This window comes from Mucilaginibacter sp. 22184 (genome assembly GCF_052045695.1).
GTDB lineage: Bacteria > Bacteroidota > Bacteroidia > Sphingobacteriales > Sphingobacteriaceae > Mucilaginibacter.
The window spans coordinates 288,358-346,028 of the sequence record NZ_JBQEPI010000005.1 but is presented as its reverse complement, the minus strand read 5'-3'; the positions used below and the strand labels follow the sequence as shown (position 1 = coordinate 346,028).

Here is a 57,671-nt window from a genome sequence, read left to right as displayed (position 1 = left end):
TGGAGTTTCACCCGGTTGATGGAAAAGTGCCTTATGATCTCCTCCTTAGCGAAACCGACGCCAAAAATGTAAAAATGGAGCTCGATCTGGCCTGGGCTATCAAAGGCGGTAAAAATCCGGTTGAAATGTTTAAACAACACCCTGGCCGCTTCCCGCTGTGGCATGTAAAAGATCTGGATGCTAAACGTGAAACCATATTACCGGTAGGTAGTGGCACCATTAATTTTAAACCCATTTTCGCCGCTGCGGCATCGGCCGGTATGAAACATTTTTTTGTAGAGCACGATATGCCCAAAGATCCACTGGCCAGTATAACAAGCAGTATTGGGTATTTGAAGAATACTTTGAAGGTTTAAATATCATTAAGTCATTTACTTCGCGTCATTAAGTCATTGAATAAATATAAATGACTTAATGACTCAATGATTTCAATGAAATATTGCCCTTAACAATTCCATAATATACTGTCATTTTGATTTAACAGCGGCTTTAAGTATCTTAAAGCCGCATTAAATAAATCATATGGCAGCATCCTCGGCAGAGCAGTTAAAACGAGTATTAAAACCTGTTCACCTGTGGGCAATAGCTGTGGGGCTGGTGATATCCGGTGAGTATTTTGGCTGGAACCTGGGCTGGGCCGTATCGGGAACTATTGGATTTCTGATAGCTACTTTGTTGATCACGGTAATGTATATCACCTTCATTTTTAGCTATACAGAGCTTACCACTTCCATTCCACATGCAGGCGGTGCGTTTGCTTATGCGTATAGGGCCATGGGACCTATTGGTGGCCTTGTTGCCGGTTACGCCACATTGATCGATTTTTTATTGGCGTCGCCAGCTATAGCTATTTCATTGGGAAGCTATCTACACTTTTTATACCCGGCTATACCCGTTATGCAGTCGGCTATGTTATTTAATGCGGCGTTTATCGTACTAAACATATCGGGGGTAAAGGAATCAGCCACATTTTCGGTATTCATTACCTTATTAGCTGTAGCCGAACTATTGCTATATATGGGTGTCGTATCGCCTCATTTTAAAATGGACAATTACCTGAGCAATCCGATGCCTTTTGGTTGGGCCGGGGTATTCGCTGCATTGCCTTTCGCGGTTTGGTTTTACCTGGCTATTGAGGGTGTAGCCATGGTTGCCGAAGAAGTTAAGGAACCTAAGAAAAACATCCCAAGGGGTTATATATCAGCACTGGCTACTTTGGTTGCATTAGCTCTGGGGGTTATGATATTAACCGGAGGTATAGCTGATTGGCGTAAACTCAGCAACCTGGATTACCCGCTACCAGAAGCTATAGGGATTGTTTTAGGTAAAGCAAATGGTATCACTAAAATATTTGCCAGTATTGGTCTGTTTGGATTGATCGCATCGCTGCATGGAACTATTCTGGCATCGTCAAGGCAGGTATTTGCTATGGCTCGCAGTGGTTATTTGCCACGGGGGCTGGCTGGCATCAACCACCGGTTCAAAACACCTCACTGGGCACTTATGGCTGGTGGGGTAGTGAGCTTTATAGCTATTTATAGCGGCACTACAGCGCAGATCATCGTACTTTCGGTACTTGGGGCAATTGTGATGTATTTGATGAGCATGCTGAGCCTTTTTATCCTGCGTAAAAAAGAACCAAATCTTGAGCGACCATTTGCCTCGCCGTTTTACCCGGTGTTTCCGGCAACGGCTCTGATTATATCAACCGTATGCCTTTTCGCCATCATTTGGTTTAATTTACAGGTGAGCGGTATATTCTTTGGAAGCTTGATTGTAGTGATCGCGATTTTTATATGGATAGGAAAACATAAAATAGCGCTAACCGATGAAATGATGGCCGCACCTGAATTTACAGAAGCGGGGTAGAAACACCAATGAACAATTGAACTAATGAGCGCTTACAGGCACACTATACGCAACAAGGTTTATAAGTTTCCGGATCTGAAAACTTTGCTGGGAAAGGCATCGCCTTACCGGTCTGGCGATGAACTGGCCGGTGTAACTGCCGAAAGCTATGAGGAACGCGTGGCAGCTCAAATAACGCTGGCTGATGTGTCTTTGAAAACCTTTCTCAACGAGGCAGTGATACCTTACGAGCAGGATGAAATAACCAGATTGATTATTGATAGTCATGATATTACAAGTTTTAGCTTTATAAGTCATTTAACAGTGGGAGAGTTGCGCGACTGGTTGTTGAGCGATGAAACCGATACCGCCACCTTAACTCGTGTAGCTGCTGGTATTACGCCCGAAATGGCCGCGGCGGTATCCAAGCTAATGGGTAATCAGGATCTGATAGCTGTTGGAAAGAAGTGCGAAGTAATCACTCTTTTCCGGAATACTATCGGCTTAAAAGGGCACTTTAGTACTCGTTTACAACCTAATCACCCAATCGATGATCCAAAAGGTGTAGCTGCCAGCATTATTGATGGTTTACTGCATTGCAGTGGTGATGCCTGTATAGGTATCAATCCGGCTACGGATAGCCCTACAGCGGTAAATAACCTGCTTAAACTGATGGATAATATTCGCTATCAGTTTGAGATACCTACACAAAGTTGTGTGTTAAGTCATATCACTACCACTTTAGAACTAATTAACCAGGGCGCTCCTGTTGATCTCTGTTTTCAGTCGATAGCCGGAACAGAGCAAGCCAATAGCAGTTTCGGTATTAACCTGAATATAATTGAGGAAGCATACCAGGCCACCCTATCCTTAAATCGAGGAACCATAGGTCAGAACGTGATGTATTTTGAAACAGGACAGGGTAGTGCACTATCTGCCAATGCCAATTTGGGGGTAGATCAGCAAACCTGTGAAGTAAGGGCGTATGCACTTGCTCGAAAATTTAAGCCATTGCTGGTCAATACCGTTGTTGGGTTTATCGGGCCCGAATATTTATATGATGGCAAGCAAATTATCCGTGCTGCTTTGGAAGATCATTTTTGTGGTAAATTGCTCGGTTTGCCTATGGGCGTTGATGTTTGCTATACCAATCACACCCAGGCCGATCAGGATGATATGGATAATCTGCTTACCTTATTGGGTGTAGCAGGGTGTAATTTTATCATGGGTATACCTGGGGCTGATGATATTATGCTTAATTACCAGTCAACTTCGTTCCATGATGCGCTTTATTTGCGTAAAGTACTTGATTTAAAACCTACGCCTGAGTTTGAAAAATGGCTCATTAAACAGGGGATAGTAGATAGTGGGGGAAATATGCTGCCGGCAAATCAATCACACGGTTTATTGAAAGCTATGATTAAATAACATGAAAAGGAATGTCCCTCAGGAGATACATTCATTAAGGGCACTGAAAGAGTTTACCACGGCAAGGATAGCTATCGGCAGGGTGGGTACCAGTATTCCTTTAAAACAGTTCTTAGAGTTTAAACTGGCTCACGCTCATGCACGCGATGCTGTATATTCTGAATTAGATATCAGTAGTTTAACGGATTTACTTAAATTGTTTACTTTGCCAGTTTTACACTTGCAAAGTAAGGTGAGTTACCGGGAACAATATCTGCAAAGGCCAGATATGGGGCGAAGGTTAAACGATGAATCCATTCAGCTGCTTAAGGAATATCATAGCGAAACAGATATCGCTATTATTATAGCGGACGGCTTATCGGCAACTGCTGTTAATCAAAATTCCCTGGGGTTATTGCAAATACTCATACCACAGCTAACAGCGGCAGGTTTTAAGTTGGCTCCCATTAGCCTGGTTGAACAGGGGCGTGTTGCCATTGGTGATGATATTGGTCATGGATTAAATGCAAAACTATCCATGGTATTGATAGGCGAGCGGCCAGGGCTTAGTTCGGCAGACAGCCTTGGCGTTTATCTCACATACAGCCCTAAACCCGGTCTTACAGATGAAACACGTAATTGTGTATCTAATATCAGACCTGGCGGTTTATCCTATGCAAAGGCAACAAAAAAAATATTCTACCTCATTAATGAGGCTTTCAAACGGAAATCATCCGGCGTAATGCTTAAGGATAATGCAGGCCTACTGGAAAGCTGAGAAAGCAAAGAGCTTAAGATTTTAAACCTTAAGCTTCTGATTATATGTTATATTTAACTAACTCTCTGTATATTAGCACAAAGGAATGCTTTGAGCATTTTTAGTTTCCGCTTTTTGCTACTTTCCCCGTTTTTCTATAGTGCCATTAAAAGAGATCGGATCGCGGTTACTGCTGGTAACTTGCAATGAAGCATAACCATCGGAAGAAATGTCAAGTCTTAAGGTTTGCACGTCGCGCCAGTCGCTGATATTTTTGTCCTTACCTGTTGGCTTTATAACAACGGCCCAGCCACCTTTTTTACCTGGTTTTGAGGTGTAAGTAAAATGGGTATTGGTAAATTTAATACCACCTTCTGTAGCGTTGTATGGAGCAGTATAGGCTCTGCCAAAGTATGGTAAGAATGCGGATATGGTATCTTTAGATACGGTTAGATCATAATCAGAGGTTAATGATCTGCTTATGCCCCGCATAGGCATTACGTAATTGGCCTTAAATACATAGTTTTGAGCCTCCACCAGGGTTTTTATGGCCAAAGCACGAGCGGCCTTTTTGTCTTTACTGGTACTTTGAGCATTAGCTATATTTATACCGATAAAAGTCAATAAAAGCAACACTGATATATTCTTTAATAGTTTCATAGTTAAGTATTTATTCGTTAGACAATAAAGTGATACTTAGGTTTAATTACTATTAAAGTTAAGCATTATTTAAATAACAAAACCACCCGTTTCTGTGGATGGCTTGCAAATTTGATGACCTTGTTTTTTATCGATCGGACTTACTTTTCATACTGCCAAAACCTGCCTTTTCCTTCGGCTATCCATTCTAAGGACTGTTCTATTCTTTTTTGTCTTGTGGCTTCAGTTTTTGCATCTGTTATCCAAACTAAATAGTCCTTGCGAAAAGAGGGAGATTTATTTTCAAAAATTTCTTTTACCAATGGATTAGCTATAAGTACTTTATTAAAATAATCAGGCACTTCAATTACTTTTGGTTTTTCAGATACAGGTTTCGCTTTTTTTACACCATTTTCATTTAAAACCATAGCTTCTTTGATATAAGCTACCAATGCTTCCTTGGCTGGCAGGTCTGATAAAGATTTTATCTTATCCATATATCCCATCTTTTGGCCTGCCTTTACGCTCTCTATTATTCTTTTATCACTCATCAACTCCGCTTTATAAAGGCTGAAAGAACAATGGTGCTTATAACCAGCGAGTATGCACATCATATCGCCCTTGTAATCAAAATGTGGATTCCCCCATTTAATGATTTCCTCAACCTCAGGACATGTTTCGTGAATTATCTGCCGTAAATACGTCATGATCGGCCTGGCAAAATCGGCAGATTTTGCGATATACTCATCAAACTGGGGATTAAATTTTGACATTTTAACGCGTTTTATTAATTGATTGATAACTGTTTAAATCAAATCTAAAAAATAATTAAAAATAAAAAGCCACCCGTACAAAACGGGTGGCTTTTTATTTTTAATTATCTCGAAACTATATCAAATTAACGCTACGGTTAACAAATTCGGTAAGCTCAGCACCTGTCAATAATCCTTGTGAAAGCAGAGCCAGGTCAAATGCCTGTTTTGACAATTGGGCCCTAACTTCTTCATTCTCTTCCTGTAGTATACGGCCGATCAGTTTATGGTTTCCGTTTACAATTACTTTATAATTATCGGGCATGTTACCATAAAAGCTCATACCGCCACCCATGGCTGCCATATCTTTCATCCTGCGCATAAACTCATCCATCGTAACGGTTACAGGCAATTCGTCTGGATTAAGGCTTTCTATTTGAACATTATATGCTGGTTTGTTAATGGCTTTGTTAAAGATGTCTTTTACTTTAGTTGATTGTTCTTCGGTCAATACAGTTTCCGGCGCATCGTCTTTTTTGATCAGCTTATCCGCAACATCAGCATCAACACGTTTGAGTGACGTTTTTTCCAGTTTTTGCTCTAATTGACTAATGAAGTGATTATCGATAGGAGAGTTCATCACCAGTACATCGTAACCTTTTTTACCAGCAGATTGGATAAAAGCATCCTGTTTAGCAGGGTCATTGGTGTAAATATAAACCAGCTGACTATCCTTGTCGGTTTGAACAGCTTCAACCTTATCTTTATATTCTGGTAAGGTGAAGTTTTCGTTTTTAGTATTGGTTACCAAAACAAAATCTTTGGCTTTATCATAGAATTTGTCTTCGCTAACCATACCGTATTTTACGAACAAGCCAATATCTGCCCATTTTTCTTCATATGCTTTACGATCGGCTTTAAATAGTTCTGACAATTTATCAGCTACTTTCTTAGTGATATAGCTGTTGATCTTTTTAACGTTGCTATCGGCTTGTAAAAAGCTGCGGGATACGTTCAACGGGATATCAGGCGAATCGATAACACCATGCAGCAGCATCAGGAACTCAGGCACAATGTCTTTTACTTCATCGGTAATAAATACCTGGCGACTGAATAATTTGATTTTGTTTTTTTGTACTTCAAAATCATTTTTCAGTTTAGGAAAATACAATACGCCGGTCAGATTAAAAGGATAATCTACATTGAGGTGGATCCAGAACAGCGGGTCTTCGCTAAATGGGTAAAGCGTTTTGTAGAAGTTAAGGTAATCCTCATCTTTTAATTCTGACGGTGCTTTTGTCCAGATAGGATTGGTTTCATTGATGATGTTATCATGTTGAACCTCAATGTATTTTGGTTTGCCTTCTTCATCAACACCATCATCTTCACGATCAGTTTTGGTGCCAAATTTAATAGGTACAGGTAAAAATTTACAGTATTTATCCAGTATTTCCTGAAGCTTGTGCTCGCTTAAAAACTCTTCAGATTCGCTGTTGATGTACAGCGTAATTTCGGTACCGCGTTCTTCCAGTACACCTTCGCCAATCTCAAACTCGGTGCTGCCATCGCAAACCCAGTAAGCAGGTTCGGCACCATCCTGGTATGAAAGTGTTTGAATTTCAACCTTATCCGCAACCATGAAAGCTGAGTAGAAACCTAAACCAAAACGACCGATGATCTCATTGGCATCCTTGGCCTCTTTAAATTTCTCCATAAACTCAGTAGCGCCTGAAAATGCGATCTGGTTGATGTATTTCTTGATCTCTTCGGCGGTCATACCCAGGCCGTTATCAGATATAGTGATCGTTTTCTTATCCTTATCAAAAGCCACTTCAACACGCAGATCACCCAGTTCGCCGTTGTATTGGCCCAGGGAGGCCAGGCGTTTGATCTTTTGGGTAGCATCTACCGCGTTGGATACCAACTCGCGCAGAAATATCTCATTATCAGAGTACAGGAATTTTTTAATGATCGGAAAAATGTTCTCGGTGTGAATCGAAATGCTGCCTTTTTCTTGCATAATATTTTTGTATGATTGATTTAATATGATTTCCAGAGGTGAACTATCAATGCCTGTTCCAAAGAACGGGATATTGTCAAATTGGCAGTGAGATTTTTAAGATATGATGCCTTAAATTATTGAAATTTTGCACCAAGGAACTTTTTAAACCTTGGATTTTAACAAATTTCAACCCAAAAACGGGTCAAAAAGGTGCCCGTTTTGCCCATTTTAACTAAATTTTAACGCCATTTTAACACTTTTTAACAAATTTTTGACGGGTTTTGAAAACTTTAAAAAGTATTAAATATTTGATAAAATAATGAAATAAAAATCCGTGGGGTTTCGGCTGGTTTTTGTTATTTACTAAACAGCCCGGCTCTCTTTTATTCAGAGAGAGCCGGGCGGCTAATGATATTCATATACGAAATTTCCGGGGCACTGTCAAATGCCAGTTAAGATTACCAGTTACTAATTTGTACCTGCTGGCTTTGCAGCCGGAGCAGGTTGATTAAGCGCAAAACGTTTGCCTATAACGGCCAATTCAGCATCAGTTAATTTGGAGGTTGATTTTAACAGCTGAACAAAATAGGCTACTTCGCTTTCGCTGGCGGGGCAGCCCACATTATCGCCGTAAGTATCCAGTGAAGCCCCTTTTGTCCGCACCTGGCTATCGCCCAAAACTTTTCCTTTTTCATCAAGGATCAACCAAAATGGTAAGCCGGATTTTTCACCATGAAATTTTGTTAGCGCTTCTGTAGATCCGGGATTTTCCAGGTTTTTCTTGGCGGGTTGTTCCAGTACGTCTAATGTAGCTATCACATAGTTGTTATCGATCATTTGTTTGCAGGATGGGTCGTTCAGCGAAGCTTCCATTTTTTTGCACCAGCCACACCACGAGGCATGAAATATCAGCATTACCTTTTTATGCTCTTTGGCGGCCTGCGTATAAGCTTGTTTCAATACCACATCGGCAGATGGATTAGCGTTTTGCGCGTGGCTGCTTAAGCCAACCGCCAGTGCAAGGAATAACAAAATGGTCTTTTTCATGGGGGATAAATTTATTGAGATGAATTTGTTATTAAAGTTAAAAAATTATGTATCAATATATTTAAGCTTTTTTCGGTCTCCTGATGAATGACTTGGCCATTGGCATCCATTTTAGAACGGATAAAGGAAATAACCAGCGTAGCACCATCAACAACATGGCTGTTTAACGCCCCTAACGTAAGCAGGAGCGAGGCATGTGCATGTTCGCCGCCCAGGGAGGCGGTGATGAGGGCTACCGGCTTTTCAACCAGCGAACTGCTGGATACCAGCCAATCCAGCATGTTTTTAAGCTGACCGGGCACACCAAATGCGTATTCCGGGGTGCAAATGATCACGCCATCGGCATTGGCCAGAAGTCCGCGTAAACGCGCTACAGCATCCGGAGGTGTATCATTATCCAAACCAGGGTCAAAGGGCGGTATCAGCGCCAGCTCATCGTATATGATGTAATTGATATCAGTTGGAACCTGCGTACCCAGGTATTTCAGGATATGATGGTTGGATGAGCCGGAACGCAGGCTGCCGGATATGGCAAGAAGCCGTATTCCCCTTAAATTAAGCGTAGCGGTTGTCTGAGCTTTTTTATTCATTATGGCATTCAAAGGTGCAATTCCAATTATGTTCATAAGCCGGATTTGCAATTCAAATATAGCTGTTCTTTTTATAGCGGCAGAAGATGAAGTAATAGCCATCCCCAGCTGATCGCTTAAGTTTTGTTTGTTTATTTTTCATTTTTAAAATTGCTTACAGCGATACCGGCCACAACTATAGCAACTATGCCGAATAACCGGAAAGTTTGGTTTAGCCCTATATTTACGATCAGGCTAAAAATCAGGCTTCCAAAGCCATAACCCATGAAAAGGAAGAAGGCGAACAAACCGGTGGCTGCACCTTTTTTGGGTGAAAGAGTTGTAATGATAGCCGCATATAAAGGCTGGGTTAGATCAAACCCTAAGGATAAAGTGGCGATAGCTATACAGGATATGGCCAGTGAATAATTTATACTCAGTGTTATTGCAGACAAGGCACCCACTAAAATTCCTATCGGGATAATTTTATTGCGTCCAAATTTATCGGCAAGCTTGCCAAGCATCGGCCCGAATAACAAGCCGGGTATTCCGTATCCTAATAAAGCCAGGCCGATCTCCCGTTCATGAAGGTTATAATTTTTGTAAAAGAAATAACCAGTCCAGGCGAAAACCCCGCTGTGAAACATGCCATTAAACAGCACAAACAGGTAAGTTCGCCAGCCCCGCGGTAAACAAAATATTTCTTTTGTAGACTGGTACATCATCCGGAAGCCGCCGGCATGTTTAGTGTTTCTCTGTAAAAAATGTTTAGCGTTAGCTATCAACACCAATAATATACAAGCGCCTACCGTTGCTGCTACCCAAAACATCATCTGCCAGCCTAAGCGGGCGGTTAGCAGCGCTCCCGCACTGGAGCCAAAAGCCATTCCCCCGGCCATAAATCCGAAGAGAATCCCCAAAGCGTGCCCCCGTTTGGCATAGGGGAAATTATCACCTATCCATCCAATGGTAATTGGTGCCACACCACCGGCGCCTAAACCCGTTAATAAGCGAAGTATGATCATCTGCGCGATGGAATGGCAAAAGCCCGTGCACGCGGTTAACACGATAAAACAGGTTAATGAAAACAGGATGATTGGAAAGCGGCCATATTTATCTGATAAGGGCGCGTAAACCAGGGTAACAAAGCCATATCCCAATAAATAGGCAGGCTCAATAAAACTTACGTGACGAACGGATACGTGAAACAACATGGCCAATTTGGGTAAAATCGGCGCGACCATAAATCCCTGGAAAAAGATGATGAAAGTACCCAGTGATAAAATAATGACCAGGAACATGGGTGGTGCAATAATATCTGTAACTGACGGTGGATTGGCAGTTAACGGTTGATCTGATTTCATTTTTGATATATTTTGATGAGGAGATAAGCCACAGTTTTCCATACACGTGATCTTGCATTCAGGGACGATAAAAAACGTTTTGCTTTTACCGATATAAAAGGCATGACGAAAACTGCTGAGTGTTTTTAAGGGAGAGCGATACTTGCTGATCAATAACCAGATTGCTTTATCAGACAAACAGAGGGCAATGGGAGTTCATCCAGCCTGTATTCTTCATTTTGTTTGATAAAACCCTGGGATTCAAAAAAGCTGATGAAGGGATTTTCTGCATATTCATTGATCCAGGTTGCTTGGTAGGACTTGCAAACGGATAAGCATTTATCAAATAATGATTGACAGATGGCGGGCTCAGTGTATGCCGTAAGTATACCAAAATCAGCAATCCGGATAACACGGTTCTGTACTATAGCTTTTGGCTTTTCTCCTTTGGACGTAATCCGTGCAAAGCCTGCTGGTTTATCATTGGCGTAAACTACCAGCCATTGATTAGACATGCTGTTGACTTCAACCATCAACGCCTTTTCACTAAAGTTTTCTGAAAGATAATTCTCTACTTGTTCTGGTAGGAGCAGGGACGAAAATTTTTCCCGGGCGATAGTTTGGGTGAGGTATAATAACGTATCCATGCCTTGTTGGGTAGCGATGGTAAATTTGGTTATGATTACTGAATTCATTTTGACATTTTATGGTGTCAAAACTAAAACCAATGCTACTATCGATACAGATACAGATTATGTAAAAATAACCAGTACAGTTATACTGATACAGCTTCACCTAAAAGCTCCAATGCTTTGATTTTTAGGGAAGAATATTGATCTGCGAATACAATTCTGAAATTATTTGGAAACATGCCTGAAAAAGAAAAAGTATAACCCGGCGTAAATTTAATGCCTATTCGCTCGCACTGATGGTAAAAATCATGCATATCTATATAATCGGGCATCTTTACCCATAAGTTGTAACCACCAGAAGGCGGTACAATAAATGTACCTTTAGGAAAATGCGCCGATAGAAGGTTGATGGTAAAGTGCGCATTTTTTGCCAATCGTGTTCTGAACGCGCGGATATGGCGGTCATAACTGTTTGTTTCTAATAAACGATTGACGGTTTCCTGATAGACCGGTGAAACGGTACTACCCATTGAAAATTTAATTTGCTCGGCCCGCTTCAGAAACTTGCCCGTCGATAACCAACCTAAACGGATGCCCGGGGCGAGCGTTTTGGCATATGATGAGTAGGTGATAACCAATCCGCTTTCATCATAACTTTTGAGCGTAGACGGGCGCTTACCGCTAAAGTTTAAATCGCCATAAATGTCATTTTCAATAGCGGCAATATCGTATTGCTGTATTACATTAACGAGTTCTTTTTTAAGCTCATCAGCAAGCAATAGGCCTGTAGGATTATGAAAATTGGGCGTAATGACAACCGCTTTTATTTTGTTTTTCTGGCAGGCCTTTTTTAAAAAATCGACATCAAAACCATTCACCAGATCAACCGGTACTTCGATCACCTTAAGGTTAAGTACCCTGATCACCTCCAGTATAGAAAAAACGCAGGGACTTTCTACCGCAACTATATCACCCGCATTACATACTGCCGATAGGGCAATATAAAGCGCCTGCAATGCGCCATCGGTAATCAATAATTCCTTTGGATTGATCCGTGTCTGGTACCCGGCAGCATGTTTTATAATGTTGGTCTTTAAATCTTCGGAACCATTGGTAGGATAATATCTTAGCAGGCCCGCGCCTTTTTCCCGTATCACTTGCTGCATGGTTCTCAGCAATAGTTTTTGCGATATCATCAGATCGCCAGGTGTTGCTACATTAAATTCTGCTATTTTTTTTTCGCCCCGGGATGCGGTTATGAGTTCCATATTTCTTTCAAAAATGGCATCTCTGACTACGGGATTATCTTGCAATGTGTTTTTTTGCTTTGGATTTGAAGGCGTTGCTACATAATAGCCAGACTTGGGAATGCTGGTTACTAAACCCAGTATGATTAAGTAGTCATAACCATTTTGAATAGTGCTAATGCTGGTATGATATTGTTTTTTTAAGTGGCGTACAGAAGGAAGTTTATAACCCGGCTTATAAATTCCATCGCGGATATTCTTCTCAATATCGGAAGTGAATGCCTCAAATTTATAGGTTTTCATATACTGTACTGCCTCTATTTATAAAAAGATATTCTGTATCAAAGGTAATAGTTGCTTTTTAAATGAGGCAAATAAAGGGTAAAAGTATGTGCATGGTGCTTCCCATATATAGGAGGGGGGATACAATTTGGTTGAAAATTTCCGCAAACCCCATAGGGGTTAAAGCTTTGTAGAAAAAAGTTGATTCCAATTTAGTGCCGTAGGTACTGTACTCCTGTTGCATACCTACGGCATGCTAAATACATATTTTTTGTTTTCTACAAAGCTTTTACTCCTGCGGAGTATCCTCAACTTGATGATATTTGAAGTCGGGGGCCCTACGGTATAAACTGCAAAATAAATGATGATCCCTTACCTTCGGTTGATTGTACCTGTATGTTACCCTTGTGTAGCAGCATGATCTGTTTGCATAAGCTGAGACCAATACCACTGCCGGTTTTACGGGTACTGAAGAAAGGTATAAAAATCTTATCGAGTAATTCAGGAGGCATACCTAAACCGTTGTCGGTTACTTTTACGAGGGTTTTGCTGTTGTTCTGTAACTCTCCTGATAGTATTAAGCGCGGCTCCTCGCGGTCTTTTACAGCTTCTATGGCATTTACCAGCAGGTTGATCATTACCTGCTCTATGAGGTTAATATCAGCTTGTATGGCCAGGGTAGGATCGCGCAGGATGATCTCCAGTTCGATATGTTTTTTCTCCAACGTTGGCCGCATCAGGCTGGCCAGGTTTTCGAACAGATCGCGTACCAGTATCTTATTCAAATCGAGCTTGGTGATCTTGTTAAGGCTGCGATAGCTTTCGGTAAATTTGAGCAAGCCCTCGCTGCGTCTTTTGATGGTATCGATACCCAGTTCCAGATCTTCCAGTTCGCTGCTCTGTATCGCCCCGGTGATCTCTGGACTTTGCAATCTGTTTTTTAACGTATCGGCTAAGGATGATATAGGGGCAACCGAATTCATGATCTCATGGGTCATTACGTTGAGCAATTTCGACCATGCTTTTGATTCGGTTTCATCCAGCGCCTCGCTTACGTTCTGAAAGGCTATCAGCTTATATAGTATATCATCGCTGCGCATAACACTGGCCGTGATGAGCATTTTTACCAATTGCTGGTTGCGGGTCATGGTGATGATCTTACTATCGCCGGGCTTTACTTTAATCAATTCCAGATACAAGGCCGGATCTCGTTTTTCAAGCGAGTGCACAGTTTTAAGATAGGGGATACCTATAAGGTTCTTAAAGGCCTCATTGATCCAGCTGATGTTGCCTGTTTCTTCCTCGAATGAGAGGATGCCTGTATCAACCAATTCCAGGATCTTTTGCAGATAGTGATACTGGGTTTCGCGCTCGCGGCTGATGAGTTTAAAGGTAGTATTGATATCATTGAAACCTTTACGCAGCGGTTTCAATTCATTAGGTGCCCGGCGAACGTCAAAATGCCGTGAAAAATCGCGGTAATGTATCGATTCCACAAACTGGTTTACCTCATCCTGCGCTTTTTTCTGAAAACGGATCATTTCAATAACCGCGTATACGATGAGCGGTATAAAAATTACCAGGTAAAGTGGTTTACCGCTAACAATAACAAAGGCGGCGGCAACCAGCGCCAGGAACATCAGGAATACGCGCAGCAACAGCCGCCATTCATATCGGTTAAATATCATATTTGCTTAATCTGCGGTATAGGGCTGTGCGGGTTAATCCCAATTCTTTTGCGGCCCGTGTTATATTGCCATTGTGTTTTTCAATAACCCTTAGTATGGCATTCTTCTCCAAAGTGCTCAGCTGGATATTGTCGTCATCAATAACAGTTTCAGGTGCTGTTTCCAGGATCGAAAATATCAGGTCGTCTGGCCGCAATATGTTTTCGTCGGCCATGATCACTGCCCGCTCAATGGTGTATTGCAGCTCGCGCACATTACCTGGATAATTGTATGATTTTAATTTTTGTAAAGCAGCGGCATCAAAATCTACCGAAGGTTTAAGGTATTTACCGGCATACAATTTAGCAAAGTGGCGGGCCAATATGGTAATATCTTCATTACGCCTGCGTAACGGCGGCATATTGATCTCGACGGTATTGATACGGTAGATCAAGTCCTTCCGGAAGCGATTTTCATTAGCCAGTTCCTGCATGGGTACGTTGGTAGCGCAGATTAACCTGATGTCAATATCAACAGCTTTATTAGTACCCAGGCGTGTTACCTGCCGGTTTTGCAGTACGGTAAGCAGCTTTGCCTGTTGCTGCAGGCTAATGTTACCTATCTCATCCAGGAACAGGGTACCGCCCTGCGCGTCTTCAAAACGACCGGTACGATCTTCCCGGGCATCTGTAAAAGCACCTTTTTTATGACCAAAAAGCTCACTCTCGAACAAAGTATCGGTGAGGGCACCCACATCCACTTTGATAAATGGTTTATCTGCACGCAGCGAACGCTCGTGTATGGCTTTGGCCATTAGATCTTTGCCGGTTCCGTTTTCGCCCAGCAGCAGGATATTGGCATCTGTAGGGGCAATTTTATTCACCTTGTAAAAAATATCCTGCATCACTTCCGATTCGCCCAGGATGGAAGTATCACCGGCGGTGCTTTTTACAGCGGTTTTGGTAGTTTTTACGCCCTCTTTTTTATCCAGGAGTTCTTTTATGGTGGTGATTAATTTTTCGTTGTGCCAAGGCTTCACAATAAAATCGTTGGCACCTTCTTTTAAGGAACGTACCGCCAGGTCAATATCGCCATAAGCGGTAATCATGATCACACATACATTGGGTTTCCGATCCTTTACCTTGCGTAACCAATATAAACCCTCATTACCTGTATTTATAGCGCTGTTAAAATTCATATCCAGCAACACCAGATCAACCTCATTGCGCTGCAGCAACCAGTTTAAATTTTCCGGGTTTTTCTCGGTAATTACTTCCTGAGCCTCTGTTTTTAGTAAAAGCTTAACAGCGGTAAGCACGTCCGGATCGTCGTCGACAATTAAAATAGTAGCCTTTTTTAGTATCATGTTTTTGCGTTGTTCATTAGTTCACGGATTCAATTGTTCATTGTGCCGTTGCTTATATTGACAAATATAACAGACTATTGCTACCAACGAACTAATGAGCCAATGAACTACTGAACTAAATTGCTTAAATTTCATACCAGTTATTATAATACAAGTATTAAACTGTAAATCAATAATGAAGGATTACGGCAAAATCAACCCACTGTATCATAACCGGACACTTGCTGTAACAGAAGCGTACGCTTTAATTGGCTATTTACTGTTTAATGAACTGAATTACAGTAATTTAATTTGTGGCATATCTTTTTGTTATGACTTATCAAAATATAATAAACTACAGTGGACAGAAAAATTGAAAAGAAGACCTGGAACAATAAGCGAATACTCACAATTGCGGGCATAACAGGCCTTGCTTTATTGATAGGAGGGGTTATTTATGGTACATCGGGTAAAAGTAAGCTTGATGTAGATACCGAACGTATAACTATTAGTACCATTACCAAAGGCCCATTTCAGGAATTTATTCCGGTTAATGGGGTAGTGATGCCGCTAACCACCATATATCTTGATGCAACAGAAGGCGGGGTAGTAGAACAGAAATATGTTGAAGACGGTGCTAACTTGAAAAAGGGCGATCCAATTTTAAAACTTTCCAATACCGATCTGGAACTGAGTCTGGCTAACCAGGAAACTGCTGTATATGCCGAGCAAACCCAGATGCAGATATCGCATAATAACGCTCAGCAAAATACTATTACTAAGCTAAATACTATGGCTGATGTAGAGAACGCCTACAAAGAAGCCGAAAGGGTATATAAGCTGGACAAACATCTTTACGATCAAAAAGCTATCGGTTTGCAACAATATCAATCTGATAAAAACATGTACGATTATCAGGTTAACCGTTATAAATTAGCCAAGAAAATATTATCGCAGGATACGGCACTGGTTAAACAACAGGCATCGCAATCACAGGAACAATATGCGCACATGAAAACCACATTGGAGCTGATGCGTAAAAAAGTAGCAAGCCTTACTTTAAGAGCCCCTGTTGATGGTCAGCTCACCTCTATGGATGCGGAAGTTGGTCAGAATAAGAAGCAAGGTGAGCACCTGGGACAGATTGATGTTCAGTCGGGATTTAAGGCAAGGGTTGATATTGACGAGCATTACCTTTCACGTGTGTATACCGGTTTAAAAGGTGATTTTCAGTTTGCTGATAAAACTTATAATCTGGTGATCAAAAAGGTTTTTACCACCATAACTGCCGGCAGGTTCCAGGTTGATATGCAATTTGTAGGTACAGTGCCAAAAGGTATCAGGAAAGGCCAAACACTACAGGTAAGACTGGCTTTAAGCGATGAGACCACAGCTGTATTATTACCTAAAGGTGGCTTTTACCAGCAAACCGGCGGTAACTGGATATTTAAAGTAAGTGAGGACGGTACAAAAGCATATAAGGTAGATATACACCTTGACAGACAAAGCCCGGATTACTTTGTGGTAACCGATGGCCTGAAACCTGGCGATAAGGTAATTACCTCAAGCTATGAAACTTATGGCGATATACAAGAGCTGGTATTGAAAAAATAAATAGGTATAACTGCAACGAAAAGCAGTTCAAAAACATCATATATAAAACTAATTAACTTAACGAAACATAAAAAAATAAATCTATCTGCCATGTGGCAGAAATGATGCAGGAGGCACCAATGATAAAAATTACTAATCTTGAGAAATTCTACCGTACCGAAGAGGTAGAGACCATAGCTTTAAATAAGCTATCGATTGAAATTGCTACCGGCGAATTTGTGGCCATTATGGGTCCATCCGGTTGCGGTAAATCAACATTGCTTAATATTTTAGGCATGTTGGATGATCCGGATGCTGGCAGCTATATTTTTAACGATATCGAGGTAGCTCATTTTACTGAACGTAAACGTGCCGACCTACGCAAACACAATATTGGCTTTGTATTCCAGAGCTTTAACCTGATCGACGAATTAACCGTATTTGAAAACGTTGAACTGCCATTAATATACACCGGCGTGGCATCGGCCGATAGGGTAAAAAGGGTGGAAGAGGTGTTGGATAAAATGCAGATCATGCATCGTCGCAATCACTATCCGCAGCAGTTATCAGGTGGTCAGCAACAGCGTGTGGCTATTGCCCGCGCGGTAGTTAACAAGCCTAAATTAATACTAGCGGATGAGCCCACCGGTAACCTGGACAGCAGCAACGGTAACGATGTAATGGAACTGCTTACCGATCTTAACGAACAGGGAACCACCATTATCATGGTTACACACTCTGAGCACGATGCCCGTTATAGCCACCGTATCATTCGCCTGCTTGACGGTCAAAGCGTTATGGAAAACATAATGGTTTAAGCCAAGCCTTATCACAAGCCTAAAAATAGTTTATATAAGTTAGTAAGTGCCTCGCTTCCCTTCCCCTAATGGGGAGGGGATAGCCTGAGTTTTATGTTTTGATTCCACAGGGATAGTTCAAAATATCCTTCAATTTTTAAGAAAGCATGAAATAAGCCTTTGGTTTTTAAGAAGATAGGGAAATGGTGTTTTATAATGGTAAATATTTAACGCTTAAGTAAATGATCAAAAATTATATAAAAACAGCTTTCCGCGGTCTTCAAAAAAACAAAGGGTTTACTGCTATTAATATCCTGGGCTTAGCTTTAGGATTGGCAACCTGCCTGCTCATCATATTATACGTAATTGATGAATTGAGCTACGACCGGTATAACACCCAGGCCAGCAGAATTTTCCGGGTAAATGAAGATCTTAAACTGGGCGACAACAGCGTACAATATGCTGTATGTATGCCGCCCCTGGCCAAAACCCTAAAAGCAGAATATCCCTACGTTGAAAATGCTGTCCGCTTAAAGAATGCCGGTAGTTGGCACGTTAAAAAAGGCAATTCCACTATACTGGAGAATAGACTGGCTTATGCCGATCCTTCATTGTTTGCTATTTTTACCTTACCGATGATCAACGGAAGCCCGTCATCGGCCCTTACCGAACCCAACAGCGTTGTAATTACCGAAACTACAGCCAAAAAATATTTTAACAGCATTAATGTTGTAGGCCAAACACTGCTGTTAAATGATAATACCCCGTTTAAAGTTACCGGTGTAATTCGTGATGTACCGAAGCAGTCGCATTTTAATTTTGATTTCTTCATTTCCATGTCTACCTGGCCAGATAGTCGTTCCAATGAATGGTTGCGAAGCGACTATAATACTTATGTTTTATTAAAAGACCGTACCGACGCCAAAAAATTGGAAGCCAGTTTTCCGGCATTATTAAAGAAATTCAGTGGCGCCCAAATGCAGGCTCAGGTAAATATGAGCATTGAAGCTTTTGAAAAAAGTGGTAGTTTTTTCAAAATGAACCTCATTCCCTTGACTGATATTCACCTAAAATCTAATCTGAGCGGTGAGTTAAGTCCAAATAGCACTACGCAATACATCTATATATTTTCGGCAATAGCCATTTTTATTCTTTTAATAGCCTGTGTAAACTTCATGAATCTTTCTACCGCGCGTTCGTCAAACCGGGCACGTGAGGTTGGGGTGCGTAAAGTTTTAGGCTCTGATCGTAAACAGTTAATCGCCCAGTTTTTAACCGAATCGGTACTGGTTACATTTGTAGCAACCCTGTTAGCGTTCGTAGCGGCTTTGTTTTTATTGCCGGTGTTCAATCAGTTATCAGGTAAAGAATTGCTCATTAACGGCCAGTCGTTGGTGTGGATAGTTCCGTCGTTATTACTCATCTCTTTAATTGTAGGTGGAATTGCAGGCTCATATCCTGCTTTTTACCTGTCGGCATTTCAACCGGTTGAAGTTTTAAAAGGCAAATTAGCTACTGGGTTTAAAGGCAGCGGGCTCAGGAGTTTTCTGGTGGTATTTCAATTCTCCATATCTATTTTTCTGATCATTGGTACGTTGGTGATCTATAACCAGCTGAATTACATTCAAACAAAAAACCTAGGCTACAACCGTAACCAGGTACTCATTGTTCAAAACGTTTTTGAGCTTAACCGGCAGGCCAAAACGTTTAAACAGGAGGTAAAAGAAATTCCAGGTGTTATTAATGCTACTATGACAGGCTTTCTGCCTACTTCCAACTGGAAAAACACCTCGATCTATTATAAAGATGCCACCCTTGATCAAAAAAAATCGCTATTCCCGCAAAGCTGGGAAATTGATGAAGATTATGTAAAAACACTCGACATGAAGATGGTGGCAGGACGCAGCTTCTCCAAGGATATGCCTACCGATTCTAACGGCATTATACTGAATGAGTCGGCCGCTAAGTTTCTGGGGCTTAATGATGGGATAAACAAAACCCTGTATAGAAGCCAGGGGGGCAAACATTCGTTAGATAATGTAAAGCAATATCATATAGTTGGGATAGTAAAGGATTTTAATTTCAATTCCCTGCGCGAAAGCGTTAGCCCGGTTGTGATGACGCTTGCCGAAAATACTGGGGCCTTAAGTATCAGGGTGGATACCAAAAACCTGCCGGCGTTGCTATCTCAAATAAAAGACAGATGGAAGGAATTATCCCCTAATGTTCAGATCAATTACTCGTTTATGGATCAGGAGTTTGATGCTTCGTACCGTATGGAGCGGCGTACCGGGCAAATATTTATCGTATTTACCTCGTTGGCTATAATCATTGCCTGTTTGGGCTTATTCGGCCTGGCCGCGTATGCTGCCGAGCAGCGCACCAAAGAAATAGGGATACGCAAGGTATTGGGCGCCAGTGTATCGGCTATTGCAGGCATGCTGTCTAAAGATTTTATTAAGCTCGTATTCATTTCTATTGTAATAGCCTCGCCCATAGCGTGGTACCTGATGAATAAATGGTTACAGGAGTTTGCTTACAGAATAAATATTCAATGGTGGGTTTTGGTACTGGCTGGTGTAGCGGCTTTACATATCGCTGTTGTTACCGTAAGTTTTCAATCGATCAAAGCTGCAATTGCCAATCCGGTTGAGAGCTTGAAAAATGAATAAAGGAACTGGAAGCGATTTAGCGTTTAAAATTTGAATTTCAATTATTATGATCAAAAATTTTATAAAAATAGCCTGGCGTAATCTTATTACCAATAAACTTTTCACCTCGCTTAATATGGTGGGATTGGCCATTGGTATGTGCGTTTGTATAACACTGTTTGCCTGCATTTCTTACGAGTTGAGTTTTGACCGTATGTATAAAAATGCTAAAAACATTTACCGGGTAAATATGAAAACAACTGCTCAATATAACTATAAGGTTTGGGCAGAGTTACCCAACTCCGTCGGCCCGGCTATAGTTCAAAACATTCCACAGGTTAAAAGTATGGCCAGGTTGGTTAAACATGATTTTGGCGCGTCGGTATCACTGAAAACAGGGGATAAAAATTTTGCCGAAAAAGGTTTATACCTGGCCGATTCAACGGTATTTAACCTCTTTGATATGAAGTTTGTTGAGGGTAATGCGCAAAACGCTTTTGCCCAGCCAAAATCTATTGTGCTTTCACAATCGGCCAAACAAAGGTTGTATGGGTCTGAGCCAGCCTTCGGAAAGGTCATTTATGTAGATAATAGTGATACATTGCATGTATCTGGCGTTTACACCGATTTGCCCGCTAATAGCACCATCGATTGTGATATGATCTATAATATTAAGGATTCATGGATGGGAAAAAATGTATACTGGAGCAATGCCAGTTACGAAACCTATTGCCTGCTGCAACCCGGCGCTAATGTTGCCAAGGTGCAGGCATCTGCCACCGGGCTTATTGATAAGAATGTAAAAAAGGAAAATAAATATTTTACCAATTTTATATTCCAGCCTTTGGCCGATATCCATCTTTATTCGGCAGATATAAGGGATGGTTACTCCGGCAGGATAGGCAGTATCAGTACCGTAAAATCGCTGATATTTTTATCACTGCTGGTATTGATAATTGCCTGTATCAACTACATGAACCTGGCTACCGCCCGCTCGCAAAAACGTGCAAAAGGAATAGGTGTTAATAAAGTTTTAGGGGCTGATAAGCGTCACTTACTGCTGCTCTTTTATACCGAAACTGCCTTGCTCTCGCTTATGGCTATCATCGTAGGCTATTTGCTTGCTTTGGTTGTAAAACCCTGGTTCCAAAACATTACCGGTATTGAATTGAGTTCATCGGCATTTTTAGAGCCACAGATTTTGTTGGGTTTGGTTGCAACCTGGGGTTTTGTAACGTTGGTAGCCGGCAGCTATCCCGCGTTTTCGCTGTCGCGCATTTCGCCGTTGGTGCTCATGAACAAATTGAAATTGAAAAACTCCTTTGCCGATCTTATCCGCAGGGGGCTGGTGGTATTTCAGTTCGCGTCATCTATTATTTTAATCATTTCGGTTATTGTTATACTTCAACAGATCCGGTATATCAGGAGCCGGGATCTTGGTTATAATCCAAACGGTATTATCGCCATTAATGTAAAATCGGCCCAAAATCAACAACAACTCACGGCATTCATGAATGATTTGAGAGGCATGGCCGCTGTTGAAAGCTTTTCGGCTGTTCAGTCTGTTCCAGGCGATGTAGAAAGTGGCCGAAGTGTTCGCAAACTGATTACCGACAAGGAAGGCCTGCCTGTAAAAACCTGCCATACCGATGGTTCCATAGTGAAAACTATGCAATTAAAACTGCTTGCGGGCAGCTCACTTCCGCAAACATTAGCCGAAGGAGATACCTCTTGTTATGTGCTGATCAATGAAGCTGTTATGAAATATCTTGGCTTCAAATCGCCGCAGGATGCTGTTGGAAAACCGATAGATACGGAGATGTTAGATAAATCTATCATCAGTGGTGTGGTAAAGGACTTCAATTATCAATCACTTAAAGCCGAGATAGGAGGCTATGTATATTACGAAATGAATAAAGCACCAGAATCATTAAGAACACTGCTTATCAGGTATAATACCAAAGATCTGCCGCGTTTTATGCAGCAGTTACAGGGTAGTTTTAAAACCAATATGCCTAATTCAAGCTTTGATTACGAATTTCTGGACAGCCATATTCAAAACTTATATGTTTCTGAACAGCACACCGCCCAAACCGTAACGGTATTTTCATTACTGGCCATATTGGTAGCTTGTCTTGGTTTGTTTGGATTAGCTGCATTTATTGCGGAGCAACGGACAAAGGAGATCGGTATCCGCAAAGTACTTGGAGCAAGCGTATCTGGAATTACCAGCTTATTAACCAAAGATTTTTTAAAACCGGTATTAATATCATTTTTAATAGCCTCGCCCATAGCCTGGTACCTGATGAATAAATGGCTGCAGGATTTTGCTTATCGCATCAATATCCAGTGGTGGGTTTTGGTACTGGCTGGTTTAACTGCCTTGTTTATCGCGGTTATTACCATCAGTTTTCAATCGATCAAGGCCGCGGTTGCTAATCCTGTTGATAGCCTCAAAAACGAATAGAATAGTAGATTTAAGTTAAAACCCATGTTAAGAAATTACTTTAAAATAGCCTGGCGAAGTTTAGTGAAGAATAAACTATACTCGGCTATTAATATTGGTGGATTAGGCGCGGGGATGGCCGTAAGCTTCATACTGCTGATATATGTATACAATGAAGTTACGTTTGACAGTTTTCACGAGAAGAAGGACAGGATATACAAGGTAATGAAAAATCAGCCGATCGATAACGGAATCGGTACCGGCGATGCAACACCCGTACAGCTTGCCGGCGTATTACAAAAAGATTACCCGGAAATAGAAACCACCGCACGTACCAATTGGGCTTACGATCAATTGTTTAACTATAACAATAAGCCGCTCAAGTTTAACGTGATGTCGGCCGATGCTTCTTACCTGGATATATTTACGCTTAATTTTGTGAAGGGTAACAAGCGGGATGCATTTAAAGATATATCGTCGGTGATTATGACCGAATCGGCCGTGAAAGCTCTGTTTGGCGATAAAGACCCGATGGGGCAAACGGTAAAGTTAAATGGCACCCAACTGGTAAAAGTGAGCGCGGTAATAAAAGACCTGCCTCAAAATTCAACCTTCCGGTTTAAAGCGCTTATATCCTGGAAACTTTTTGAAAATACACAACCCTGGGTCAAAAATTCAGGCTGGGGAAATTATTCCTTTATGACCTATGTACTGGTTAAACCGGGTGTAGATGCTGATGCACTCAGCGGTAAAATAAAAAACCTTGTAGCCCGCTATAATGCAGATAATAAGGAGAATAAATTGTTTTTATTCCCCTTTACTAGCTGGCATTTGCATAGCGATTTCAAGAATGGGGTAAATACCGGCGGCAGTATTGAATATGTACGCCTCTTTTTGCTATTAGCCATAGGGATCTTACTGATAGCCTGCATCAATTTCATGAATCTTTCAACCGCACGCTCTGAACGCCGCTCGCGCGAAGTGGGTATCCGCAAAGTTGTGGGGGCAAGACGCGCCGCTATCATACAGCAATTTTTAGGCGAATCCATACTTACAGCTTTCCTTGCTTTTGTATTCGCGCTTTTGCTGATGTCGGCTCTATTACCATCGTTCAATGAACTTATCGGCAGGCAGTTAACTATACCGTACACTAATTACTGGGCATGGATTGCAGCCATAGCCGTAACCCTGGTAACTGGCTTGCTGGCAGGTAGTTATCCGGCTCTGTTTTTGTCGTCATTTAAACCTGTAAAAGTACTAAAAGGTGTAAATAGTACCGGCAAAACAATATGGCACACCCGGCAGATATTGGTGATAACACAATTTGTATTTGCTACCTGTTTGATCATTTCAAGCATACTGATCTATAAGCAGATCAGCTTTATCAAAAACAGGCCGGTTGGCTATTTACAGCAGGGGCTGGTAGAGTTTGACCTGGAAGGTAATATGATCAAACAGTTTGATAACTTCAGGAGAGATGCCATCAGTTCGGGTGCAATAACAGATGCCGCGGCTACATCGGGTAGTATTGCCCACACTAATGGCAATACCTGGGGCGTAACATGGCCCGGACAGCTTGCCGGCGAGGATAAGATACCTATTGACCAGATAGCTGTATCCTATCATTTTACATCAACCTTTGGCTTGCATGTTTTACAGGGAAGGGATTTTGATGAAAGCCGCACTGGCGATACATCAACGCTAATGCTTAACGAAGCGGCTGTGAAAATGATGCGGTTAAAACAGCCATTAGGCCAAATTGTAAAATGGCAGGGAAAACAATGCACGGTAATAGGCGTGGTTAAAAATTTTGTTTGGGCATCACCTTATGAACCGGTAAAACCCGTAATCATTGGGTTTGATAAAAGCTGGGCTGGGCAAGTGGGTATGCGTTTAAACCCCAAGGCTCCTGTATCACAAAGTCTTGCAAAACTGGAAGCGATATATAAAAAATATAATCCAGAGTACCCATTTCAATACAAATTTGTTGACGAAAGCTTTAATGGGAAATTTCAGACGGAAAAATTACTGGGCACGCTATCAACTTCGTTCACCATACTGGCTATCGTGATATCGTGTTTAGGTTTGTTCGGACTTGCATCATTCGCAGCCGAACAGCGTAAGAAGGAAATAAGTATCCGCAAGGTGTTAGGCGCGAGTATCAGCCACCTTTGGTTCAGTCTGTCAAAAGAATTCCTTCAATTGGTTATTATTTCGTTTGTGATTGGTTCGGCTATCAGCTGGTATTACATGAATCGCTGGTTGGCCCATTATACTTACCGCACAGATGTAAGCTGGTGGGTATTTATAGCCACCATAAGTATAAGCATAGTTGTGTGTATGCTTACAGTAAGCTGGCAGGCTATAAAAGCAGCTTTGAGCAACCCGGTGAAAAGCTTGAAGAATGAGTAGAGGGGCTAAAAGCAGAAAGCTATTTAGAATTTATTTTTTAGATAAATAGAGTTTAGAAATTAGAATTTCAATCATTATGATCAAGAACTTCATAAAAATAGCCTGGCGGAATTTATTACGCCATAAATCATTTTCGCTGATAAACATAGCTGGTTTGGCGATTGGCATGGCAAGTGCTGCCCTCATTTTATTTTGGATCCAGAATGAAGTGAGCTACGATCAGTTCCACGCCAATAAATCGCGATTGTATCTGGCTTATAACCGTGCGGTTTTTGATGGTAAACTTTGGTGCTGGCCAACCACACCTAAGGTAATGGCTAAAACCCTAAAGCAGGAATATCCGGGGGTAGAAGATGTGGCCAGAACTACATCAGCTAACTTTTTGTTTACCGTAGGCGATAAACACTTAAATGTTCCTGGTTATTTTACTGATCCGGGTTTCCTGACCATGTTTAGCTTTCCTTTGTTAAAAGGTAATTCAAAAACGGCGCTAAATACAATAAGTTCTATCGTGATCACTGAGCAGCTTTCCAAAAAACTGTTTGGCAATGAGAATGCCATCGGCAAAACAGTTAGAATTGATAGTGTTGACAATTTTACGGTTACCGCCGTTATGAAAGCACTGCCCAATAATACTCGTTTTAATTTTGAATACCTGATACCCTGGAGCTACCTGATAAAAACAGAGCATGAGGATGAGAAAAATTGGGGTAACAATTCAGTACAAACCTGGGTGCTGACTAAGCCTAATGTTACTGAAACAGCATTGAATAAACAGGTTTTAAATATCACCAGATCACACTCCGACCAAAAAGACGATGATGTATTTATGCATCCAGCCAGCAAATGGCGGTTATACTCAGAATTTGAAAATGGCAAAGTGGTTGGTGGCCGTATCAATACGGTAAAGTTATTTGGGGTGATAGCCATGTTTATTTTACTCATTGCTTGCATTAACTTCATGAATTTGAGTACGGCACGCAGTGAGCGGCGGGCCCGGGAAGTAGGTATACGGAAAGTGGTTGGCGCTCAAAAAGGTTCGCTCATAGGCCAGTTCCTTGGCGAATCTATATTACTGGCCTTTATTGCCGGTATAGTAGCCCTCATTATAGTACAGATCAGCATTTCTGGTTTTAATCAATTAACAGATAAACAGCTGTTTATACCATTTGGCAATATTAGCTTTTGGCTTGTGTTTCTAATGTTTGTAGTGCTAACCGGTTCTATAGCGGGCAGTTATCCCGCTTTCTATTTATCATCATTTAGGCCGGTAAGTGTTTTAAAAGGCACGTTTAAGGCGGCCAACGCTTTAGTTACCCCGCGTAAACTACTGGTAGTTATACAGTTTACTTTTGCTATTGTGCTTATCATTTGTACCATTATTGTGCGTAACCAAATGCAGTATGCGCAGGATAGAGAATTAGGTTATAAAAAGGATAATCTGGTTTATACGATGATGATGGGTAGTATTGAAAAGAACTACAAATTGATCAGGAGCGACCTAATTAGCAGTGGGGCTGCTATGTCGGTAACCAAAACAAGTTCGCCTATTACGCAGCGCTGGAGTGACAGCTGGGGCTATGACTGGAAAGGAAAGGATCAGAGTCAGAAAATTGACTTTATTGTTTACAATACCGATGGCGATTTTGCGAAGACAATAGGTTTAAAAATTGTAGCAGGTCGGGATATTGATGTTGCTACTTATCCAACCGACTCAACAGCAATGGTGCTGAATGAAGCAGCCGCCAAGGTTATGGGATTTAAAAATCCAATAGGTCAGATCGTGAAAAACGGCGATAACCGTAATTGGCATATTATCGGTGTGGTCAAAGATTTTATCATCGAATCGCCGTATGAACCTGTTAGGCCAATGCTTGTACAGGGCCCAAAATCATGGTTTAATGTGATACACTATAAATTAAACCCAGCAAATAGTACTGCCGAAAACCTGAAACGTGCCGAAGGCGTGTTTAAAAAATACAATTCAGAATATCCCTTTGAGTATCATTTTGCCGACGATGAGTATGCCCGTAAGTTTAACGACGAAAAGCGAACAGGTACGTTGGCAACCTTATTTGCTGGCCTAACCATATTTATATCGTGCCTTGGTTTATTTGGCTTAGCGGCTTATATGGCCCAAAATCGTCAAAAGGAGATCAGTGTTCGCAAAGTTTTAGGCGCATCAGTTTCTAGTTTGACCACCTTGTTATCTAAAGATTTTTTAACGCTTGTGATCATTTCGTTTTTGATAGCATCACCCATAGCGTGGTATGGCATGCATGTTTGGTTACAAAACTATACCTACCGTATAAATATCCAGGTTTGGGTATTTATAGCTGCAGGTTTACTAACAATAATCATTGCTTTGGCAACAGTTAGTTTTCAATCAATAAAGGCCGCGTTGACTAACCCGATAAAAAGTTTAAGAAGCGAATAGGGGGAGTTGTGCTTTGAATTGTATGTTTTGTAGATAACGCATTTTAGAAAAGTGGGATTGAGTTTTAGTAAAGAATATTTTAATATTTCAAGATCATGCTAAAAAATTATATCAAAACTGCCATTCGCGGTCTGCGAAAAAATATTGGCTTCACCGCTATTAATATTTTAGGCTTGTCTGTTGGTTTAGCCACCTGTTTGCTGATTGTTTTTTATGTGATTGATGAGCTGAGCTACGATAGATTCAATAAAAAGGCCGACCGCATAGTACGCGTGAATTTTGAAATAAAATTTGGTGGTAATAATTCCATATATGCCCAAACCATGGCTCCTTTGGCCCAGGTTTTAAAAAGCGAATTTCCTGATGTTGAAAATACGGTGCGATTTCAGGCAAGAGGAGGCGTGCGCGTAAAAAAAGATAATCAGAACATCCAGGAAAACATGATGATCTATAGCGATCCTGGCTTGTTTGATATTTTTACCCTACCCATGATCAATGGAAATCCGACAACTGCATTAGTGGAACCCAATAGTGCCGTAATTACAGAAAGTGTAGCTAAAAAGTATTTTAACAGCACCGATGTAGTTGGTAAAACATTGCTATTTAATGATAAGGATAATTATAAAATTACTGGCGTTATCAAAGACATTCCTAAACAATCACATTTTAATTACGACTTTTTTCTTTCCATGTCATCATTCCCTGAAAGCAGAGAAACAACCTGGTTAAGCAATAACTTTAACACTTATGTTTTACTAAAACCTGGGGCTGATTATAAAAGACTGAATGCTCAACTCCCGGCTTTTTTGCGCAGGCATGTCAATATCGAGTTGCAAAGCATGGTACACTTAACCATCGATGAGTTTGAAAAGGCAGGTAATTATTTTAAAATGAGTTTAATACCTCTTAAAGATATCCACTTGCACTCTAACCGGATAGGCGAGTTGGGGCGCAATGGGAGCATCCAGTATGTATATATACTTTCGGCAATTGCTTTGTTTATTCTGCTCATAGCCTGTGTCAATTTTATGAATCTTTCTACCGCGCGTTCCTCCAACCGGGCACGTGAAGTTGGGGTGCGTAAAGTTTTGGGCTCGGGGCGTGGTTCATTGGTCACTCAATTCTTAACAGAGTCAATTTTAGTAACATTTGTATCTACGCTTATTGCCGTGGCGCTAGCATGGGTTATGCTGCCTTTCTTTAATCAAATGGCTAATAAGGAACTGGCTATAACCTCGCAATCAATGTTTTGGCTACTGCCGGTTATCGTAGCTATATCATTAACTATAGGGGCTTTAGCTGGTTTTTACCCGGCTTTTTTCCTTTCAGCGTTTCAGCCCGTTGATGTGCTTAAAGGTAAATTGTCAGCCGGTTTTAAAGGTGGCAGGCTCCGGAGTTTCCTGGTAGTTTTCCAGTTTTCTATATCCATTATCCTGATCATCGGTACACTGGTTATTTATAATCAGCTTAACTATATACAGCATAAAAACCTGGGATATGATCGTAACCAGGTAGTCATTGTAAAAAACATAGGCGCAATGGGTAACCAGGCGAAAATTTTCAAACAGGAGATCAAACAGTTATCGGGTGTAGTTAATGCTACCATGACCGGATATTTACCAACTGCCGATGACAGAAATACCTCGGCCTTGTTCCAGGATCCTACTCTCGACCAAAAGCGGGCCATTTTACCTCAGATATGGTCGGTTGATGAGGATTATATCAATACTCTTGGTATTAAACTGATCAATGGCCGTAACTTTTCTGCAGATATGCTAACCGATTCTTCTTCCATGATCATCAATGAAACAGCCGCACGTTTACTCGGACTTACTTCACCCTTAAACAAGCCAATTTACCGGCCTATGGATAGTTCTGGTAAAAACATCAAAAAATTTAATATCATCGGTGTTATTAAGGATTTCCATTTCAGCTCCTTACGGGATAATATTTCGCCGGTTACTTTGTTTCTGGAAGAAGACCGTGGCGCTTTAAGTATACGGGTACAAACACAAAATCTGCCAACTTTGCTCGCTCAGATAAAAACCAAATGGGAATCATTGGTTCCTAATCAGCATTTTGCTTATTCCTTTATGGATCAGGATTTTGAAGCCACTTATCGGTCAGAAGAACGTGTTGGAAAAATATTTGTGGTTTTTACCTCGCTGGCTATTGCTATTGCTTGCTTAGGCTTATTTGGCTTAGCCGCATATGCCGCAGAACAGCGTACCAAAGAGATTGGCATACGCAAGGTATTAGGAGCTGATGTTACCGTTATAGTAACCATGCTTACTAAAGATTTTATTAAACTGGTATTTATAGCCATACTCATCTCATCGCCATTGGCCTGGTACTTTATGCACAAATGGTTACAAGGTTTTGCCTATCGGGTTAACTTTCAATGGTGGATAGTACTATTAGCCGGCACAGGTGCTATTGTGATTGCCTTCTTAACCATCAGCTTCCAGTCTATTAAATCGGCATTGGCTAACCCTGTAAAAAGCTTAAAAAGCGAATAACCACAGAAGAAAATCATTTATAAGATATATTTTTAACGGGATGCAACCATAATCTTCGGATATTGGTCTTATGTGTACAAACTAAACAATCATGAAAAAATATTTACTGTTATTACTTATCTCCGGCCAAAGTTGGATTGCCTTTGCACAACGTGATGGACAGGCTCCTTATATGACCAAATTATTAAAAGAATCTGCCATCAGATCGGTTGTGGTAAAAACATCGGGCGGCAGTATTACAGTGAGTGGTGCCGGAAATGGGGATCCGCGGGTTGAAGTATATATCAGCGGTAATAATGGTATCGGCAATATTTCGAATGATGAAATAAAAAAGCGCTTAGAGAATTATGTACTGGATATAACCGTTAACAACGGCGAGGTGCAGGCTATAGCCAAAGGCAAAAGCAAGGGCCTTTTTAACTGGAATAATTCGCTGAACATATCGTTTAAAGTTTTTGTACCAAAGCAAGTAACTACTGATCTGAATACCAGCGGAGGCAGTATCCATCTGGACAATTTAACCGGTAAACAAACTTTTGAAACCAGTGGTGGCAGTTTGCACATGGATAGGCTAACGGGCGCTATTCGAGGCAGAACATCAGGCGGCAGTATTCATGTAAGTAATTCAGGTCAGGATATTGATCTGTCAACCAGCGGAGGGAGCATCACTGCTGCTAATTGCATTGGGCATATCAGGTTGGAAACTTCCGGAGGGTCATTACAACTGGAAGGACTTCAGGGTAATATAGATGCAACCACAAGCGGTGGCAGTATTCGTGGTAACAGCATTAACGGCGAGCTGATAACAGGTACAAGCGGCGGCAGTATTAATCTTACCCAATTATCATGTGCACTGGAAGCTTCAACCAGTTCGGGTAGTTTTCATGCGCAATTTAACAGCGTAGGTAAATATGTTAAAATAGATGTAAGCTCAGGGCATATTGACCTGGATCTGCCGTCAAAACAAGGTGTAGATCTTGACCTACGAGGCGACAAGGTAGAAACTAATTTTACAGGAAATTTTGAGGGTACCAAAGAAAAGGAAAAGGTTCAGGGTAAACTCAATGGGGGAGGCGCACTGGTGCAGGTAAGAGGGAACGGTCGTGTTAATTTGAATGTGAACTAGTTAGCTATTAATCATATATAAAAGCCTGTTGGGGAATTAGCCTGACGGGCTTTTTGCTTTTTACTGTATCATAACCGGACACCAACTGTTACGCCTGCGAACAGTTAGGATATCAATTTAAATGTAATTTGCTGTTTATTAATATTTTACATAATTGGTACATATTTTAACCTTCCTTTTATAAGAATAGTTGGGGAGGATGTCTGGTTTTAAAATTTAATAATTACAAGCATGTTAAAGAATTATTTACGCAGTGCCATACGCAATGTAACACGACATAAATTTATTTCGTTCATCAATATTTTTGGATTAACTATTGGTTTAACCTGCTGTATGCTTATCCTGATTTATATCGTAAATGAACTGAGTTATGATAAGTATAACACCAACGCCAAAGATGTTTATAGGGTAACCCGAAGTTTCAACACCGCAGACGGGGTTCAAACCCTTTTCCTGGGATCGATAGCTCCGCCATTTGCTCCCTTATTAAAGAATGAATTTCCTGACATTAAGAAAATAACCCGGCTGCGTGGAAATGGTGTCGTTTCCATGCGTTATAAGGATAAATTGCTTAATGAAAACGGGTCATATTTTGCCGATGAAAATTTTGTAGACGTTTTTACTGTAAAAACTATCCAGGGTGATCCAAAAACCGCTCTTTCTGATCCGTTTACGGTAATGATGACCGAAGACATGGCCCGTAAATATTTTGGTAACGAGGATCCGATGAATAAGGAGATCAGGCTGGCTAATCAATTCAATTTTAAGGTTACCGGTATTTATAAACCATTTCCGGCTAATGCGCACCTGCATCCCGAAATGCTTTTATCATTTATTACTTTAAAAGATAGTACGCTGTATGGTGATAAACAGCTACATACCAATTGGGGCAATAATGATTTTTATACTTATATGCTTTTACCGCCTAATTATAATGTGGAGCATATGGAATCATTATTCCCTGGCTTTTTAGATAAATATGTTCATTTCCCAGGTCAGCCAGGCAACTACCAGGAATCAAAAAACAGCAAACTGCATATTCAAAAGTTACTGGATATACACCTGCATTCGCACCTGGATTCTGAAATAGAAAGCAATGGCGATATTAAACGGGTTTATATATTTTCGGCAATTGCTTTGTTTATCTTACTGATAGCCTGTATTAATTATATGAACCTTTCAACCGCGCGTTCGGCATTAAGAGCTCGTGAAATTGGTATCAGAAAAGTGATTGGTGCACAACGGAAAGAAATAATTACCCAGTTTTTAAGCGAATCGGTATTGATCACTTTCTTTTCGCTGGTACTGGCATTAGTACTTACCTGGTTATTGATACCGTTTATCAATAGTTTATCAAAGCTTGGCTTAAGTTTCAGCAGTTTATATCAGCCCGGATTATTATTGGCTATATTCATATTGCCATTTTTTATAGGCATCCTCAGCGGAATTTATCCTGCCCTCTTCATGTCGTCATTCAAGCCTGTAAAGGTTTTGAAGGGAATATTGAAAGTAGGCTCCGGTGGTGTATCATTTCGCAAAGTTTTGGTGGTAGTACAATTTTCTGTTTCTATTGTGCTTATAGTTGCTACCACTATCGTATTTCAACAGTTGAGGTATATTCAGCAAAAATCATTGGGGTTTGATAAAGAGCATGTGCTCACCATGGCCAACCCGTTCAGCAATAGCCAGTTCGAAACGTTTAAAAATGAGGTAACTAAAAATGCCGGGGTTAAAGAGCTGGCACGCTCATCACGCATTCCATCTGGCAGGTTATTGGATGATCAGGGAATATCTGTTTTTGAAGGAAGTAAATCTCAGCCTGTTAAAGCAGACGTTAAATATGTAAATACAGATTACGGCTTTATACCTACTTTTGGTATGAAGATGGCTGCCGGGCGCAATTTTTCGCGTGATTTTGGTACTGATAGCAATAATTACGTTATCAACGCTGCTGCTGCAAAAGTGCTCGGCTGGAAAACCTCAGAAAATGCTATAGGAAAAGATCTCACCTATGGCGGAGTAAGGGGCAAAGTGATTGGTGTGTTAAACGATTTTCATTTTGAGTCGCTGCACCAAAGCATTATCCCATTGTTATTCAGGATGCCAGGCAGGGATAATTATGGCAGATTATCTATAAAAATCGAGGGTAATAATATAAATTCATCCATTAACGCTATTCAGCAAGCCTGGCAAAAATTACAGCCCGAAACTCCATTTGAGTATACCTTTCTGGATGAGCGTTTTCAAAAATTGTATGATAGCGAAAAGCAGCAAGGCAATTTGTTCACCATATTTTCTTTTATAGCCATATTTATAGCCTGCCTTGGTCTGTTTGGTTTGTCGGCATTTACTATTAGCCAACGTGTTAAAGAGATAGGCGTACGTAAGGTGCTTGGAGCGAGCATCCCACAGATTGTAACCGAATTATCTAAGGATTTTTTAAAGTTGGTACTTATCGCTTCTATTATTGCTTTGCCAATGGCCTGGTATGCCATGAGTAAATGGCTGCTTGATTTTGCTTTCCGTATCAGTATACAGTGGTGGGTGTTTGTGATGGCGGGTGTTATTGCCCTTGTGATCGCTTTTGTAACTATCAGTTTTCAATCTATCAAAGCAGCTATGGCCAACCCGGTAAAAAGTTTACGCAGCGAATAAAAGCCAAAACCCAAGGTTGTTTAGTGTTTAGATATTAGTTTCTTAGAATTTATACCATTATGATCAAAAATTATTTCAAGATCGCTTTACGTAATTTTAGTAAGCATAAGCTTTTTACCCTGATCAATATCATCGGGTTATCCATTGGTATAAGCGCCGCGTTGGTAATCTATCTGATCGTACATTTTGATTTTACCTTCAATCAATCCTTCACAGAGGGCGACCGCATATACCGTATAGTTTCTAATTACACATTCTCTGGTGAGGCGACTAACAACAGGGGAGTTACCGGCGCGTTGCCCGGAGCAATGAAATCTGTGAGCGGGGTGGCTATCTCGGCTCCATTCTTTACGCTTAATCAACCTAATGTGTTGATTCCTGCAAAATCAGGCGTTCCTGTTAAATTTAAGTTACAAGACAATATTGTGCTGGCTGACGGTCATTACTTTGAGCTGTTTAATTATACCTGGAAGGCCGGTTCGGCCAAGACCGCGTTAAATGCGCCTAATCAGGTTGTATTGACCACCGATCAGGCTAAAAAATATTTTCCATCCTTGTCTTATAACCAGATGTTGGGGCGTACAGTTACTTACGATACGCTAACCACATCTGTTAGCGGTATTGTTGAAACATTAAAAGATAATAATGATTTTACTTTTCATGATTTTATATCTGCTGCTTCAGCAAATTCAAATTTAGCTCTTCAAAATGAATTAAGACCAACAAACTGGGGCGGTACAACATCTGCTTCCCAGCTTTTCATCAGGTTATCACCCCACACTACTGTTGCTAATATCGAGAAACAGTTAAATGAAATATTAAAGAAAAATAATCCGCCAAAGCCTCAGGATAAAGGCAACACCAGGAACTTCTCCCTGCAACCCTTAAGTGATCTGCATTTTAATGGCACATATGGAATTTTTGATACAGGGGGAGATCGCACCGCCAATAAAACAACTTTGTATGGTTTGTTGATGATCGCTTTGTTCCTGTTATTATTAGGTTGCATCAACTTTGTGAATTTAACTACCGCACAGGCTACACAGAGGGCTAAAGAAATAGGTATACGCAAAACCATGGGCAGCAGCCGGGTGCAACTTATTATCCAGTTTTTAAGCGAGACATTTTTAATCACCTTAATTGCTGTAATTGCTTCCGTAGCCATAGCCCCGGTGATCCTAAAGCTTTTTGCCGATTTTATTCCGCAGGGTGTTAAAGTGGATATTTTGGGACATCCGGATCTGATCCTTTTTTTGTTCATATTAACAATCGTGGTCAGTATTTTATCCGGATTTTATCCTGCCGTTTTGTTATCAGGGTATAAACCTGCCTTAGTACTTAAAAACCAGACCGCTTCAAATAGTCATAAAACACGTAACGCTACGCTGCGTAAATCGTTAACAGTTTTACAGTTTGTAATTGCCCAGTTTTTTATCATGGCAACAGTGTTGGTGGGCAAACAAATATATTACGCACTGCATAAGGACCTTGGTTTTAAAAAGGATGCTATTATAATTATCAACTCTCCCTGGAAAAATCGTACGGTTAGCCGTAATCAGGTATTTATGAACAAACTAAAAGCTATACCTCAAATAGAGATGATAGCTATGGGTAAGGATGCGCCTTCTTCCAGCTCGAGCAACTCCACAGAAGCAACCTATAAAGACGGGAAAAAGGAGATCAAAATAAATCTGGAAGAAAAATATGGCGATGAAAATTATATTAATGTATATAAAATCAAACTACTTGCCGGGCGCAACCTGCAAGCCGCAGACACAACCAAAGGTTTTTTAATTAATACTACCTGCGCAAAAGTATTTGGATTTAAAAATCCTAAAGATGCAGTAGGTAAGCTGATAAATAATTTCAACGGCGATACCCGGATGGAGATCATTGGCGTAGTTGCCGATTTTTATCATGAATCCCTGCATTCGCCAATCAGACCTTTGGCTATTTTAACCAGTAAAGGTAATGAACACTATAATAACGGCACATTCCATATCGCGTTAAAATCACAATCAGCCGGCGGTAATGAATGGAAAAAGGCCATTTCGGCTATGGAATCGGCTTGGAAAGAGATCTATCCGGAAGACGATTTTGAATATCATTTCTTTGATGAGAATATTGCCAAATTTTATGATGCGGAGCAACATACATCAACGTTATTAACCTGGGCTACTGGCTTGTCTGTATTTATCAGTTGCCTTGGTTTGCTTGGTTTAGCCATGTACACAACTAATTTACGAACCAAAGAGATAGGAGTAAGGAAAGTATTAGGTGCCTCTGTTACCCAAATAGTCGCTTTATTATCAACTGAATTGGTGCTGCTTATTGTGCTGGCTTTTGTTTTGGTTACGCCTCTGGCCTGGTATGCCATGCATAAATGGATGGAAAGCTTTGCCGATCGTACCTCCATCAGCTGGTGGATATTTGTTTTGAGTGGTGCCGGCATGTTGCTGGCTGCTTTGTGTACCCTAAGCTTTCAAACAATTAAGGCAGCTATTGCTAACCCGATTAAAAGTTTACGCAATGAGTGACATGTGAAAATTATGTAAAATTAAAACAACAACTGTAAACTAAGTTTACATAGTTTACTGTCTTTTCGTTTATCAAGAAATATTCATATAGATTGTGCTATTGTACCGAATTTCATCGTATAAATTACATCCTTATGAAACAAAAAATTCTTGATTTAGTGAGTCAATTAATCAATGATGGCAGCGGCATATTTGAACTTGATGACTTAAATACTTACGTTAATAAACTTATTGAAAAGGCCTGCATTATTATTGTGGTTGAGCAAGATGTTCTACAAGGTTTTTTAGCGTATTATGCTAATGATCATGTAAACAAAATTGGGTTTATATCTATGCTCATAGTTTCTCCCTCGGTGTGGAGAATGGGATATGGTAGAAGATTAGTTGAGTTTTCTTTGAAAGACCTGGTCCTTAAAGGATTTAGGAAATGTTGCACTGAGGTAAAAGAAGATAATATAAAAGCACTAAACATGTGTAAAAGATTAGGTTTTTTTTCTGTCGGCACAAAGGGTAAATATTTAGTCTTGGAGAAAGTGCTTTAATGGTTGATTAACCTCTTTGAATTTGTAACATTAATTTAACAGGTACTATCTTAATGCTTGACCGGTTATCCTAAAAAAGTAAAACACCTACTTAAGTAATCCCTCCAGCCAAGTAATTAGCTCCTACTCACTGTATCATAATCGTACAGGTGTTGTTACACTTACGAACACTTTATTCTTAAATAATTGTATAATTTATTGATATACAGCTATTTTGTGTTTTGGTATGTGTTTTAATCTCTAATGCTGATTAAATTATAGAAAATGCTAAAAAACTATTTTAAGATAGCCTGGAGAAACATCATTCGTCATAAAGGGTATTCTGCCATAAATATAGCCGGGTTAACATTGGGTATTTCTGCCTGTTTGCTGATCTTCATTATCATTCGTTACGAGATGAGTTTTGACGCAAGCCAACCCAATTTTAAAAATATTTACCACATTGTGCTTAAGCAAATCCATGAAGATGGGTTTAGTTACACTCCAGGTTTGCCAGCTCCAGCCACGGATGCTTTACGGGTTGACCTTCCGCAAGCCAAAATAGCCGCTTTGAATTCCAGCTATGGCAGTCAGTTCACGGTTCGGGATCTGAGTGCAGGGAAAAACACAGGTGATAAAAAGTTCACGGAAAGCGTAGGGGTTGTATTTATCGAGCCTCAATTTTTTGATATTTTCAGTTTTAAATGGATTGCAGGATCGCCCTCTGTTTTAACCGAACCTAATGCAGTAGTTATCAGCAAAAGCACTGCGGTGAAATATTTTGGCGACTGGACTAACGTCATAGGTAAAACCCTGAAAATGGACAACCTGATTGATCTTAAAATAGCTGGTGTTACTGAAGACCAACCGGAGAATACAGATTTCCCATTTAAGATAATGGTATCATATATCACCTGGAAACAACACCCTAAAGAATACTATTACGAAAATGAGTGGGGTGCAATTAGCAGTAATCACCAGGTATTCATGTTGATTCCCAATACCTCTATTAATAATTTAGATAACCAACTCATATCTTTTACCAAAAAACATTATGAAACGGGCACCAAGCGTAAACTTATTTTCGCGCAACCATTAGCCCTGCTGCATTTTGATACCCGCTTTGGCAATACCATTGGTGATCATATCATGAGTATGGCTACCCTACACACGCTGTCATTTATTGCCATACTGATTATCGTTATGGCTTCTATTAACTTTATAAATCTGTCAACCGCTCAATCAGTAGGCAGATCAAAAGAAGTGGGTATCCGCAAGGTATTAGGTAGTACCCGTAAACAACTGATCATACAAATTATAGGTGAAACCACTTTAATTGTTATCGGCTCGGTCTTATTAGCGCTCATTGTAGCAAAAATAGCTATGCCTTATTTAAAACACATTGCCAGTGTGCCCGAAAGTATGGGGCTGTTTACTGTTGATAACATCGTATTTTCGGTAATAGTAATGTTTTCTGTGATCCTGCTATCAGGTATATACCCGGCCTTGGTCGTATCTGGCTTTAAACCAGTGTTAGCTTTAAAAAACAAGATCACTGCGGCCTCCATCGGTGGTATTCCTTTACGCAGAGCCCTTGTTGTTGCTCAGTTTGCTATATCGCAGTTGCTCATTATCGGTACTATTGTAGCGGTAAGCCAAATGGATTTTGTAAACAAAGCCGATCTTGGCTTTAATAAAAATGCGGTACTGGTAATACCCGGATACACAGACAGCCTGAGCCTGCATAAAATGGATTCTTTTAAACAACGTTTACTACAAAACGCACAGGTAGAGTCGGTAAGTTTTTCTTCGGATGCTCCATCGTCTGAAAATAATTCAGCCACCAATTTTTATTTTAATCATTCTATTAAAGATCCTGGCTTTAGTACCTTTTTAAAATTTGGCGATGCCGATTATTTCAAAACCTATGAACTGCATTTTGCAGCAGGCAGGGTATATGATGTAGGTGATACAGCCAGGCAGATTGTTGTTAATGAAACCTTTATCCATAAACTTGGCATTCAGAATGCTCAGGATGCCATAGGTAAAACTGTTCGCTTAGGTACAGGGCCTGTATTACCTATTAGCGGTGTAGTTAAAGATTTTAAAACTAATTCACTTCGTGAAACTGTAAAACCCATTGTTATATCTACCCAGAAAGCTTATGAATCGCAGGTGGCTATTAAGATCAAAACTAATGACTTGAGCAAAACGGTTGCACAGCTTCAAAAAATGTGGGAAACCACTTATCCTGAATATGCTTATAACGGATATTTTCTCGATCAAAATATAGCCGATTTTTATAAGCAGGAAAATCAGATGGCCCTTGTTTATAAAATATTTGCCGGCATAGCCATCTTTATATCATGCCTGGGTTTATATGGCCTGGTATCATTTATGGCTGTTCAGCGTACCAAGGAGGTTGGCATTCGTAAAGTATTGGGAGCATCGGTAAGCAGCATTATTTATCTGTTCTCTAAGGAATTCATGGTGCTGATAGCCATTTCATTTGTTATAGCAATGCCAACAGCCTGGTACCTGATGACGGGTTGGCTGCAAAATTTTGCCTATCGGATATCATTAAGCATTTGGGTATTCATCCTGGCTATTGCAGCTTCTGTTTTGATAGCCTGGCTAACGGTAGGATACAAGGCGTTAAAGGCCGCTCTGGTAAACCCCGTTAAAAGTTTAAGGAACGAATAAACATAAAACAATTGCCATGATAGGTAACTATTTTAAAACCACGCTTCGCAGCCTGCTTAAAAACCGGGCTTATAGTTTTTTAAATATCGCAGGTTTAGCTACGGGTATAGCTTGTGCTTCGCTTATATTTTTATGGGTTCAGGACGAATTAACGTTTAACCATAATTTCGAAAAGCGAAATAATCTGTATACCATTTATGAGAACCAGACTTATGATGGTAAAATGTCCACTTTTATTGCAACACCCGGCCCAATGGCTAAGGCATTGAAGATGGAAATCCCTGAAATAAAAGCCATTGCCCGTACAGCCGGATCAGACCAACTTTTATTTTCTCTGGGCGAAAAGGCTATAACCGAAGATGGTAGCTATGCCGATCCTGAAATATTTTCGATGTTAAAGCTATCGTTCGTAAACGGAGATATTTCAAATGCATTCAAGGAGCTGCATTCCGTTGTTATTAATGCTACGATGGCTAAAAAGTTTTTCGGGACTGCAGATGCTGTGGGTAAAACATTGAAGATAAATAATGAACAGGAGTACACAGTAACCGGTGTTTTTAATGATCTGCCTAAAAACTCAACATTCCAATTTCATTGGCTGGCTCCAATAGCTAATATCGATCATAAATTTCCCTGGATGCAAAGTTGGGGTGCTAACTGGGCAATTACCTATGTGGAATTGATACCATCTGCAAACCTTACAGGAGTTAATAAAAAATTACAACATTACTTAACCAGTAAAAATAGTGGTACCAAAACCGAATGCTTTCTCTTTGGCATGAACGATTGGAATTTGCACAATAATTTCACTAACGGAAAAATGGATGGCGGCCGCATCGAATATGTTCGTTTATTCTCCATCATCGGTTTCATTATTTTAATTATAGCCTGCATTAACTTTATGAACCTTTCAACCGCCCGGTCAGAGAAACGGGCGAAAGAGGTAGGTGTACGTAAAGTAATGGGGGCGGGTAAAGGAAAGTTGATAGCCCAATTCATTGGCGAAGCTATTATAATGTCGTTTATCTCGGTATTTATAGCTGTTGGGCTTATATATGTGGCATTACCTTCATTTAATAATTTGGTTCAAAAAGAGCTGGCTATTGATATTTTTGAACCAATTCATCTTATTTATTTATTGCTGATAGGCGCCGTTACAGGCCTGCTGGCGGGTAGTTATCCGGCATTTTATCTTTCCTCGTTCAATCCCGTTACTGTACTTAAAAATATAAAACTACCGGCAGGAGCTGGTTTCATCAGGCAAAGTTTGGTGATCATTCAGTTTTCTATCTCCATAATACTCATTATTGGCACCATTATTATTTACCAGCAGATACAGCACGTAAAAAACAGAGACTTGGGTTACAATAAAAGTAATTTGATCTACATAACTACCCAGGGTAAACTAACTGAGCATTTTGAAAGTGTTTATCAGCAACTTAAACAAAGTGGCGTAGTTGAGAATGCCTCATTAAGCGATTTTCCTGTAATACAGGTATGGAAGAATACTGATAATTATTCGTGGACGGGGAAAGCGCCGTCACAAAACCCGTTGATATCATTTGAGGATGTAAGTCCGCAATTTGTTCAGACTATGGGTATGAAACTGCTATCGGGCAGAGATTTTTACACCAATTCGTCTTTGGATAGCAATAGCGTAATTATTAATGAGGCCATGGCGAAGCAAATGGGCAAAGAGGGTCGTGTAGGCGGGATTCTGAGAGATGTAGGCAAAAAAGAGTTTGAAATAGCGGGTATAGTAAAAGACTTTCTCTATAATGACATGTACGCTGTGAGCACACCACTTGTATTATATAATAAGATAACCGGAACTAATGTATTAAGCATACGCATTAAAAGCAATGTAAATTTATCAGAAGCGCTGGCGAAAGTAGGAGCGGTCATGAAGATTAATAACCCGGCTTATCCTTTTGAGTACAAATTTATGGATGACGATTTTGACCAGCTGTTTAAAACAGAGACATTAACCGGAAAGCTTGCAGGCGTATTTGCATCGCTTGCTATTTTCATATCGTGCTTAGGATTATTTGGTTTAGCAGCATATACAGCAGAGCGGAGGATCAAAGAAATTGGGATCAGAAAGGTGTTGGGCGCTTCCGTTGCCGGATTAACAGGTTTGTTGTCAAAAGATTTTTTAAAACTGGTGGGTATTTCCTGCCTGATCGCTTTCCCGGTAGCCTGGTGGGCATTGACCAATTGGCTGCAAGGTTATCAGTACAGGATAACTATAAACTGGATGGTTTTTGCGATAGCCGGGGTAGTGGCCATGTTAATAGCGTTGGCAACCGTTAGTTTTCAGGCTATTAAAGCAGCATTATCCAATCCGGTGGATAGTTTGAGAAATGAATAAGCTGATTTCGTATTTAAGGTTTAAAACTTAGAGATTTTAAAAATTATGATCAAGAACTATCTGAAAATTGCCTGGCGAAATATCGTCAACAATAAAATTTACAGCGCCATTAACATATTAGGATTGGCAGCCGGTATGGCGGTTGCGCTGATTATTGGATTATGGGTAGTGAATGAATACTCCTATGATAAATTCTTGCCCAATTATAAGCAATTATACCAGGTTCAGTTAAATTTCACCACCCAACACGATGGGGAGCATACACAAACAGCATTGGCTATACCTTTGGCCGATGTGTTACGAAAAGACATACCTGGTATAAAGTATGTTGCCGAAACAGATTGGGTGGGCTGGCAATGGCATTCCTTATTGGTTGGCGATAAAAAACTATATCTGAATGGTGGCGCCGCGGCTCCGGACTTTTTAAAGATATTTCAATACCCCTTTGTAAAAGGTAATGCGAATAATGCTTTGACTGACCCTTACTCCATTATTTTAAATGAATCGACAGCTAAGGCCTTATTTGGTGATACCGATCCTATCAATAAATTTATTCGTATTGATAATCAACAAAATTTAAAAGTAACTGGTGTAATAAAAGATATCCCTAAAAACGCTACCAAACAGTTCACTTTTTTAACTCCGTTTAGTTTTAAGGAGCAAACAGAAGGTTGGATGAAAACGGCCCGCACTACCTGGACAAACAACTCATTCAATGCTTTTGTAGAGTTACAGACAGGGGTAACCCTTGAACAAATTGCACCTAAGATCAAGAACCTGGTGTATGAACATAGTCCTCAAATGCGACCAGGAAAACCTGAGGTGATCCTGCATCCTTTAAAAGATTGGCACCTGTACTCTGATTTTAAAAACGGTAAAGCTGTTGGTGGTTTTATTGATTATGTTAGGATGTTTAGCATTATTGGGATCCTCGTTTTACTTATTGCTTGTATCAATTTCATGAATCTTTCAACCGCCCGTTCCGAGCGAAGGGCAAGAGAAGTTGGTGTACGTAAAGCAATAGGCTCGCAACGCAAAGACCTGATCATACAGTTTTTAGCCGAATCTATCCTCATTACTTTTATTGCCTTTTTATTTTCAATACTGTTTGTACAATTGGCTTTGCCATATTTTAATTCCTTAGTTAATAGTGCTATTAGTATACCATATGCAAATCCAATATTTTGGATTGCTATGTTGATGTATGTGCTGTTGACCGGTTTATTAGCTGGCAGCAGACCAGCATTTTATCTGTCGTCATTTAACCCTGTGAAGGTTTTAAAAGGTTCGATCAAGGAAGGCAAGTCGGCATCCCTGCCTCGTAAAATATTAGTGGTAACCCAGTTTAGTTGTTCTATCGCATTAATCATCAGTACGATTATCGTATACCAGCAGATACAACACGCTAAGGACAGGCCAACCGGTTATAATTCGGCCAGATTAATGATGACCGACATGAGCGGAGATCTGAATACAAAATATGATGCTTTAAAAAATGATCTGCTGGCTAGTGGATATGTAGAAAGCGTGGCAGCAGCTTCAAGCCCGGTTACCAGTATATACAGTCATATGTCACTTGATAAATGGCCCGGCAAAAGCGCCAATGAAGAGTCCGTGAACATCGCAGCTATTTTTGTATCAAATGATTATTTTAAAACCCTGGGGATGACTCTGAAAGAAGGAAGGGATTTTACCCATAGCTGGACGGCAGACTCAACCAGTGTTATACTTAATGAAGCCGCAGTAAAAAGAATAGGTTTAAAAAATCCAATAAACCAATTAATCACCTGGAATGGGAACTCTTCTGTTCCGGTACGTGTAATTGGAGTAGTAAAAGATGCCTTAATGGAATCGCCTTTTACACCGGTTCAACCAGCTATTTTCAGCCATGGGCATGTAGCCAATAATGTCATGTATCGCTTGTCGCCTAACGCCAATACACAGGATGCTATCAAAAAACTTACAAAAATATTTGATTCCTATAATCCCGCTTATCCGTATATATACCAGTTTGTTGACGAGGAATACAACCATAAATTTAATCTGGAAGTACTGGTTGGGAAATTAGCTGGAATATTTGCCGGTCTGGCTATTTTGATTTCCTGCCTGGGACTCTTTGGCCTGGCCGCGTACGTTGCAGAACAACGGACAAAGGAAATAGGTATCCGTAAAGTATTAGGCGCGTCGGTAAGCCAGGTATGGCTGTTGTTATCAAAGGATTTTATCTTACTGGTAGGTATAAGCTGTGTTATCGCATCGCCTGTGGCCTTCTACTTTTTACAAAACTGGCTACAAAAGTATGATTATCGTATAACTATAGGCCCCGGTGTATTCTTGTTATCGGCATCAGCTGCCATAATTATCACCTTAGTAACTATTAGTTTTCAAGCGATAAAAGCGGCACTAACAAACCCGGTGAAAAGCTTACGAAGCGAGTAACCGGGAGTAATAATTTATTGAAGTAAGATTTAAAAATCAGCATATAGAATTTAACCTTTATGATCAAAAATTATATTAAAATTGCCTGGCGTAATTTAAAACGTAACAAGGCATACGCGTTTATCAGTGTAATAGGCCTGGCTTTAGGTATCACCTGCGGTATTTTAATTTTTACACTGATTAGTTATCATCTCAGCTTTGATAATTTCCACAAAAATCCAGACAGGATTTATCGATTGTATACAGAATGGCATGATGATGGTATTGGTCGGTCGCAGGGAGTGCCTCAGCCCTTAGGGAAAACGTTTCGTAACGATTTTGCGTTGGCCGAGCAAACAGCTCGTGTGATCAGCTTTCATGATAATCTGATCAGTTTTACCGAAGGCAACCAGGTTAAAAAATTTAATGAGGAAGATGGGGTTGCATTTACTGAGCCCGGATTTTTTAATATCTTAAATTTCCCCCTTTTAAAAGGTGATAAAAAAACAATCCTGGTAAAACCCGGCGAAGCGATATTGACCGAAAAAACAGCACGTAAGTATTTTGGCGATACTGATCCTATTGGAAAAGTTTTCCGCCTGGATAATAAGGTTAACTTTACCATTACTGGTGTACTAAAAGATCTGCCAGCCAATACCGACCGTAAACAACAAGTATATGTTTCGTACGGCAACATGGATGAATATACCGATAAACGGCGAGAAGAAAATTGGGGAGGTGTTTTTAGCGGAAGCGAAGTATTTACCTTATTAAAACCATCTACCACTATGGCAAGTGCCAATAATGCGATGGCCGATATTGTAAGCAAGCATTATAAAGGGCGCGATTTAAAGGTATGGAAGTTTAAACTGCAACCTCTTTCGGACATTCACTTCAATGCCGATCTGGACGGTTATGCCGACAAGAAGTATCTGTGGGCCTTATTTTTTATAGGCTTATTTCTGATCATTACTGCATGTGTAAACTTTGTTAACCTGGCCACAGCGCAGGCATTGAACCGAGCCAAAGAAATAGGCGTGCGGAAAGTATTGGGCAGTCTTCCACGTCAATTATTTTGGCAATTTATTGCCGAAACTGCTCTGATCACTTTTGTAGCTGTTATAGTAGCCATAGGTTTATCATTCCTTGCCTTACCGGTAATAAATAATTTGTTTCACTCACAGATGGCCTTTAAACTTTCGCAGTATACGACTTTTGTTGTTCTGATAAGCGTACTGGTTGTGTTTTTATCCGGATCATACCCAGGTTTGGTATTAGCACGTTTTCAGCCTATACTGGCGCTTAAAAGCAAACTTTCACAAAAACATGTGGGTGGATTTTCATTACGCCGCATATTGGTGGTTACTCAGTTTTCTATTTCTCAGATACTGATCATAGGCGCAATAATTATTGTTTCGCAATTGCATTATTCTCAAAACACTGATCTGGGTTTTAATAAAGATGCTGTTGTATTGTTGCCTGTACCAAAAAATGATAAGGTTAAATTGAGCACCATGCGCAATCGTATTAATGAAGTGCAAGGTGTCGAAAAAACATCCTATTGCTATAAGGCTCCTGCGGCGCAATCCAATAACAGTACCGATGTTCGTTTTAATCAAAGGGCCGAAGATGAGCATTGGGGCATCAATACAAAACCGGGCGATGAAAATTTCCTTGCTACCTTTGGGGTAAAGTTAGTTGCCGGGCGTAACTTTTTCCCTTCCGATACTACGCGCGAGTTTTTAGTCAATGAAACCTTTGTAAAAAAGCTCAATCTTAAACCACAGGATGTAATAGGTAAAACACTTTCTGTAGATGGAAGATCAGTTACTGCACCTATAGTCGGGGTTGTAAAAGATTTTTACAATTATTCATTCCATACTGAAATATCACCCATTTGTATCATGCCCGACTATCGGTCATACTCTACATTGGCCGTTAAAATTAATATGCGTAATGCTAAAACAACATTACCCGCTCTTGAAAAAATATGGAACGACACTTTTCCTGAGGAGCTCTATTCATATCAATTTCTTGATGACAGCGTTGGGAAATTTTATGAAATGGATAATATACAGTTAAAGTTAGTAGAGGCATTTGCTGGTATAGCTATCCTAATTGGCTGCCTGGGATTATATGGCCTGGTATCCTTTATGGCTGTTCGAAAAACCAAAGAAATAGGGGTGCGTAAGGTATTGGGGGCAGATACCCAGCACATTTTATGGTTGTTTGGCAAAGAATTTACTTATTTGTTACTTATAGCTTTTGTAATTGCCGCACCTCTTGCCTGGTGGGTTATGCACAATTACCTGCAGGACTTTAAATACCGCATAACTATTGGTCCTGGTATTTTTCTGGCATCAATACTATCAACATTTATCATTGCTGCTATAACTGTAGGGTACCGATCGGTTATTGCCGCGACCGCTAACCCTGTTAAGAGTTTACGGAGTGAGTAAGGCGCAATTTGCTGCAATTAAAGTTTTCCAATTTAAAGCATCATGATCAAAAATTATTTTAAAATAGCCTGGAGAAATTTAGTAAACAATAAGGTTTACAGCGCCATTAATATTTTAGGGCTTGCAGGTGGAATGGCCGTTGCGTTACTTATTGCCCTTTGGGTAAATAATGAATATTCATACGATAAGTTTCTTCCGAATTATGGACAACTTTATCAGGTTTGGCGCAACTTTAACAGCAATGGTGAAACACTTACTTTCAGCAGTACATCTTTAAAACTTGCCGACGCGCTTAGAAACAATTTTCCAGAAATAGAATACGCGGCCGAAACTGACGGCAACGGCTCTCATGGTTTAATGGTAGGCGAAAAAAAGTTTTATCTTAATGGTTCGCAAGTAGGCAGCGATTTTTTAAAAATGTTTCAATACCCCATGTTACAGGGAAATATGAAAGACGCGCTGAAAGATCCATATTCTATAGTGTTAACAAAAGCTACTGCTATAGCCTTATTTGGTTCTGTTAACGTTATAAATAAAACGGTACGGATTGATAACAAGAATGATTTAAAGGTAACCGGTGTGCTTGACGATTTGCCAGGTAATTCGTCTCTTCAATTCAAATACCTGATACCTTTTGCTTATATGGAAGCTACTCAAGCTTATGTAAAACAGGCGCGTAGCGAAAGTTTTGGGGCTAATGCTTTTTTGATATATGTGAAACTAAAGTCAGGGGTTCCGTATAGTCAGTTAGCTCCGAAGATAAAAAATATGGAAAAGGGTGAAAATAACATCAATGCTAAAAACTCCGAAGTTATTTTACACCCTATGCGCGACTGGCACCTGTATAACAGCTGGAAAAATGGGGTGGCTAGCGGAGGATTTATTGAATATGTAAGGATTTTTAGTATAATTGGAGTTTTGGTTTTATTGATTGCCTGCATTAACTTTATCAATCTAACAACTGCACGATCTGAAAAACGAGCCAGAGAAGTTGGTATCCGGAAGGCCATAGGCTCTCAACGCAAGCAGCTGATTTTTCAATTTTTGACAGAATCAACCATAATTACATTTATAGCATTTTTGTTTTCATTACTATTTGTACAAATAGCATTGACACCTTTTAATGCGCTTACGGGTACAACAATTGGTATTCCTGTCCAAAGCGCTCCATTTTGGTTAATAACGATCAGTTGCGTGTTGTTTACCGCACTTATTGCAGGCAGTAAGCCCGCATTTTATCTGTCATCGTTTAATCCGGTTAAAGTTTTAAAAGGGACAATACAGCTAGGACGTTCAGCATCTTATTCAAGAAAAATACTAGTAGTAACGCAATTTAGCTGCTCAATAGCGCTGATCATAGGTACGATAGTAATTTACAGACAGATTCAATACGCCAAAAACCGGCCCTCCGGATACGATATTAATCGTTTACTGACTACTAGTTCTAATAGCGACCTGGGCAAAAATTATCAGGCATTAAAAGACGAATTACTACAAAGCGGTGCTGTGCAAAGTATCACTCAAGCTTCCAGTCCGGCTACTGATATTTACCTTCACAACAATATAGATCAGTGGCCAGGCAAGTTCGGCGGCGAGACCATTGAAATGGGAGTAGTTTATATTACAGGTGATTATTTTAAAACCCTGGGCATGCAAGTTAAACAAGGGAGGGAATACACAGGTATTGCTGCAGATACCTTAAACCTGGTGTTTAATGAGTCCGCTATTAAACGCTTAAGATTAAAAGAACCTCTAAGTCAACCAATACAGTATAATGGGAATAAAATGAAAATTATTGGGGTGATGAAAGATGCTCTAATGACTTCACCGTTTGCCAAAGCCGATCCGACAATGTTTGTTTATAGTACTTATCCGCAAGATAATTTGATATATCGTTTGGCTCCAAATGTAAATCCGCATAGCGCAATTGAAAAAATCAGTTCAATATTTGCTAAATATAATCCAGCCTATCCTTTCACCTATAAATTTGTTGATGATGATTATAATCAAAAATTTAGTCAGGAAGTATTAATAGGTAAGCTATCTGGTGTTTTCGCCGCATTGGCTATATGTATCTCCTGTCTTGGCTTATTTGGGCTTGCAGCTTATATAGCAGAACAACGAACAAAAGAAATAGGTGTACGTAAGGTATTAGGTGCTACGGTGAGCCAGCTATGGTTTTTGCTATCCAAAGATTTCGTAATGTTAGTTATCATTAGTTGTATAATAGCTTCGCCTATTGCGCATTACCTCCTGCAAAATTGGTTACAGAAATATGATTACCGGATAACTATAGGGCCAGGTGTGTTCCTTGTCTCAGCATTTGTGGCAATTATAATTACACTTTTAACCATTAGTTTTCAGGCCGTCAAAGCAGCGATAGCTAATCCGGTTAAAAGTTTAAGAAGCGAATAACCGAAAAGTCGAAAGTTTATTAAAAGAGGGCCTTTGGCCTTCTGAATTAAACTTTCGGCTTTTTCATTGTATCATAACCGTACGCTTCCTGTTACATAAGCGAACAGTATTTATAGCGCTTATATGATATAATGAATTGATTTATAGGTTATTAATATTTTGGTATGTTATTGATACTTGATTGGCAGAATTGAATTGATATTTTTAAACAAAAACTAATATACACCAGTCAAAATAAATACTAAAAATGCTATCACTCCAACATATCTCGAAATATTACCAGGTAAGCGGACTTAAAAATTTTGTTCTTAATGACCTTAGCCTTGAAATTGATGAGGGCGAGTTTGTATCCATCATGGGGCCATCGGGTTCTGGTAAATCATCGCTGCTTAATATCGTCGGTATGCTTGATGAACCATCCGAAGGCTATCATTACTTTGCCGGTCATGCAGTACATCAGTTGAAAGAAAAACAGCGCTCCGCTTTATATAAACAATATATTGGCTTTGTTTTTCAGGCTTACCACTTGATTGATGAGCTTACCGTTTATGAAAATATCGAAACACCGCTAATTTATCAGGATTTCAAAGGCGCTGAGCGCAAAGCCATGGTGGCCGACATATTGGATCGCTTCAACATTGTGGGCAAAAAAGATCTTTTTCCGGCACAATTATCTGGTGGACAGCAACAATTGGTGGGTATAGCCCGTGCACTGATAGCCAAACCCAAATTGCTGCTGGCAGATGAGCCTACCGGCAACCTGAATTCCAAACAAGGAGAGGAGATCATGGAGCTATTCCGTAAGCTAAATAAAGAAGATGGAGTTACTATTATCCAGGTAACGCATTCTGAAAAAAATGCTGAATACGGTTCGCGTATCATTAACCTTTTAGATGGTAAAATCGAATCATCAAAACAACTCTGATCATATCATAATGCGATACTTTAAATTTATATTTTTCGGTTTAATGGTGTTATCAGCCATCAATGTACACGCTCAAACAGATACATTAACTACCATAAGGCAATGCATAGATATTGCTATAAAAAACAACCTGGTAGTACAACAAAATGACCTTCAAATGCAGCGTCTGGGCGTGAATTATAAACAGGCTAAAGATAATTTGCTGCCAACATTAAACGGCCAGGTTGATCATAGTCTTAACAGCGGGCGTAGTATCAACGTATTTACAAACAGTTATGTAACTCAATCATATACATCGGGTAATTACAACTTAAACGCCGGCTTAACCCTGTTCAGCGGCTTGCAAAATCTGAATGCTATTAAACAAACCTCATTAGCTTACCAGGCTGGTAAAATGGATTTTCAACAGGCCAAGGACCAGGTTACTATTAACGTGATAACCGCTTATCTTTTGGTTTTGGATAATACCGAGTTATTAGCCCAGGCCTATAATCAGCTTGATGTATCCAAAAAGCAAGTTGAAAGATTGGAAATACTGGAAAAAGATGGTGCTAATAAACTACCTTCTGATTTGTATGATTTAAAAGGTACTTATGGTGATAATGAACTTAATTTGGTAACTACTAAAAATAACCTGGAAGCATCAAAATTAAACCTGATGCAGATATTAAACATTCCTTATAACAGAAACATTAAACTGGAACCTATAAGCGTACAGGATGTTGCTAAACAAACAAGTGAAAATGCCGATCAGATATTTAATACCGCTTTACAACAGCTGGCTTATATAAAGGCAGCCGAACTAAGACGGCAAAGTGCCGAAAGGGGAGTAAAAGTAGCCAAAGGGGCTTTATCACCCACTGTTTCCCTATTTGGAGGAATAACCACAAACTATTCAAGCGCCGCACAAAATTCTACAGTTATCGATTCCTCTATTGTGCAAACCAAGCAGTTTGTTAAGACTCCCACAGGAGGCGAAAGTCCAGTTTATGCAACGCAGTATAAAAACAGTTATCAAAACATAGGTTATTATGATCAGTTTAAAAATAACTATAGTACACAGTTTGGTGTTAGATTAACAGTGCCGATTTTAAATTATTTCCAAAACAGAAATAAGGTGAAGCTTGCTAAAATTGATCTGCAGGAATCAAAATATATTGAGGAAAACACTAAGAATGTATTGCGTCAGAATGTTGAACAAGCTTATGTGAACATGACGCTGGCTTATAACAGGTACAATGTATTAGTGGAGCAGGTTAAAGCATACAAAGAATCATTCAGAACAGCCGAGATCCGTTTCAATGCAGGAGTACTTACATCAGTTGATTTTGTGGTAGCCAAAAATAACTTTGATAAGGCCAACATCAATCTCATTAACGCCCGGTACGATTGCTATATCTATAACAAAGTGCTTGATTATTATATGGGACGCCTGTCCTGGTAAATTGAATTACAGTGATTCTGTAAAAAATTTATACTTTTATTCTCAGATTTTAAATCCTGATATCCGGCGTATAACGTTTTGTGTAAAATTATAAAACATTATACGCCGGATATTGCTAATTATAAAACTGTTATTTTAAAGCAGCTTTAATTTAGATCGCTTCACCTTAAAAACAACGCTCAAACATGAAAAAAACAATTATCTTAACTTTAAGTATCTGCTTATTCACTATCGGTATGGCCTCTGCCCAGATAATACCGAACTTTTCCTTTGGTGTAAAGGGCGGTTTAAATTACACTGCATTCCCGTCAAACGGCGTTTTTAATAATAGTAACCGTGCGGGTTACCTGGCGGGTGTCTGGGCAAGGGTAGGCGGTTTGGGCTTTAATTTTCAGCCAGAACTTTATGTTACCGGTAAAAACATCAAAGTAAAAGACGATCAGAACAATGAAAATACGGCTAAATTCACCAGTATCGATGTGCCTTTATTATTAGGTGGTAAAATCGGTGCATTTGGCTTGGGTGGCCGGTTTTATGGTGGCCCGGTAGTTTCGTTTGCTGTTAATAAGGATCAAAGTATTGATGATGCTGCCAACAAAGCAACCCATTTAGATTATAAAAGTGCCAACTATGGTTTTCAGATAGGTGCCGGTGTAGATATCAGCAGTTTTTCAGTTGATTTGCGCTACGAAGGTGGTTTAAATAAGATTGCCTATGGCAACGATAATTCTCATACACGGGTAAACGTTTTTAGCCTTGCATTGGCATATAAGTTATTTTCCTTATAAGGAAAACCACCCTTTATAAAAAAGAGGCTGTATCATCAATCATGATCAGCCTCTTTTTTATTTGATCTATCAGGATACTCAATCGAAAATTTGATGTAAAGCCTTGGGTTGGATTGACTCAATTAACCAAAAAGTGGGTTTACATGATTTACATATTTTATGGTTAAAACTGACTTATATTATTGATAATCAATTAGTTAATTAATTTTATCAAAAAAAGTGTAAACCCACTTTTTGCATAAACATTATCGGTTAAATTTCAATTTACGGGCAACTCAACAGTTAATCCAACTTATTTTACCACATCAACCCATTGTCCTTTGATCAAGCTATTGATGGAGTTGTTGTACATAGCCTCGCAATATACTGCGGGTAAATAGTAATGTCCCGCGTAAGCCGCATTCAGCATTACATAATAGGTTACTTCTTTACCCTCAACCAAACTAAAATAAGTGTTTACCCTGTCGTCCCGTACATCTCGATAGTCAGATGGAGATGATTTGAATACCTCATCGTTATTCAGCATCCGGCTGTTTAATATTTCCCAACCCGACGGGAATATCTGCGTAAGGGCCAGGTTATCATATCTGCCACGTCTGCCCGGATTTTTGATATTTACCTGGGCCACAAAGTCGGTGCCTTGTTTTAAGGTTGTAGGATCAATAGGCTTACCATTCATGGTAAAATAACCCACTCTCATTTCCATCACCTGCGGGTCAATAAAGGTTTTTACAGCAAGCCCGGATGATGGCTGGCCTTTTTGTATCAATCTTATATATAGCTTGTTGCTACCATTGTTCTTAACCATTACTTTCCCATCGTTGACGGCTAAAGCTGCCTGCCACATATAGGAAGCCGAACTGATATTGCCTTTTGATACCCCGCCGTCATAGCTAAAAGTAAGCTTACTGCCTGCTTTGTTTTGTCCACAATATTGCGCAATGGCAATAAGTGAGTAAGCTGTGGTTTGCGTACTATACCAATCATCCTGGGATAATCTCGAAGCAACAGTACGTAATAATCCGGCTGCTTTTTGCTGTTGACCCAATAGGGTAAGTGTTTCCAGGATCATCGCCTCATCACGCAGATCGGATCCATAAGTTCCATACATCGTATAATATGGTTTTATGGTAGTTGGCAAATTAGTGATCATCCGTAAACCCGCCTCGGGTTGCCCGGCAAGTTTATAAGCAGCTGCCAGGCGCCATCTGGCCTCGATACTTATATATTTAAACTCCCTGAGCCGGTTCATAGCACCTAATTCGGGAGCACCAGCTAAGGCTAGCAGATACAGACGATAGGCCTGGTTCAGATCATCGCCATAAAATTTATGCGGATCAGGAGCCCAGGTTTGCGCTTTTTGCTTTTGATATTTTTTCCACTGCTCAATAAAACCAATAGGCATGCTGTAACCTTTAGCCTGGGCTGCCAGCATAAAATGGCCCGCATAGTTGGTTCCCCATTCGTCAGCGTCGCCATAGCCTGGCCAGTAGCTCAATCCGCCGCCCTGTATCTGGAACCCATTGAGCCTGCTGATGGTGGCTTTGATATTACGTTCGGCCTCAGCCTTTTGAATAGGTGAGAGGTCAAGCAGTTGCCCCAAATACAATTGCGGAAACGCCGAAGATGTGGTTTGCTCTACACAACCATGCGGGTAAGCTATCAGGTAATCAAGCCGCTTACTCAGATTTAAAGAGGGAATAGATGCAATTTCGAGCGTATTTTTATTGGTACCGCTGATACCAATAGCCTGATATGCCGTATTCCAGATCTCACCCGGTTTAAGTTCCTTTTCCAATACACGGGTTACTGGTGGATTAGGGTTGCGTACATTCAGCTCCACATCATACGCAGCGGTTTCTGAACCACTTTTGGCTATGATCTTTACATTACCTACACCTACAAAATCCTTAACATCCAAATCAAACGTAACCAGCTGATCCCCTGTTTTAGCAAAGGTTATCGTTTTGGAATTATTACCAGCCAGATTACTGAACGCGTTTGATTGAACAGATACGGTAACCGTTTTAATGTTAGGCTCCATCGCGAATACAGTAACAGGTAACTGCACTTTTTCTGTAGGGCCAAGTACACGCGGTAATGTGGCCAATATCATCAATGGTTTTTTCACGGCTACAGCCTTGTCAGCAAAGCCATAGCTGCCATCGTGCCCGGCAATTACCATAGCCTTAACAGAACCTACGTATTGAGGCAGTTTAAAGGGTGTGGTTTGCTTTTCGCCTTTGCCAAGGTGAAATGGCCCAAGGAATTTTACAACAGGCTTAAAACGGTTTACAGATACGTTTTTGTTGGTGCCCAGGTTTCCATCACCACCGATGCTTAAAATTCGTTCCAAACCGCCGCCGAACGCGCCTATCACATAATCAAACAGATCCCAAGTTTTTACGCCCAGTGCCTCCCGGGCATAAAATGCTTCATGTGGGTTAGGCGTTTTATAATTGGTGATATCCAGTAAACCCTCATCAACAATGGCAATGGTATAGGTCATTTCCTTGCCAGATGCCTCGGATACGGTAATAGCCGACTGTGTTTCGGGGCGGATCTTATCGGGCATACTGATCACCGGTTTCAGGATGGTTTCCGGGTTATCAACCTGTAAGGGAATAGCGCCATACATACGGATTGGCAGATCGTTAACTGTTTGCGAGTGTCTTTGTAATAAAGTAACATTCACAAATACATTCGGGGCCATGGTTTCATCAACCGTAAATCGATACTGAGTTTGCCCTTTTTTAGTATCTATCCAAGTGGTTCTTAAAACCTTGCTGCCATTTTCAAAGCTGATCAATGCGCGACCAGCAGCTGCGGTTGGTATAGTTAACGTGGCCTGCTCGCCAACGTTATAGCTGGTTTTGTCGGATGTGAACGATAGCATAGCTGCTTCGGTAGGGTTGGTTTGCTGTAACCTTTCCGACCAGTTTGGCCAGTCCATATAAATGAATTTTCCGGTAGAGTGTCCGGTTTGCTCATCCTTCACCTTGACCAGGTAACGGCCCCAATCGGCTTTAGGTACACGTAACGTCCATTTACCATGTCCATTGGTAACCTGCACGGATGCAGCTTTGATGAGTTTATTATATTTATCCTGCGTAAAGTTGCTTGTCTCATTGCCGGTTTGATCCCACCACCAACGCCATTGTACTTTGTACAGTTCCAACTGCACAGTACGGGTACCGGCCAGCGCGTTACCGTGTACATCTACATCCGCAATATCAATCTGGTGATCCTTATCCGTAACCAACATCCCCGAAAGCTCGCTGCCCTGGGGTGTTTTTATGCCTACATAGCCTGAGTATACGTTATAGGGTAATGTTGTTTGCTGTATGCTGAAATTTCCTCCCGGCTCAAATACTTTAACCAGGAAATTGGCCCTTAACTGTCCCGGGGCCTGTTTTTCTACGTTGATATTGGCATCTACATTTGCCACACCATCGGCACTGAGTTTGCCATCAAATACAGTTTGAGTTTGTGTATTAAAGGCCAGTGTCGGATCGTCAAAAACATAATCTTCGTATTTTTTGAAGCTGGTGGTTTGCGGCGTTAAAAACGCGTCGACCTTGGCTTTGAGGTTTTGTGCAGCCCCTCCAAACAACCATTGCGCACTTAGCTTGCCATTGGCATTATTGCCTTTGGTTAGCTCCGCAGCTCCGCCAAATGAAAGACTTAGCTTCATTCGGTTAGGCATAATGGTCTCTACCTTGATCTTCTTTTCAAACAAAGCGCCGCCAACTTTTACCTTGGCTGTCCAGTTGCCGGTAGGCGAGGAGGTTTCTGTAGCGGTATGGAAACTGTAAAAACCATCCAAAGCAGTTGTTTTGGTAATACGTTTGTATAACTTGCCATTGGGATCATATAACTCAAACTGAACCGGATGATCTGGCGGCAATGTTTTTAGTTTATCTTCCAGTATAAAGGATGTATATATGGAGTCGCCAGGACGCCATACACCACGGTCGCCATAAATAAAACCTTTAAGGCCGCTTTGAATCTCTTCGCCACCTACATTAAAACGGGCGAGTGGGAGGGAACTACCATCATCCAGTTTCAGGTAACCACGTTGAGCGCCTTTTTTAGCCACCAGCAAATAAGGTTTACGTTTAAGATCAAACTTTACTATACCATCTCCACCCGATGTGGTTTTGTAAATCACTTGTTTTTGATAATCCAGTAATTCCATATCCACGCCACTCATAGGCTGGGCGCTTAAAATATCGGTTACCGCCACCAGCATGCTATTGTTAGTGCCGCGTTTAGCAATAAGGCCAATGTTTGATGCTATAATGTTGCGCGTTGCCCAACGCTCTTTGGTGAAGTAGGATGGGGTACAAGGATTGTCCCTGTCCTGCCAGTTATAACCTTCAGGATAAAAATTATCATACCGCGACCAAAAGTCGTCATCCTCGTCGTTTACCTTGCTATTATCGTTGTAATATTCGCTTTCGTTATATACATCTTCGTCGCTGCTATTACTTTTTACGCCTGCTGATGGGACACTACAGTTATACAAAGAGTATTCTTTCCTGAAACCGATCACGACACGGTAGATCGCACCTGGTTCTGTGCGGATCATCTGGTCGAGATCCAGCACAAAGCGATTCTTCTTATTCAGATTAAGTGCTTTATCATTATCAAGCCTGATGGTTTTTTGAACTATAGGTTTACCTACCTGGCGTAGTTCCTGCCCTCCATCAAAGCCATTGCTCTGAAAATACTGGGGTACGTTGCTTTCATATATTTTAATGATGCTAACATCAACAGCATTCAGATTCACGGCCTCAAAAGGCATCATTAATTTTCCGGAATCGGGGAGGATAACACCTTTGCCAGGTATGGTTATATCCGGTAGCCTGTTCTCAAAAAACACACTGGCAGTATAGGTTTTCGTGATTTTTTTGT

Annotated in this window: 34 protein-coding genes (2 of these 34 only partly in view); 23 read left to right on the top strand and 11 right to left on the bottom strand. The window is 40.4% G+C overall.

What is annotated here, in order from left to right; genetic code table 11:
• The 4 genes from ACTJKG_RS13435 to eutC form a co-directional block, all read left to right on the top strand.
• Positions 1 to 356, top strand: partial view of a sugar phosphate isomerase/epimerase family protein gene (locus tag ACTJKG_RS13435; RefSeq protein WP_440739501.1) — the end only. Its footprint begins 577 nt before the window's first position; 356 of the gene's 933 nt are visible here — the last part of the coding sequence; its start codon lies off the left edge, out of view; it ends in the stop codon at positions 354 to 356.
• A gap of 166 nt (positions 357 to 522) precedes the next feature.
• A complete protein-coding gene (eat, locus tag ACTJKG_RS13430; protein WP_172333595.1) occupies positions 523 to 1,869 on the top strand; it encodes an ethanolamine permease in 1,347 nt (448 codons plus the stop codon).
• 24 nt (positions 1,870 to 1,893) lie between these two features.
• Positions 1,894 to 3,276: an ethanolamine ammonia-lyase subunit EutB gene (locus ACTJKG_RS13425; RefSeq protein WP_440739500.1), complete on the top strand. Its 1,383-nt coding sequence runs from the start codon at positions 1,894 to 1,896 to the stop codon at positions 3,274 to 3,276.
• Position 3,277: 1 nt separating this feature from the next.
• Positions 3,278 to 4,033, top strand: coding sequence for an ethanolamine ammonia-lyase subunit EutC (gene eutC, locus ACTJKG_RS13420; RefSeq protein WP_440739499.1), 756 nt, complete (start codon positions 3,278 to 3,280; stop codon positions 4,031 to 4,033).
• 117 nt (positions 4,034 to 4,150) lie between these two features.
• Here eutC and ACTJKG_RS13415 read toward each other — a convergent pair whose 3' ends face one another.
• The 10 genes from ACTJKG_RS13415 to ACTJKG_RS13370 all read right to left on the bottom strand — a co-directional run bounded on the left by ACTJKG_RS13415 (position 4,151) and on the right by ACTJKG_RS13370 (position 15,558).
• Positions 4,151 to 4,672 (bottom strand): DUF4251 domain-containing protein, encoded by a 522-nt coding sequence (locus ACTJKG_RS13415; RefSeq protein ID WP_172333592.1) that lies wholly within the window; start codon positions 4,670 to 4,672, stop codon positions 4,151 to 4,153.
• 140 nt (positions 4,673 to 4,812) lie between these two features.
• Positions 4,813 to 5,424, bottom strand: coding sequence for a YdeI/OmpD-associated family protein (locus ACTJKG_RS13410; protein WP_172333591.1), 612 nt, complete (start codon positions 5,422 to 5,424; stop codon positions 4,813 to 4,815).
• A gap of 115 nt (positions 5,425 to 5,539) precedes the next feature.
• On the bottom strand, positions 5,540 to 7,423 hold the full coding sequence (gene htpG, locus ACTJKG_RS13405) for a molecular chaperone HtpG (protein ID WP_440739498.1): 1,884 nt from the start codon (positions 7,421 to 7,423) through the stop codon (positions 5,540 to 5,542).
• Between the two features lie 450 nt (positions 7,424 to 7,873).
• Positions 7,874 to 8,452 carry a thioredoxin family protein gene (locus tag ACTJKG_RS13400; RefSeq protein ID WP_440739497.1) on the bottom strand — a complete coding sequence of 193 codons (579 nt, stop codon included), beginning with the start codon at positions 8,450 to 8,452 and terminating at the stop codon, positions 7,874 to 7,876.
• A gap of 11 nt (positions 8,453 to 8,463) precedes the next feature.
• Entirely contained in the window at positions 8,464 to 9,042 is a 579-nt protein-coding gene (locus tag ACTJKG_RS13395) for an NADPH-dependent FMN reductase (protein WP_440739496.1), read from the bottom strand.
• Positions 9,043 to 9,173: 131 nt separating this feature from the next.
• Positions 9,174 to 10,385, bottom strand: coding sequence for an MFS transporter (locus tag ACTJKG_RS13390; protein ID WP_440739495.1), 1,212 nt, complete (start codon positions 10,383 to 10,385; stop codon positions 9,174 to 9,176).
• A 149-nt stretch (positions 10,386 to 10,534) separates the two neighbouring features.
• Positions 10,535 to 11,059 carry an N-acetyltransferase gene (locus ACTJKG_RS13385; RefSeq protein ID WP_440739494.1) on the bottom strand — a complete coding sequence of 175 codons (525 nt, stop codon included), beginning with the start codon at positions 11,057 to 11,059 and terminating at the stop codon, positions 10,535 to 10,537.
• An 80-nt stretch (positions 11,060 to 11,139) separates the two neighbouring features.
• A complete protein-coding gene (locus tag ACTJKG_RS13380; protein ID WP_440739493.1) occupies positions 11,140 to 12,546 on the bottom strand; it encodes a PLP-dependent aminotransferase family protein in 1,407 nt (468 codons plus the stop codon).
• Positions 12,547 to 12,863: 317 nt separating this feature from the next.
• Complete coding sequence (locus tag ACTJKG_RS13375) at positions 12,864 to 14,213, bottom strand: sensor histidine kinase (RefSeq protein WP_440739492.1); 1,350 nt, start codon at positions 14,211 to 14,213, stop codon at positions 12,864 to 12,866.
• Positions 14,203 to 15,558 carry a sigma-54-dependent transcriptional regulator gene (locus ACTJKG_RS13370; protein ID WP_440739491.1) on the bottom strand — a complete coding sequence of 452 codons (1,356 nt, stop codon included), beginning with the start codon at positions 15,556 to 15,558 and terminating at the stop codon, positions 14,203 to 14,205. The genes ACTJKG_RS13375 and ACTJKG_RS13370 overlap by 11 nt, the downstream gene beginning before the upstream one ends.
• 339 nt (positions 15,559 to 15,897) lie before the next feature.
• Here ACTJKG_RS13370 and ACTJKG_RS13365 point away from each other — a divergent pair, with 339 nt between their 5' ends.
• The 19 genes from ACTJKG_RS13365 (at position 15,898) to ACTJKG_RS13275 (ending at position 52,754) form a co-directional block, all read left to right on the top strand.
• Positions 15,898 to 17,151 carry an efflux RND transporter periplasmic adaptor subunit gene (locus ACTJKG_RS13365; protein WP_172333583.1) on the top strand — a complete coding sequence of 418 codons (1,254 nt, stop codon included), beginning with the start codon at positions 15,898 to 15,900 and terminating at the stop codon, positions 17,149 to 17,151.
• A 119-nt stretch (positions 17,152 to 17,270) separates the two neighbouring features.
• Complete coding sequence (locus ACTJKG_RS13360) at positions 17,271 to 17,948, top strand: ABC transporter ATP-binding protein (protein WP_172333582.1); 678 nt, start codon at positions 17,271 to 17,273, stop codon at positions 17,946 to 17,948.
• Positions 17,949 to 18,169: 221 nt separating this feature from the next.
• On the top strand, positions 18,170 to 20,599 hold the full coding sequence (locus tag ACTJKG_RS13355; protein ID WP_440739490.1) for an ABC transporter permease: 2,430 nt from the start codon (positions 18,170 to 18,172) through the stop codon (positions 20,597 to 20,599).
• 46 nt (positions 20,600 to 20,645) lie between these two features.
• The gene (locus ACTJKG_RS13350; RefSeq protein WP_440739489.1) at positions 20,646 to 23,045 is read left to right on the top strand and encodes an ABC transporter permease; all 2,400 of its coding nucleotides are present in this window, start codon (positions 20,646 to 20,648) and stop codon (positions 23,043 to 23,045) included.
• Between the two features lie 24 nt (positions 23,046 to 23,069).
• Entirely contained in the window at positions 23,070 to 25,436 is a 2,367-nt protein-coding gene (locus ACTJKG_RS13345) for an ABC transporter permease (RefSeq protein WP_440739488.1), read from the top strand.
• Positions 25,437 to 25,512: 76 nt separating this feature from the next.
• Positions 25,513 to 27,873 (top strand): ABC transporter permease, encoded by a 2,361-nt coding sequence (locus ACTJKG_RS13340; RefSeq protein ID WP_440739487.1) that lies wholly within the window; start codon positions 25,513 to 25,515, stop codon positions 27,871 to 27,873.
• A 95-nt stretch (positions 27,874 to 27,968) separates the two neighbouring features.
• The gene (locus ACTJKG_RS13335; RefSeq protein WP_440739486.1) at positions 27,969 to 30,392 is read left to right on the top strand and encodes an ABC transporter permease; all 2,424 of its coding nucleotides are present in this window, start codon (positions 27,969 to 27,971) and stop codon (positions 30,390 to 30,392) included.
• A 91-nt stretch (positions 30,393 to 30,483) separates the two neighbouring features.
• On the top strand, positions 30,484 to 31,518 hold the full coding sequence (locus ACTJKG_RS13330) for a DUF4097 family beta strand repeat-containing protein (protein ID WP_172333576.1): 1,035 nt from the start codon (positions 30,484 to 30,486) through the stop codon (positions 31,516 to 31,518).
• A 231-nt stretch (positions 31,519 to 31,749) separates the two neighbouring features.
• On the top strand, positions 31,750 to 34,173 hold the full coding sequence (locus ACTJKG_RS13325) for an ABC transporter permease (RefSeq protein WP_440739485.1): 2,424 nt from the start codon (positions 31,750 to 31,752) through the stop codon (positions 34,171 to 34,173).
• 59 nt (positions 34,174 to 34,232) lie between these two features.
• Entirely contained in the window at positions 34,233 to 36,710 is a 2,478-nt protein-coding gene (locus ACTJKG_RS13320) for an ABC transporter permease (protein WP_440739484.1), read from the top strand.
• 134 nt (positions 36,711 to 36,844) lie between these two features.
• Positions 36,845 to 37,252: a GNAT family N-acetyltransferase gene (locus ACTJKG_RS13315; RefSeq protein WP_172333573.1), complete on the top strand. Its 408-nt coding sequence runs from the start codon at positions 36,845 to 36,847 to the stop codon at positions 37,250 to 37,252.
• Between the two features lie 264 nt (positions 37,253 to 37,516).
• Positions 37,517 to 39,934, top strand: coding sequence for an ABC transporter permease (locus tag ACTJKG_RS13310; RefSeq protein WP_440739483.1), 2,418 nt, complete (start codon positions 37,517 to 37,519; stop codon positions 39,932 to 39,934).
• 16 nt (positions 39,935 to 39,950) lie between these two features.
• Complete coding sequence (locus tag ACTJKG_RS13305) at positions 39,951 to 42,305, top strand: ABC transporter permease (protein ID WP_440739482.1); 2,355 nt, start codon at positions 39,951 to 39,953, stop codon at positions 42,303 to 42,305.
• 45 nt (positions 42,306 to 42,350) lie between these two features.
• The gene (locus ACTJKG_RS13300; protein WP_440739481.1) at positions 42,351 to 44,744 is read left to right on the top strand and encodes an ABC transporter permease; all 2,394 of its coding nucleotides are present in this window, start codon (positions 42,351 to 42,353) and stop codon (positions 44,742 to 44,744) included.
• A 59-nt stretch (positions 44,745 to 44,803) separates the two neighbouring features.
• Complete coding sequence (locus ACTJKG_RS13295) at positions 44,804 to 47,182, top strand: ABC transporter permease (protein ID WP_172333569.1); 2,379 nt, start codon at positions 44,804 to 44,806, stop codon at positions 47,180 to 47,182.
• A 42-nt stretch (positions 47,183 to 47,224) separates the two neighbouring features.
• Positions 47,225 to 49,597, top strand: coding sequence for an ABC transporter permease (locus ACTJKG_RS13290; RefSeq protein WP_440739480.1), 2,373 nt, complete (start codon positions 47,225 to 47,227; stop codon positions 49,595 to 49,597).
• Positions 49,598 to 49,844: 247 nt separating this feature from the next.
• Positions 49,845 to 50,522 (top strand): ABC transporter ATP-binding protein, encoded by a 678-nt coding sequence (locus ACTJKG_RS13285; protein WP_172333567.1) that lies wholly within the window; start codon positions 49,845 to 49,847, stop codon positions 50,520 to 50,522.
• Between the two features lie 43 nt (positions 50,523 to 50,565).
• Entirely contained in the window at positions 50,566 to 51,966 is a 1,401-nt protein-coding gene (locus tag ACTJKG_RS13280) for a TolC family protein (protein ID WP_440739479.1), read from the top strand.
• A gap of 185 nt (positions 51,967 to 52,151) precedes the next feature.
• Complete coding sequence (locus ACTJKG_RS13275; protein WP_172333565.1) at positions 52,152 to 52,754, top strand: porin family protein; 603 nt, start codon at positions 52,152 to 52,154, stop codon at positions 52,752 to 52,754.
• 292 nt (positions 52,755 to 53,046) lie between these two features.
• On the opposite strand, the gene ACTJKG_RS13270 is transcribed toward ACTJKG_RS13275, so the two are convergent.
• A protein-coding gene (locus tag ACTJKG_RS13270) for an alpha-2-macroglobulin family protein (RefSeq protein ID WP_440739478.1) crosses the window boundary here: on the bottom strand, positions 53,047 to 57,671 show its 3' portion. The gene runs 976 nt beyond the window's last position; the window shows 4,625 of its 5,601 coding nt (coding positions 977-5,601); its start codon lies beyond the right edge, outside the window; it ends in the stop codon at positions 53,047 to 53,049.

Bases quoted from the DNA above. Each gene is read 5' to 3' on its own strand.
- ACTJKG_RS13355 (WP_440739490.1), top strand. From the start codon at position 18,170: ATGATCAAAAATTATATAAAAACAGCTTTCCGCGGTCTTCAAAAAAAC.
- ACTJKG_RS13370 (WP_440739491.1), bottom strand. From the start codon at position 15,558: ATGATACTAAAAAAGGCTACTATTTTAATTGTCGACGACGATCCGGAC.
- ACTJKG_RS13320 (WP_440739484.1), top strand. From the start codon at position 34,233: ATGATCAAAAATTATTTCAAGATCGCTTTACGTAATTTTAGTAAGCAT.
- eat (WP_172333595.1), top strand. From the start codon at position 523: ATGGCAGCATCCTCGGCAGAGCAGTTAAAACGAGTATTAAAACCTGTT.
- ACTJKG_RS13310 (WP_440739483.1), top strand. From the start codon at position 37,517: ATGCTAAAAAACTATTTTAAGATAGCCTGGAGAAACATCATTCGTCAT.
- ACTJKG_RS13395 (WP_440739496.1), bottom strand. From the start codon at position 9,042: ATGAATAAAAAAGCTCAGACAACCGCTACGCTTAATTTAAGGGGAATA.
- ACTJKG_RS13380 (WP_440739493.1), bottom strand. From the start codon at position 12,546: ATGAAAACCTATAAATTTGAGGCATTCACTTCCGATATTGAGAAGAAT.
- eutC (WP_440739499.1), top strand. From the start codon at position 3,278: ATGAAAAGGAATGTCCCTCAGGAGATACATTCATTAAGGGCACTGAAA.
- ACTJKG_RS13325 (WP_440739485.1), top strand. From the start codon at position 31,750: ATGTTAAAGAATTATTTACGCAGTGCCATACGCAATGTAACACGACAT.
- ACTJKG_RS13290 (WP_440739480.1), top strand. From the start codon at position 47,225: ATGATCAAAAATTATTTTAAAATAGCCTGGAGAAATTTAGTAAACAAT.
- ACTJKG_RS13280 (WP_440739479.1), top strand. From the start codon at position 50,566: ATGGTGTTATCAGCCATCAATGTACACGCTCAAACAGATACATTAACT.
- ACTJKG_RS13425 (WP_440739500.1), top strand. From the start codon at position 1,894: ATGAGCGCTTACAGGCACACTATACGCAACAAGGTTTATAAGTTTCCG.
- ACTJKG_RS13275 (WP_172333565.1), top strand. From the start codon at position 52,152: ATGAAAAAAACAATTATCTTAACTTTAAGTATCTGCTTATTCACTATC.
- ACTJKG_RS13375 (WP_440739492.1), bottom strand. From the start codon at position 14,213: ATGATATTTAACCGATATGAATGGCGGCTGTTGCTGCGCGTATTCCTG.
- ACTJKG_RS13285 (WP_172333567.1), top strand. From the start codon at position 49,845: ATGCTATCACTCCAACATATCTCGAAATATTACCAGGTAAGCGGACTT.
- ACTJKG_RS13350 (WP_440739489.1), top strand. From the start codon at position 20,646: ATGATCAAAAATTTTATAAAAATAGCCTGGCGTAATCTTATTACCAAT.
- ACTJKG_RS13390 (WP_440739495.1), bottom strand. From the start codon at position 10,385: ATGAAATCAGATCAACCGTTAACTGCCAATCCACCGTCAGTTACAGAT.
- ACTJKG_RS13315 (WP_172333573.1), top strand. From the start codon at position 36,845: ATGAAACAAAAAATTCTTGATTTAGTGAGTCAATTAATCAATGATGGC.
- ACTJKG_RS13415 (WP_172333592.1), bottom strand. From the start codon at position 4,672: ATGAAACTATTAAAGAATATATCAGTGTTGCTTTTATTGACTTTTATC.
- ACTJKG_RS13300 (WP_440739481.1), top strand. From the start codon at position 42,351: ATGATCAAGAACTATCTGAAAATTGCCTGGCGAAATATCGTCAACAAT.
- ACTJKG_RS13385 (WP_440739494.1), bottom strand. From the start codon at position 11,059: ATGAATTCAGTAATCATAACCAAATTTACCATCGCTACCCAACAAGGC.
- ACTJKG_RS13345 (WP_440739488.1), top strand. From the start codon at position 23,070: ATGTTAAGAAATTACTTTAAAATAGCCTGGCGAAGTTTAGTGAAGAAT.
- ACTJKG_RS13305 (WP_440739482.1), top strand. From the start codon at position 39,951: ATGATAGGTAACTATTTTAAAACCACGCTTCGCAGCCTGCTTAAAAAC.
- ACTJKG_RS13340 (WP_440739487.1), top strand. From the start codon at position 25,513: ATGATCAAGAACTTCATAAAAATAGCCTGGCGGAATTTATTACGCCAT.
- ACTJKG_RS13335 (WP_440739486.1), top strand. From the start codon at position 27,969: ATGCTAAAAAATTATATCAAAACTGCCATTCGCGGTCTGCGAAAAAAT.
- ACTJKG_RS13295 (WP_172333569.1), top strand. From the start codon at position 44,804: ATGATCAAAAATTATATTAAAATTGCCTGGCGTAATTTAAAACGTAAC.
- htpG (WP_440739498.1), bottom strand. From the start codon at position 7,423: ATGCAAGAAAAAGGCAGCATTTCGATTCACACCGAGAACATTTTTCCG.
- ACTJKG_RS13410 (WP_172333591.1), bottom strand. From the start codon at position 5,424: ATGTCAAAATTTAATCCCCAGTTTGATGAGTATATCGCAAAATCTGCC.
- ACTJKG_RS13360 (WP_172333582.1), top strand. From the start codon at position 17,271: ATGATAAAAATTACTAATCTTGAGAAATTCTACCGTACCGAAGAGGTA.
- ACTJKG_RS13400 (WP_440739497.1), bottom strand. From the start codon at position 8,452: ATGAAAAAGACCATTTTGTTATTCCTTGCACTGGCGGTTGGCTTAAGC.
- ACTJKG_RS13330 (WP_172333576.1), top strand. From the start codon at position 30,484: ATGAAAAAATATTTACTGTTATTACTTATCTCCGGCCAAAGTTGGATT.